Origin of the sequence: Photobacterium kishitanii (assembly GCF_003026355.1) — a bacterium.
Classification (GTDB): domain Bacteria; phylum Pseudomonadota; class Gammaproteobacteria; order Enterobacterales; family Vibrionaceae; genus Photobacterium; species Photobacterium kishitanii.
The window spans coordinates 1-57,671 of record NZ_PYON01000007.1 but is presented as its reverse complement, the minus strand read 5'-3'; the positions used below and the strand labels follow the sequence as shown (position 1 = coordinate 57,671).

Here is a 57,671-nt window from a genome sequence, read left to right as displayed (position 1 = left end):
GTGCCTAAACCCTGCCAGTCGATTAATTCTTGTTGGGCTTGCGCCATCACATCAGCGGGGATCATTGCCGGTCCGGCACAAAAGTTATAAACCTTATCCATAATGTTGTACTTGCTCCTGCTCGAGTTGCACAATAAAAAATTACTGCTTCATAAAGCTAATAGCATCACAATCTGTACTACTTTTAGCATTAAAAAACAGACATTAACGGTAAATATCAACATTGTGATAGAGATCGTTTATTTATTTTTACACCTTTATTGCGCAACTTTAAAGGCTTAATTAAAAATTACATTATTTATAAATGCGTGGATAAAAAAAACGCAGCCAATGGCTGCGTTTTATTTAGAATAAAGCACTATAATGCTTACTCTTGTTCGGTTGAATCACCTGATTCTGCGTCTGCTGCTGGTTGTTCTGTATTTTCAACAGTCTCACCATCAACTAACTCTGCATCTTCAATTAATTCTTCTTCCGCTGGCTCATCAATACGCTGTAGACCAACTACTTTTTCGTCTTCAGCGGTACGGATAAGTGTAACGCCTTGAGTATTACGACCAACACGACTTACTTCAGCAACACGAGTACGAACCAGTGTGCCTCCATTAGTGATCATCATAAACTCATCGCCGTCTTCTGCTTGAACAGCACCAACAACGCTACCGTTACGATCAGAGACTTTGATTGATACTACACCTTGAGTTGCACGGCTCTTCGCCGGGTACTCAGCAAGTCCAGTACGCTTACCATAACCATTTTCAGTTACTGTAAGAATATCGCCCTCATTGTGTGGCACAATTAGCGAAACAACTTTATCGCCTTCAGCAAGTTTAATACCACGAACACCAGCCGCAGTACGACCCATGCCGCGTACGCCACCTTTAGTATTGCCTTCATCGTCAATAACAACTGGGCTTTCGTAGAAACGTACTACTTTACCAAATGCTGAGAACAGCATGATATCGCAATCACCATCAGTTACATCAACACCGATCAATGAATCACCTTCACGTAGATTAACGGCAATAATACCGGCACTACGAGGACGACTAAAGTCAGTTAATGGTGTTTTCTTCACGGTACCATCAGCGGTTGCCATAAAGACAAACTTGTCTTCTGTGTATTCACGCACAGGAAGAATAGCAGTAATACGCTCATTTTCTTCTAGTGGTAAAATATTCACAATTGGCTTACCACGAGCAGTACGGCTAGCTAATGGTAATTGATATACTTTCAGCCAGTACATACGACCGCGGCTTGAGAAGCATAAAATCGTGTCATGGGTATTAGCAACCAACAAACGTTCAATGAAGTCTTCTTGCTTCATGCGCGTTGCTGCTTTACCTTTACCACCACGACGTTGCGCTTCATAATCGCTCAAGATTTGGTACTTAACGTAACCTTCGTGAGAAAGTGTTACAACAACATCTTCTTTAGGGATCAGATCTTCTAAATCAATATCATTGCTTGCAGCTGTGATTTCAGTACGACGTTCATCGCTAAACTGCTCTTTCACTAGCTCTAGTTCTTCACGGATCACTTCCATCAAACGCTCGGAGCTTGATAGAATGAACATTAGTTCAGCGATTTCTTCTAGAAGTTGCTTATATTCTTCAAGAATCTTGCCATGCTCAAGACCTGTTAACTTATGTAAACGAAGATCAAGAATAGCTTGCGCTTGTTGTTCCGTTAAATAGTATTGATTATCACGAATACCAAATTGCTCTTCTAGCCAATCTGGACGCGCAGCATCAGTACCTGCACGCTCAAGCATTGCAGCAACATTACCTAACTGCCAACCACGAGCAACTAGTGCAGCTTTGGCTTCTGCTGGTGTGTTTTCTCGACGAATTAATTCAATAATTTCATCAATATTTGCTAATGCAAGTGCAAGACCTTCAAGAATATGAGCGCGATCACGTGCTTTACGCAATTCGTAAATTGTACGACGTGTCACCACTTCACGGCGGTGATTAACGAAGCACTTAATCATTTCTTTTAGATTGAAGATCTTTGGTTGGCCGTTATCAAGCGCAACCATGTTGATACCAAATGTCGTTTGCAACTGAGTTTGAGCATAAAGGTTGTTCAGAACAACTTCGCCAACCGCATCGCGCTTACATTCAATAACAATACGCATGCCGTCTTTATCTGACTCATCACGTAATGCACTAATACCTTCAACTTTCTTATCTTTAACAAGCTCAGCAATTTTTTCAATTAAACGTGCTTTGTTAACTTGATATGGAATCTCATGAACCAGAATAGTTTCTCGACCATTCTTTTCAGTTTCGATTTCAGCTTTGGCACGCATGTAAACTTTACCGCGACCAGTATGATAAGCATCAACGATACCTTTACGGCCATTGATCATCGCAGCAGTTGGAAAGTCAGGGCCTGGAATATATTCCATTAGCTGATCAATAGTGATGCTCTCATCATTGATATATGCTAAACAGCCGTTAATCACTTCACCAAGGTTATGGGGCGGTATATTCGTCGCCATACCCACGGCAATACCAGAAGAACCATTCACTAATAAGTTAGGGATCTTCGTTGGTAAAACTGCTGGTATTTGCTCAGTTCCATCATAGTTAGGAACGTAATCAACCGTTTCTTTATCTAAATCAGCCAATAATTCATGGGCAATTTTAGACATACGGACTTCGGTATAACGCATCGCAGCGGCAGAGTCACCATCGATTGAACCGAAGTTACCTTGACCATCTACAAGCATGTAGCGCAGTGAGAACGGTTGCGCCATACGTACAATAGTATCGTATACAGCGCTATCACCATGTGGGTGATACTTACCGATAACATCACCTACCACACGGGCAGATTTCTTATATGCTTTATTCCAGTCATTGCCTAGCACATTCATCGCGAATAAAACGCGGCGGTGCACAGGCTTAAGGCCATCACGCACATCAGGAAGAGCACGACCAACGATAACTGACATCGCGTAGTCGAGATAAGAGCTTTTCAGCTCCTCTTCAATATTTATGGGCGTGATCTCTTTTGCAAGATCGCTCATGGAGCCAATATCCCTCAGGTAATTTCTGTCGTATTTTTATACGTGCAAGGTGCAATAATATAGCATATTTCAGCCTAAATAGGCCACCTTTCACGACTTATGTTATGAGTAATTTAGCGGAATTTAAAGAAAACAGAAACAAACATCGTCACATCTGTGGATTAACCGCATATGGCTGTTTATTTATTGTTCATTATGCCAACTACCTTAAACTACTCCCTTTAACCTACAGAGTATGTAACCATTTGTAAAAGCAAGATGTAACACTGTTTTATAAGAGAACAGCTGAAAATTAACAAAATAAAATCAAAAATGCGACATTTGACCATTTATTAATCATCTTTATTGAGCACACTGTATTAAATATTAGCGATTGCTGTTAATGAACTTATTTTCGCAATAACTGATACATTAGTGTTTAAAATACCCCTTATCGTTAATTTGAACACTCCGTACTTGTTAGCAACATAAATCCACTGAGGATAAAGTGATGGGTGCAGCAATTAATATGATTGGCATATCAATCATTGTAGGTAAATATATTTTAATGCTCATTCTTGCTATCACCACCTTGTCTGGTGGTATGTTCACACCAGAACTCATTCCAGCCACAATAAGTAATTTTAATGAGTGACACCAAATTTCGCCAAGTAGCACGATTGTACTTGGCGCCCATATACTTTTCTTATTATGAATATCCTCTTTTTGTGCCCGTGTTTCTCACAGTTATCCTTTGCAACTACCACTTTATTTCGCATAATAGCGACTATCTATTAAGGAAAATGGCACCATTAACATGACCAAATCACGCAATGTTGACCTTGCAGAAATCGAAAAGTTTGAACAAATAGCTTCACGCTGGTGGGATCTAGAAGGCGAATTCAAACCACTTCATCAAATCAATCCCTTACGTTTAAATTACATCATTGACAACGCCAATGGTTTATTTGGCAAAAAAGTACTTGATGTCGGTTGTGGCGGTGGCATTTTAGCGGAAAGCATGGCGATTGAAGGGGCTAATGTAACTGGCCTTGATATGGGTAAAGAACCTTTAATGGTTGCAAAATTGCATGCATTAGAGACAGGAACAAAACTCGATTATGTTCAATGTACAGCCGAAGAACACGCTGAACATCATCATGAAGCTTACGATGTCGTAACATGTATGGAAATGCTAGAACATGTACCCGACCCTGCATCAGTTATTGCTTCATGTGCCAAAATGGTCAAACCTGGCGGGCATGTTTTCTTCTCAACATTGAATCGTAATATTAAATCTTATTTATTTGCGATTGTTGGGGCCGAATATGTTATGAAGCTCGTACCTAAAGGGACTCATGATCATCAAAAATTCATTCGTCCATCAGAATTAATAGCAATGATCGATAAAACACCACTACAAGATCGTCATATTATTGGACTTCACTACAATCCACTCACCAACACCTATAGTCTAGGCAATAATGTCGATGTGAATTACATCGTTCATACGATTAAACCATTGTAGTTGATCAAAACGAATATTAAAGGAGATCACATTATCTCCTTTAAACTACATTCTACTAACAAATGTAATTACATTTACTATTTTACAACCAAAAAAAACCAGTAAGATCAAGGACTATTAACGCTGTCTTTAACTAAAAACTCACCATTTATCCAACTCAAATTCGAGCCCAAAAAGCAATAAAAAAAAAATTTATTTATCTGAAAAAATAACGTAAAAGGCATTGATTTTTACTATCTATTTGATGCTATTCGCTACATCAGTGAGTTGGTACTAACTTTTTTATTAAAATCCCCATGTTATCCACAGCTGGTCAAAAAATACCATCTTGCAAAACCTCGCATTCACCACTATCTTGTAAGCACTTTCGCTCAACACCCCAACATGTAGTGTTTCTGCCGAATAACGATATTTATAAATAAAGATCACATTCTTTGCTAATCTAATAGATAAATTGCAAAAAAATATCATCTGCAAGGAAAACTGGGAAAACAACAACAAATGACTCAACAACTAACAGTTACCAAGCGCAACGGTCGTAAAGAACTTATCGATCTCGACAAAATCCATCGTGTCATCGACTGGGCTGCAGAAGGCCTAGAAAATGTATCGGTTTCTCAAGTCGAACTAAAGTCACATATCCAGTTTTATGACGGTATTCGTACTGATGATATTCACGAAACTATCATCAAAGCGGCGGCTGATCTAATTTCAGAAGAAACACCAGATTACCAATACCTTGCTGCTCGATTGGCAATTTTCCATCTTCGTAAAAAAGCTTATGGTCAATTTGAGCCACCAGCCCTATTTACCCACGTCAAAAACTTGGTCGAAAAAGGTAAGTACGATAGCCATTTATTAGATGATTATACCGAAGAAGAATTCGCAGTGATGGATACGTTTATCGATCACTGGCGCGACATGAATTTTTCTTACGCTGCAGTTAAGCAGCTTGAAGGTAAATACCTTGTTCAAAACCGTGTCTCTGGTGAAATTTTTGAAAGTGCGCAATTTCTGTATTTATTAATTGCAGCTGCACTGTTCAATAAATACCCGAAAGAAACACGTCTTGATTATATCAAACGCTTTTACGACGCTTCTTCGACATTCAAAATTTCATTACCAACGCCGATCATGTCTGGTGTACGTACACCTACACGTCAATTCAGCTCATGTGTACTAATTGAATGTGATGATAGCCTCGATTCAATTAATGCAACGGCAAGTTCAATTGTACGTTATGTCTCTCAACGTGCAGGTATTGGTATTAACGCTGGTCGAATTCGTGCATTGGGATCTGAAATTCGTGGTGGCGAAGCATTCCATACCGGTTGTATCCCGTTCTACAAATACTTCCAAACGGCGGTTAAATGCTGCTCTCAAGGTGGTGTTCGTGGTGGTGCGGCAACGTTATTCTACCCTATTTGGCACCGTGAAGTTGAATCGCTGCTAGTGCTTAAAAACAACCGTGGCGTAGAAGAAAACCGTGTTCGTCATATGGATTACGGCGTACAAATTAACAAATTAATGTACACCCGTTTAATCAAAGGTCAGAACATCTCATTGTTCTCTCCTTCTGATGTTCCAGGGCTATACGATGCATTTTTTGCTGACCAAGTAGAATTTGAACGTTTATACAACTTGTATGAGCAAGATGACAGCATTAAGAAACAATCAATTAAAGCGATTGAATTATTCTCATTACTGATGCAAGAACGTGCATCTACGGGTCGAATCTACATTCAAAACGTTGATCACTGTAATACACACAGCCCATTTGATCCGGCTGTCGCGCCAATTCGTCAATCAAATTTGTGTCTTGAAATTGCCTTGCCAACCAAGCCATTGAAGAATGTTGAAGATGAAAATGGTGAAATCGCATTATGTACATTATCTGCATTCAACTTAGGTGCAATTGATACCTTAGATGACTTAGAAGAACTCGCTGAATTAACAGTTCGTGCACTCGATGCGTTATTAGATTACCAAGATTACCCGTTGCCTGCTGCACGTCGTTCTACCATGAATCGTCGTACTCTAGGTGTTGGCGTTATCAACTTTGCTTATTACCTAGCAAAACACGGTGTTCGTTATTCAGACGGTAGTGCAAATAATCTAACTCATGAAGCTTTTGAAGCGATTCAATATTACCTATTGAAAGCATCTGTTAATTTAGCTAAAGAGCAAGGTCCATGTCCGTTATTTAACGAAACAACCTACGCACAAGGTATTTTGCCAATCGATACTTACAAAAAAGATATCGATAATATTTGTAATGCTGAGTTGCATTACGATTGGGAAACATTACGCGAAGAGATTAAAACTCATGGTCTGCGTAACTCGACCCTTTCTGCTTTAATGCCATCAGAAACATCATCGCAAATTTCAAATGCGACCAATGGTATTGAACCACCTCGTGGATACGTTTCCGTAAAGGCATCAAAAGATGGTATCCTCAAGCAAGTTGTTCCTGAGTTTGCTAAATACAAAGACAACTACGAGTTACTTTGGAACATTGGCAGCAACGATGGCTACCTACAACTTGTTGGCATTATGCAGAAATTTATTGATCAGGCTATCTCGGCAAATACTAACTATGATCCGAGTAAACAGCCTGGTGGCAGAGTTCCAATGAAACTGCTACTAAAAGATCTGCTTAATGCTTATAAATTAGGTGTTAAGACACTGTACTACCATAACACTCGAGATGGCGCATCTGATAGCCAGAGCGACCTGAGTGGTGATGATTGTACAAGTTGTAAAATTTAAGCATTCAAAGGGAGCCTTAGGGCTCCTCTTTGATTTGAGGATATCATGGCCTACAGTACTTTTTGTCAAACAAGTAACGATCAACTTAAAGAACCAATGTTCTTTGGTCAGTCAGTGAATGTTGCACGTTACGATCAACAAAAATTTGAAATTTTCGAAAAACTTATCGAAAAGCAATTAAGTTTTTTTTGGCGTCCAGAAGAAGTGGATGTATCTGGTGATCGCATTGATTACAATAACCTGCCAGATCATGAAAAACATATTTTTATCAGTAACTTAAAATACCAAACCCTACTTGATTCAATTCAAGGTCGTAGCCCAAATGTAGCATTACTGCCTATCGTTTCACTACCTGAATTAGAAACATGGATCGAAACATGGTCATTTTCTGAAACAATCCACTCACGCTCTTATACGCATATTATTCGTAATATCGTTAATAACCCGTCGATTATCTTTGATGATATCGTCCGTAATGAGCATATTATCAAGCGTGCTGGTGATATTTCTAAATATTATGATGATCTAATCTCTGCAACCAATGATTATCATCGTTACGGTGAAGGCCAACACTCAGCTGATGGCATTAGTTTCACTGTCGATTTACATGAAATTAAAAAGAAACTGTACCTGTGTCTAATGTCAGTAAACGCATTAGAAGCTATACGTTTCTATGTTAGTTTTGCCTGCTCATTTGCTTTTGCTGAGCGTGAGTTAATGGAAGGTAATGCAAAAATCATCAAGCTGATTGCACGTGATGAAGCACTACATTTAACGGGTACTCAACATATGTTGAACTTGCTACGTAATGGCCATGATGATCCACAAATGGCAATTATTGCAGCTGAATGTGAAGAAGAGTGTTTCAGTATCTTTAAAGCAGCAGCGGAGCAAGAAAAAGAATGGGCTGAATACCTATTTAAAGATGGCTCAATGATTGGTTTAAACAAAGAAATTTTGTGCCAGTATGTTGAATACATTACTAACTTACGTATGGCAGCTGTCGGTTTACGCCCAGCTTATGACGGCGCAAATCAAAATCCAATTCCATGGATAAATTCTTGGTTATCATCAGATAATGTCCAAGTTGCTCCTCAGGAAGCTGAAATTAGTTCATATCTTGTCGGTCAAATCGATAATGATATTAGCGCTGATGATCTCGGTGATTTTGAGTTGTGAGTCAATTAACCATTACGGTTAATGGCATTAAGGTTTGTGGCAATCGCCATGAACCTTTATTAACCCAATTAGAAAAAGCAGGTATTGAACCAGAGTACCAGTGTCGCCATGGAATGTGCGGTGCTTGTCGATGTAAACTGATCTCAGGCTCTGTCACTCAGCAAGATACTCTAGCTTTCGTTGGTTCAAATGAAATATTAAGTTGTTGCTCTATTCCACAACAAGATATTGAAATTAGCTTTGATTACCAACCTAATCGTAACCTTAAAGTAACTAACACTAAAATAGCCCTCTAAAATATCTTTAACTCATTAAATCGAGATAAAATATAAAGGGCTATTTTTTACTTACTATAAATATAATCGTTAACTGTAATTACTTCACACACATCACATGATAAACACCATCTTCCACTTCCGTACCTTCAGTTTCATGCTCAAAACCAGGGAATTCTTTATCCCAAATTTCTAAACTGTGTAAATAACCAATTTGAGGGCTATTTGCATCGCCAAAGTTCTCACCTGACATCAACATTGGAATACCTGGTGGATAAGGAATAACTGCATTTGCAGCAATACGGCCTTGTAGTTTCGTCGATGGTACCATTTCAACATTATCATCGACTATCGCTTCAAACGCTGCTCGTGGGGTGATATCTGCTTTTGGTAACGTCGAATAAGCGGCATTCAACATTTCAGATGGAGTATGCGTTTTTAGATAGGTAAACATCTTATCACCCAAGTCTTTCAAGCCTAAATCGCCGTACACTTGCGGGTGACTCGCTGCTAAATCAGGCAGTACTGATTTTAATGGGGTATTATTATCATAGTGCGTTTTAAAACTGAGTAAGGTATTCACTAAGGTTGCCCACTTACCTTTCGTTATCCCCATTGAGAACAAGAACATCACTTGGAAATCAGTGGTACGCGTTGGCACAATACCAAAACGAGTTAAATATTGCGTCACTAACGCTGCCGGAACACCTGTATCAAGTAACTTACCATTATCCCCCATACCTGGCGCTAAAATGCTGACCTTAATGGGATCGAGCATACACCAATCTTTAGGAATATCGTCGAAACCATGCCATTTATCACCAGGCTTCATGATCCAAAAATCTTGATTAGTGGCTAATAATTCTGCTGGTGCATCTTCAAATGCATATTCGACCCCAGTATCTGGATCAACGATAGATTCCGCATTCCATGGTTTAAAGAACCAATCGCCATCAGCCACAAACTCTCGATGTAAACGTCCCATTGCTTGACGATAATCAACCGCTTCTTTGATCACTTCATTGGTTAATGACTCTCCTCGATTACCAGCCATTTGTGAAACAGCTATATCGTTAGAAACACTAATAGCATACAACGGTGATGTGGTCGCATGCATCATGTATGACTGATTAAAGCGTTCAAAGTTGATATGATCTTTACCATAACGAACATGGATCCATGACGCTTGAGACAGTGCATTCAACAATTTATGGGTTGAATGAGTAGCAAAGACCGTTGGTCCATCATCGGGGGTTTCTTCTGGTTCGCCACGCATTGCAAAGTGATCAGTATAAATAGGATTAAAACGTGCGTAGCCATACCATGCTTCGTCAAAGTGAATTCTATTACTGCTTTCACTTAAAATATCTTGAGCGCGTTTAGCGTTATAGCATAAACCATCATAAGTACAGTTTGTAACCACCGCATAGGTTGCCTGCCCGCCCGCTTGAGCTTTTGTTAACTCACTACTTTCGGCTGATTTTTTTAAACCTTCGGGCGACATTTGCTCAGGATAAATTGGACCGATGATCCCATAACGGTTACGAGTCGGTACCATATAGACAGGTAATGCTCCCGTTAACATTAACCCCTGCTCTATCGATTTATGACAATTTCGATCACAAATTGCTAAGGTGTTTTCCCTCATACAAATTTGCATGATGGTACGATTGGCTCCAGAAGTTCCTGTTACCAATGAATAGGATTTATCAGCCCCAAAAACCTTAGCGGCATAATCCTCACTTTCACCAAATGCACCGGTATGATCAAGTAATGAACCTAAAGAACCACGCTCAATCCCCATATCTGAACGAAAGAGCCCTTCACCGTAATAATTATAAAACCGCTGACCTTCAGGTGTTTTTAGAAAACCCACCCCACCTTGGTGGCCAGGGGCAGCCCATGAATACTCATGCACACTATCGTACTTCATCATTGCATTTGCTAACGGTGGCAATAATTGCTCTCGATAACGTTGCATCGCAGCAATCGCTCGGCCCGCCATAAAATCAGAGGTATCTTCTAGAATCCAAGCAAATTCACTCACTAATGACATTAAATGGCGATCAACGGTTAAGGTCATTTTCTTACGTTCCGCTAATAAGAAAACAGGAACACCTTGTTGGCGCTGATTCAACTTTTCAATGAGTGAAAAGAACATATCGTTCTCTTCTTGCTGTTGCCCCGTCATGCTCGAGGTCAACATAAAGCAATCAATAGCCATATTGACATTCAGCATTGAATAACAATCATCGTAAGTAGATGCTTTGGCAACAATAATTGATTCATCTTCAAATTGCTCAACTAATCGGTCGATAGCATTAGCAACCACACCTGTAGCTTGAGAGTTATCAAAAATTAACACTCTCATATGCTTACCATAATTCAACATATACAATCCTTTAATATCAGATTAATAATTAAATTTCATTTGAAATAATTAAATTCACGATGACTCTTTATTAATTACAGCTTCACGACTAGCAATAAACCCATAGAAGAAATAACCAAGCAAGGTAATTATAGCACCATAAAATACGGCCTCTTCTCCAGTAGAATAAGCGCCATAAATACTATATAAAACAGCGACAGAACCTATAATAATACCGTTACGATATTCCTTTTGATTCACATTGGCATTTCTCATAATAATACCGAGGGCAGTTAGAGAAAGAATATAAGGTACCATATTAATAAATACAGCAAGATTAACTAACACATTAAATTGTTTTAATAATGTTGGGGAAATGGTCATAACGGCAAGAATTAATTCAAATGCCAACATAAGCATCATGCCTTTAAACGGCGCATCATATTTATTTAACTCACCAAATATTTTAGGGAATAATCGCATATCTGCAGCAACTCTAGATACTTGCGCATTAGTAAACTGCCAACCTAATAATGATCCAAGACATGCAACAATTGCCATTGCCGTAATAATTTCACCTACAAATGGATTAAACATCTGTGCGAAAACTAATCCAAATGGGGAATCGGATTTAGATAATACTTCATTGGGAATAATCCCCTGAATAACTGTGGTTGAAGCAATATATGTAGCAGCAGAAAACACAGTAGCAAGCATACAAGCAAGTGGCACATTACGTTCTGGATTTTCAACGGTCCCTGAGTTAGCACCTGCTGATTCAATACCTAAGAATGCCCATAATGTTAATGCCATACCCGCATAGACAGCGCTACCAACAGAGATATCATTAGGGTTCCATGCTTCTGCAAATATCTTAGGATCAAACCAAAACCAGCCTATTATAGATAAACCCAGCACTGGAATAATAATCCCCCATACTGTTATTGTTGAGATCCCCCCCGTTATTTTTGCTCCTCTTACATTCGCAAACATAGTAATAATTAAAATGGAGATAACGCCAACAAAGGTATGTATTGGCGTTTCTTTTAACCATGGAATAAAATACTCTAAATATCCGACAGCTGATACCGCAATAGCAACAGCACTAATAACAAGACACACATAGTAAGTATAAGAGGCAATAAAAAAACTGGATTTACCATGCGCTTTTTCTGCGTAAGCTGACATACCGCCATCATCACTACAATACATACCACATTTAGCGAACGCATAAGCTATTGCTAATGCACCTATTGCAGTAACAACCCATGCAAGTAAAGCTATTCCTCCTGTTGCGGCTAAACTTGAGGGTAATAATATTATCCCCGATCCCATCATATTAACGGTAACTATGGTCGTTAATCCCATTAGTCCCATTTTGTTACTGTTTGAACTCATAGCGTAAACTACCTTATAGCTTATTAATTATCTTTAAAATAATATTATTTCAATGAAATTAGACACCAATGTTTTATATCGGAATAAGTATAATTTAAAATATGAGGATAGGTTTATTTGTTAATGATATATTCAAATATTTTGATGCGGTAAGAATAAAATAACCTTTTTTTTTGCATGTTTTAAATATATGAACTAAGTAATCTTGTTATTTATTTATTAATCAATAACTAATATTTACGCGAAAAAAAGCGCATAAAAGAAAAGCTTCTTCTATACGCTATAATACTTTTTGATTAGACTATTATTTTATTTTAAAAGTCGCAATAACATTACCATTATTATCTTTAATACTTAATATATTATTATTAATACTATAAGTAGAAAACTCAGGTAATGCTGCTAAAAATGCTTGTTCTAGTTCCATTCCATCCATACACATTTTGCGTGTAGATGCTGCTTGGCCTAACGTCAATGTTGTTGCTGTTTGAGACTCCAATGCACTGTGAAAATTATTACAACCAGAAAAACCGCTGGCATTTTTAGTCGCTGCATCAAATTGAATAAAAGCACTATTACCACCTGCGCCAGGTTGAACTGCTTGACCTGATAAGGTGACCAATTGCCATTGTGGTCCAGCAAGAGTCGGTTGATTTGCCTCTGGAGCTGCATTTTGAGCAGGTGCAACACGATCTAATTTAACCTCTAATGGCTGTTTTGCATCAACGGCAAATGGATCCATTGTTGAAGTTGAAGTCATGATCAATTTATTATCGACTTTCACTGTTGCGCGCACATTGTAACGATGATTAGCTTTTACTTTATTGGCATCATAATTCAACGTTACTGGATAAGGTGGCGCCCCCGCTATATCCATCGACTCGGTACTCAATGTCACTGATGGCGCATCTGCAAGTGATACATCTTCAAGTGTAACATTCAACACAGCGCCTGGCGGTAGCATACGACGATCTAAATAAATAACACTTACATCTAATGGTTTCATATCAGCTTTCTCTGCTTGAACAACAGCTGTTGGTTGCTGAGGTGCTTTAACGGTAGCTTCTTTATCATTACATGCTTGTAGCATTAAAGCGGATAACATAACGGATGTTGCCAATACTACTTTTTTTAATTTGAAAGCCATTATTTTTCCTTAAATCTATGTCTATTTATTTGAAGAAATTACTCTGCTTATTTTTTGAGTCGCGATCATGATCATAACTTCAGTATTAATCATCCAGACAATGATTTGCGACTAACTTTTTCTGAATCCTATCACTTATTATCACAATAATACAGCATTCAAAATAATAATAATGCCTGTAATACATTACCTTATTCTTATTATAAGATTCTATAATCGCTCACTTACAACACGATCGAGTGACTCATAACAGCCAAACACTTCTTTACCTTGTAAATAGCGACGTAACATATCAAATAACACAGTTGATATAATCCAACGTCGATCATAATTACGATATTGACGCTTAAACATTAACTGCTGACACCAGCAACCATCTGGGGTTGTAAGGCCTAGCATAAATCCACCATCAATTAATGACGGGCCAGTTGTTAGTGTATAAGTTGCAGATGAGTGTAAATGCAATCGCTGTGCACGTAATGCAATTAAGGTTGATAATTCTTCAACACAAGCATGCTCATCTACCCTATCAGTCATGACCTCACTCTGCGCTAATCTCGCACTTAATGACGACACATCTTGTAACCAATTAATCGCAAATCCACCCGAACTTTGTTCTGATAATGCTAGCGTGGCATCCTTTGGTAATAAGTTCGCAATTGAATCAAGTAAAGACTCCCCCTCTCCGACAATATTGTCACCAAGCAACTCTGTCATTTGGGATAATAACGCCGTTGACCGAATATCATCTTGAGGAGCAAATAACTTTATTTCAATAAAAGGTAACGATGATCGATAACCTAAACAATAGCCATCAGGCAATGTTAATACTTGGAAGAGATCACTAATGCTAGATTCAGATAATCCATAAGTATAAAGACGATGGCAAACTTTACTATCCGTTACATTAAACATAGCTTGCAGGCGCGGTAATATTTGTTCCTTCACCATTACTTTAAACTCACTCGGCACTCCGGGAGTAAAAAATAACCACGCGCGATTTAACTGCATAATAAACCCACATGCAGTACCAACAGGATTATCAATTAATTCCGCACCTTCGGGTAACATCGCTTGTTTAAGATTAGCAGCGGGCATCACTCGACCTAATTGCTGATACTTCGCTTTCATCTCAGCAATCCAAGCATCCGATTGCTCAAGACCAACATTAGCAGCCATTGCAGCAGATGCCGCCGTAAGATCGTCTGATGTTGGCCCTAAACCACCATTTACGATCACAATATCGGCACTTAAACTACACATCTCAATTTCTTTTGCTAATGCTTCATAGTCATCACCCACAGTTACTCGACGCGTCATCGCAAAACCTTGTTCGAAAAACTGTGCCGATAACCATGCTGCATTTGTATCCGTAATATCGCCATACAGTACTTCTTCACCAGTACTGATCATCACTACATTAAGCATGGTTATTATTCCTTATAAAATCCTGTTTATTAACTACAGTTTATGCCTAACCTTAAGCCATAGATAGAATATTATATCGGCTTTATTACTGATTATTGTTTATCTTAACAAGCACCGTAAACAATAGTTTACATAATAAAGATAAGTTGACAGTAACAAACTCTATCGTTAATGTAGCGACTAATAGCAATAGCAGAACATCTTTAATTTGTTATTATATCTAATGAAGAGAGAATAAACGTGCGAACTAACCATCTAAACACAGCCTATCGATAGCCACAGTGGCTCAATCTAGGTGTAAACATTTTAAAACACGTCATCTCGATTATGCCATTGTGGCCTGCTTTATATATAGGGAGCGACCACAGGTATATTTATACCCCTCCCAAGTTACATTTTTATCCTCAGGGAGTGACATAATCATGTCTTTAAATAAAACATTCGGCAGTATGCTGATCATTGCTGGCACTACTATTGGTGCGGGTATGCTAGCTCTTCCTCTTGCATCTGCAGGTTTAGGTTTCACCACCGCAACAATTATTATGATCGGTATTTGGGCATTAATGACCTATACCGCATTATTAATGCTAGAAGTTCACCAACACGCAGATCCCTCTTCGACATTAAATTCATTGGCACACCAATTATTAGGTCGTAAGGGACAAACCATTGCAACCTTGGCAATGTTCTTCTTATTTTACGCATTATGCGCCGCCTACATTGCTGGGGGTGGAAGCCAATTAAGTGAAAAGATCTCTACTTGGACAGGAACAACTATTGCTCCTCAAATAGGTGCGGTGATTTTTACTATCGCTATTGCTAGTGTTGTATCAATAGGCACACACAGTGTTGATATGGTTAATCGTATCCTCTTCACTGCAAAAGTAGTGGCTCTTGCAGTAATGCTTGGATTATTACTGCCGCATGTTCAGGGGCAACATCTGGTTGAAATGCCGATCGAGAAAGGGTTAATTTTATCTGCCTTACCTGTTATTTTTACATCCTTTGGCTTTCACGGCAGTATCCCTTCAATTGTGCGTTACATTGGGATTGATATTAAAGCACTGAAAAAAATCATGATCTTTGGCTCTGCACTACCACTGGTAGTGTACATTTTATGGCAATTAGCCAGCCAAGGTATTATGGGACAGCCACAATTAATGGCTAACAGTACCCTTGGTTCGTTTATCAGTAGCTTAAGTCAATTACTTCACAATCCAATGATAGGTCAGTCTGTATCTATTTTTGCAGACCTTGCATTAGCAACCTCATTCCTTGGTGTGAGCTTAGGACTGTTTGATTTTCTAGCTGATACACTTAATCGTGGTAATCATTTTGCTGGTCGTGGGCAAACAGCTTTAATCACCTTTTTACCACCTCTCGCTTTTGCTGTGTTCTACCCACAAGGGTTTATTATGGCATTAGGTTACGCTGCTATTTCATTGGTGATTTTGGCTATATTTTTACCCGTCGCTATGGTTAGAGCACAACGTAAAGCACAGCATGCTACAAACCATCAATCAGGCTATGTTGTAAAAGGTGGCTCATTGTCTTTAGGTATTGTAACTATCGTCGGTATTATTATTATCACCGCACAGTTATTACAAATGGTTGGAATAATACCTGCAGTCGGTTAATTATACTGATATATAAAAAGAGGCTATTACTAGCCTCTTTTTTTTGCTCTTATTACAGTTAGTTATCCACATTTGACATATAAAAACATGAACTAATATCACGTAGTGATAATAAGAGGATGTTTAACTGATATTATTTCGGTTATTCTCTCAGGAATTAACACCTCAATAAAAAGAAAGAAGTTGGAGATGGATCCATTCTCGCCTTTACATTATCTCCAAAATCCAATCTGGGTATTTGATGTTGATAATAAAAAAATCCTATGGGCAAATGATAAATCGCTACGTTTATGGGAAGCTACATCTATTGAAGAGCTCTTAAATCGTGATTTAGGTCAAGATATGTCCGCGGCAGCGGGGGCAACATTAGTAGAATACCAACAAGCTTTTAAATTAAACAAAGTAATTAAAACTTGGTGGCGTTTTAATCCAAAAAAAATCACTAAAAATATGCTGTGCTTATTTTCGGGTATTCCACTCGATGATGGCCGCACTGCAATGCTGGTTGAAGTGATTGCTGATGAATCATCTCTACGCCGCGATCTCGCTTTTTCAGATTGTTCAAATTTAGCACTTCTTTTCTCTAGTGATGGCAAATTCATTAGCGCTAATGATGCCTTTTCAAGTAGTTACGGTAATCATTTAGTCGATCTTTCAGAGTTCATTGGTGATATTAATATTGCACAGCAATGGCTCGATAACGCAAAAAAAAATAATCACTTCAAGTGCAACAGTTTATGTTGGACAGGCCAACGTCATCATTGGTTTGATATTGAAGCTAAATGGCTTTGCGATAATTCACAATTATTATTACAACTGGTTAATGTCACTAAAGATAAAGAAAAACTAAATAAAGAAAAATACAATGCTGAACATGATTTCCTTACTGGGCTAATGAATCGTCGAGGGGTATCTGCGGCATTAAAAGCCAGTCATCATCGATTGTCACAATATAGTTTACTATTTCTTGATCTTGATGGTTTTAAGCTTGTTAATGATACTTATGGCCATGCTGCTGGCGATAAATTACTACGTGCAGTGGCGATACGGTTATTAAATGTTGTTAAAGATAAAGGCTTGGTGGCACGTTTTGGTGGTGATGAGTTTATTATTCAAATAGAGAGACGTAATTACACAACTATTGGCAATTTTTCAAATCAAATAATAGAAACGTTAAATCGACCGTTCCACATTAAAGATATTGGTGAGCTCTCAATTAGTTGCAGTATAGGTACATCAAACTACCCTGACGATGCCAATAATTTTGATACGCTGGTAACACAAGCGGATATGGCAATGCACCGTGCTAAACAGCGAGGACGCAATTGTTCTTATCCTTTTTTACAAGAAATGGCCGATGCGTTATACCGTAAAATGACCTTGCGTCACCACTTATCCCAAGCACTCGAAAATCAAGATTTCGAGTTATATTATCAGCCAATTATTGACTTAAGCACTCAACAATTAAAAGGCTTTGAAGCCTTAATCCGCTGGTATGATGAATCTTTAGGCCAAGTTTCACCGGCTGAATTTATTCCGCTAGCAGAAGAAACAGGCCAAATTGTACCGCTGGGATTATGGATTTTACACAGTGCTTGCCAACAGCTCGCATATTGGACACATCTTTATAAACAAACGTTTATCATTAGTATTAATTTATCACGAGCACAATTACAACCGAATTTAGCCCAAACTATTGAGCAAATTATTAATCAATATAATGTTAATCCATCACAACTTGCATTAGAAATCACTGAATCAGCAATGCTGCAGGATTACTGCGAAACTAAGCCTTGCTTGGATGCATTAGCTGCGATGGGTATTGAGCTCTATTTAGATGATTTTGGTACTGGATATTCCTCATTATCACAGTTACATGATTTACCAATTAGTACTGTTAAACTTGATCAAAGTTTTGTACAAGGTGAACACACAAGTAGCAAAGTCATCATTGAAGCAACCAAAGCTATCTGTGAGAAGTTAAATCTAAAGATTGTCGCAGAAGGAGTTGAGACACAAGCTCAACTTGATTATATCAATCAATGCGGTTTTGATTATTGTCAGGGATATTTCTTTAGTAAACCCATGCCTGTTCATGAGATCGAACAGAAATATTTTCATATCCAATTAGCGGATATGCCAATAAAATTATCAGCTTAACTATTTCCCTATCATTAATTTGATAGGGAATATCTCACCCTTATTTTGCGATATCACCACGCTCAGCATGGATCAATAAATTACGAGGTGTTATTGGCTTATCACAAAAAGATCCGAGCACGACTTTATATCCTTGTTCTTCAAGAAAACAAGCCCGATCAAGCGCAAGCCAAATTTCAAGTGGTCGTCGAAATAATTGCCGAACAAGCTCCATTCTTTCAGTAATTGCAAATCGCTTTTCACCTTGGCGTTGCCACATATTAAAATCAATATTGGCTGGTAACTCAATCCCCTTTTTTAATGCTGCCCACTGACAAAAAGCTTCAAAACCTTGTGTTAGTAATGCTTTTTGTACATTAGGAATAGCAAGATAAGTATCAGTGTTATTTAACTCGCGCTGTAATAAATCAAACCCTAAACGAAAGCTAACTTCTACAAAGCGTAACTGTCTCACTCGATTACCAGCGGTAACAGTTTCTTGCAATGGCAACCGTAAATCATGTTTAGATAAAACCAATGTACTTGTCATAGCAGTAGCTGACATCGGCTGATAATGCGATTGACGGATTAAATGATAACAACAAGGTGAAATACTTACGGCGGCACCTTTTTTAGCGGCAACTCGCTGCAATAATGAGACATGCAAATCACCACAAGCATGTAACGCAACGGCATGTTGCTCAGTAGCAATAGCATCGTCACTATCCGCACTAAACGCATCAGCATGAACAAAATTAATATTCAATTCTAATTGCTTAGCTGCTTGCTCACCATCAATACATAATTGCTGTTGCCACTCTAGGCTAGTTACTGATTGTTGATGTGATACGGCAAGTACACGTCCAAGATACCCTTTACCTGCGCACCACTCTAACCATGGCAAGCCTAATGGTGGTAACACTTCATTAAAAGCGATAATTTGTTGCCACTTTCGACCAGGAATACCGCTATCAAACCCCTGTGGTACTGATCTTGCGGTGCGATTTAAAGGCTGAATTTCAGTTGTAAGGCGAGTTAATAATTCGGCATCTTCAATCCATGGCATCAATGCTGCTGTTAATGCATTGATATCATGAGTTAATAATTGTAATTGGCTGTCATCTATAGTCATTAACCATTGGCAAAATTGCGCATGTTGGGGCCAAACGAAGCCACGTTCAGCAAAAGGCATAAACTGCCAAAATTGACGATTTTTTACCAATAATGCATCAAGACGATGAAAAAGCTCAACGTAGTTAGACATAAACAACCATTTACCCACCAAAAATTGAGGCTAGTGTATACCAAGCTTACGCCTGACACATTAACCAAATAAAAAAACCGCTATCACTAGCGGTCTATTTAATTCCAACCACAATCTTTCACGTTATCTAACAGGTAAATCCATTGATGCAAACATCTCATTTATTTCTGCCGCATTTTTTAACCCAATCGCTTGATCCACCACATTACGGGTAAGATGAGGCGCAAATCGTTCCATAAAGTCATACATATAAGTACGTAAGAAAGTGCCCTTTTTAAAACCTATCATGGTCGTACTAGAAGCAAAGATATGACTCGCATCAATAGCAACCAAATCATGATCGGCATCGGGATCCATTGCCATACTGGCAATCACACCGACACCAATACCTAAGCGCACATATGTTTTAATAACATCAGCATCTGTAGCAGTAAAAACAATTCTTGGCGTTAAGCCTGAACGATTAAAGGCACTATCTAGTTCAGAACGCCCAGTAAATCCAAACACATAGGTTACTAATGAATATGCTGCTAAATCATGAATGGTGATAGTTTGTTTAGTCGCAAGAGGATGATCTTTACGCACCACAATTGAACGATTCCAATAGTAACAAGGCAACATAATCATATCTTGATATAAATGCAGCGCTTCGGTTGCTATTGCAAAGTCAGAGTTCCCTTTACCAACAGCATCTGCAATTTGCGCTGGTGTACCTTGATGCATATGTAACGACACTTTAGGGAATCGGTGTGTAAAACCTTGAATGACATGTGGTAGCGCATAACGTGCTTGCGTATGAGTGGTCGCAATATTCAGCGTCCCCATTTCTGGATGGGTGTGCTCGCCAGCAACAGCTTTAATGCTCTCAACACGTGATAAAATATCACGCGAAATCCGTACTATATCTTCACCAGCAGAGGTAACTTTAGTTAAATGTTTACCGCTACGCTCAAAAATCTGAATACCTAATTCATCTTCCAATAAACGTACTTGTTTACTAATACCCGGTTGAGAGGTATATAAACTCTCAGCCGTCGATGATACGTTAAGGTTATGATTTACGACCTCAACGATATAACGTAATTGTTGTAATTTCATGGTCTCGCCCAGTCAATAATCCGTTACCTTTCACACTTATCCATAAACTCAGCCACTGATTTTTATTTCAAAGCATGATCGTGCAACCATGTAATAAATATTTTATATATTGAATTAACCCTATTTCATAGTATTTATTTACTTTTAACCATAAAAATACAGTTTCACTATCGAATAGGCATAAGTCAATGTACAAACACTCGCTAGAATATAAGCGCTTAGTTATATTAAATAAGGTGTTAGAAAGGGAATAAATAATAATGTATTGATCTTAACATTGCCCGTTAAAGACTTTTTTATCCCCTATAAATAACACTATATCTACACTCTAATTCTGCATATTGAAGTAAAGTCAGAATAAAAACAAAGTATTTAATTAAAAAGCTATATCTTTCTCTATAGCGTTATTTGGTTAGCATTTTTTACTAATAAACTACCACTAAACAATGAGATAGTGTATCTTCCTTAGTTATATATCAACTATGGAAGATAGACACACTTTATGAGTATCCCTCTTGTTATTGGCTTAATCAGTCTTCTACTAATTTTAATTATTGGTTACAACATAATCATTCAATATCGCCAACGACTAGAAAGTGCTAAACAGCAAGAATTAGCAAAACAAGTTGCGATCATTGATGCGACAGAAGAACTCATCAGTAACGCTAATCACTTACCCTATAGTAAAGAATTATTAATCTGTCTTAATAAACGCATTCTTTATGCGCTTGAAAGTACTGCCGAAATCGATACTAAAGATAGATCATTAAAACAAAGAATTCATCATGTTAGCGAACAATTAGCACACTTAGAAACCCATTTTGACCAAACCAATGTTGTTCCTTTTCAAGTTCCTAACTCTGATCGTCAGGCAATTGGCATGTTGCAATTAGTAAAGCGTTTAAAAAATGTCCTTAAAGGAGAACATAGTAAAGGTCGTATCGCGACCCAAATCTATGTACTTGAAAATACGCGTCTAGATAACATGCAATTAAGAATTAATATTGAAAATGTCGTTAAAAGAGCTAACGACGCACGTTTAAAACGCCAATTTGGCACCGCTAAACAATTACTTAAAAAAGGCATTGATGTTCTATCATCACGTAATGATAGCTACGCCACCAAAGCGCAACAAAAACTACAATATATGCTCAACGAAATCGACAACAACATGAGCGTAAGTAGTGAACAAGAGCGCCAACAACTACTTGATAAAGATAACGATGAGTTAGATGTATTATTTCAACCGAAGCGGAAATGGTGATCTGATTCACTTTGGCTTAAAATGGTACAACGACAAAGGTCGCAATTGCGGCCTTTTTTACGCCTTCAATAACAATAAAAAGACATGCCTTATGGATAACACTCAACAAATGATTAATATGTTACTCCAACCTATTAATCAATTTCTTCAATGTGAAACCCCTGATAGTTGGATTGAAGAAGCTCGTAAACCAGAAAATCTAACAGCTTTATTAGTCGATCACTGTAATTGTGAATTAAAGGCAAGTCAGACTGCGATGTTTATGGTGCGTAAATACGCCGTTGATAAACCAAGTGGTGCAATATTAATGGCATGGGCAAAACCGTACGAAGATTTTGTTTATGGCGGGAAGAACCGTTCAACGACTGACTTTCATGATAAAAAAAATGGCTTACTCGCACCTTTAATACCACGCAATGATTTTGCTCATGGGCAAGAATTAATCGATAAAATGGTACGTTTAATCAAAGAAGAATTTCATCACTTTGAGCAAGTATTAGAGATTATGGATAAGCGTGAGATCCCTTATAGTAATCTTCATGCTGGGCGCTATGCTAAAGGATTAATGAAAGCCGTACGCACTCATGAACCAGCAACCTTAATTGATAAATTAATTGTTGGCGCATACATTGAGGCACGTTCCTGTGAACGTTTTGCCAAACTGGCACCTTATTTAGATCCAGAGCTTAAGAAATTCTATATTTCATTATTACGTTCAGAAGCACGCCATTATCAGGATTACCTTACCCTTGCAGAAAAAATAGCCGGTAAGAATATAGCCGATCGTATCAGGGCTATTGGCATCAAAGAAGCGGAATTAATTAACACGCCAGATGATACTTTCCGTTTTCACAGTGGTATTCCAGTGATGGCTGTTTGTTCTGCTTAAGCCGAGCCGCTAATATATTACTATCATAACCAATAAAAAAACCGCCAAATTTGGCGGTTTTTTTAATACAGATGAATAATTAATTACTCTTCTTCTGCTGATTTCGCTTTTTTAGGTTTCTTACGCTTATCGGTAATTTCCCATTTACCATCTACAAATAAACCCGTCCAACCGGTTGGTTTACCGTCGACTTCTGAACGCACGTAATTCTCTTTAGTTTTACGGGAGAAACGAACGACAGTTGGTAGACCATCAGGGTCAGCAACAGGCGCATCAGTTAAGTATAAGAACTTAGGCGATAAACGTTCTTTAAAGCGTACTAGCTCTTCCACTAAAGGTGCGCGAGTCTCACGCGATTTAGGGAATGTGCTTGCTGCCATGAACAAACCAGAAGCACCATCACGTAAAACAAAATACGCACTAGTATCTTGGGTACATGGAATCTCAGGTAAATGTACAGGATCTTCTTTTGGTGGCGCAACTTCGCCATTCTTTAGGATCTTGCGGGTGTTCTTACAAGCTTCATTGGTACACCCCATATACTTACCAAAACGACCGTTCTTTAGTTCCATATCAGAACCACACTTGTCGCATTCAATCAGCGGGCCTTCATAGCCTTTAAGCTTGAACTCACCTTTTTCAACGATGTAACCATCACAACTTGGATTATTACCACAAACGTGTAGTTTACGATCTTGATCAATCAGGTAAGCATCCATTGCTGTACTACAAATAGGACAACGTTTCTTAGCACGTAATGCTGCTGTTTCAACGTCTTCCTCAAGTACATTAACAATGCCATCTTCACTGCCTAAATTGATGGTTGTTTTACAACGCTCTTTAGGTGGCAGTGCATAACCAGAACAACCAAGGAATACCCCTGTTGATGCAGTACGAATACCCATCGGACGAGAACAGGTTGGACATTGAATGTCTGTCAGAACGATATTGTTAGGTTGCATACCGCCTTCTGATTCATCTAACTCAGCTTTTTGAAGCTCAGCTGTAAAATCAGAGAAGAATTCATCAAGTACTTTTTTCCAGTTTTTCTCACCTTCAGCGATTTTATCAAGATTACCTTCCATGCGGGCGGTAAAGTCAAAATCCATCAAATCAGGGAAACTGTTATCAAGACGGTCAGAAACAATCTCACCCATCTTTTCAGCGTAGAAACGACGCTGATCAACACGTACATAACCACGATCTTGAATAGTTGAAATAATCGACGCATACGTTGATGGACGACCGATACCACGTTTTTCAAGTTCTTTAACCAATGCTGCTTCTGTAAAGCGAGCTGGTGGCTTAGTAAAGTGTTGCTTAGGCTCAAGTTGCTCTAACTTTAGTACATCACCAACGTTCACTTCAGGCAGTGTCGTATCTTCATTTTTGCCTGATGGGCGCTGTACTAATGTCCAACCAGCAAAACGCAATGTACGGCCTTTCGCTTTTAGCAAGAAATCACCTGCTTTAACGTTAATCGTACTTGAGTCATATTTTGCAGGCATCATCTGACAAGACACAAATTGACGCCAAATTAAGTCATATAACTTAATTGCATCTTGATCCATGCCTTCTAAATTTTCAGCTTTTACATCAACACTTGAAGGACGAATAGCTTCGTGCGCTTCTTGAGCGTTTTTCTTACTACCATAAATATTGGCATTTTCAGGTAAATATTCATTACCGTACTCATTACCAATAAACTCGCGAGCTGCTTCAACCGCTTCTTTTGAAAGGTTAGTTGAGTCGGTACGCATGTAAGTAATATAACCAGCTTCATACAAACGCTGCGCAAGGCCCATGGTACGTTTAACACCATAACCTAGACGTGTACTTGCCGCTTGCTGTAATGTCGAGGTGATATAAGGCGCAGACGGCTTACTACTGGTTGGGCGATCTTCACGCTCAATCACTTCATAGGCTGCTTTTTCAAGTAGCGCATGAGCTGCCATCGTATCGACTTTATTCTCTGGGCGGAATGATTTACCCGCCTGTTGCGCGACCATTAACCGTAAGGCATCTTTGCCTACCGTTAAAGTATCAGCATGAATATCCCAGAACTCTTCAGGATCAAACGCGTTAATTTCATGCTCTCGCTCAACAATCAGTTTAACTGCCACCGACTGTACACGACCTGCTGATAGACCACGTGCAACTTTTTTCCACAATAGTGGTGATACCATGAAACCAACAACACGATCGAGGAATCGACGTGCTTGTTGCGCATTCACACCATCAATATTTAATTCACCAGGCTGCTCAAACGCTTGTTGAATAGCATTTTTGGTAATTTCGTTAAATACAACTCGCTTGTAGCGTGACTCATCGCCGCCGATGATCTCACGAAGGTGCCACGCAATGGCTTCTCCTTCGCGGTCCAAATCCGTTGCGAGATAAACAAAATCAGCATCTTCTGCTAATTTTTGAAGTTCACTAACGACTTTTTCTTTACCTGGAAGTATTTCATAGTGCGCATTCCAATCATCATAGGGATCAACACCCATCTTGCTGATTAACGCTTTACGATCTTTCTTCTGCTTAATCGCTGCTTTTTCTTCAACACTCAACCCTTTGGTCGATGTTGCTGCCGCTTTTTTGCCGCCACTGCGTGCGCCCGTTGGTAAATCACGTACGTGACCAACGCTTGATTTTACAATGAAATCCTTACCCAAGTACTTATTAATTGTTTTCGCCTTGGCTGGGGACTCCACGATAACGAGAGATTTACCCATAATGACCCTATTACGTCCTCGTGCTCGCTAAATACTAAAAATATAAATAACTGCTTAGCTAATCATTAGCGCCACAACATTCGACCAATCTCATTAAGTCACTAATCGAAAAATCTAAGAGCAGTGAATTAATATGATGAGTTCCAATTTGATAATGATACATATTTGCAATTAATTATTGCACTTCATTTACGTAAAATACTCTTTACATATTGGGCTAGAAAACAAGAAGGTCAACTGGTTTTTAATTTATTTCGTCTATTTGGTTGTACCTTCTGCAATTGTTATTAATTTGTAAATCTGTTTCTAGCTTAGTTTAATCCATTTACAACGTACTGATTATCAAGGTGATAAAATCATAATTTACCTTATAGGACAATCACTTTGATGATCAATGGCCACTGTAATAACATAAAACCGCGTTACCATTATCATCTGTATAGAATAATTTGATCAGCCTTAGTAAATTTTTTTGCATTTAATCACAATATCCGCTTTTTTTGATATGGTTAATGGCCATACCTGAATAGATATTAACCAATTAACAAAGCTGTTATTTGTTTTCTGACACCAAGTTACTTAGACTGTTGCTATTTCACTATCGATGAGGATCAATCATGGCTAATAAAGCTGAAATTTCAATCAATGAGCTATTAATGATCGCTAACCAAATCATTCAAGATCATAAAGATTATGTTGAAGGTATGCGCGCAACATCTGTAACAGAAAAAGACGGTGTACTGATCTTCAAAGGCGAATACTTCCTCGATGATGAAGGCCTACCAACCGCTAAAACTACTGCTGTATTTAATATGTTTAAGTTTCTCGCTCATAAATTATCACCAGAATTTACCTTAAACACCCTACTTGTTTAAATCAAAAAAAACCCGCAATTACTGCGGGTTTTCTTGATTCTCAATCAACTTACAATCTTACATGAAGGGACGCTGACCACGAGCAACCCACTTCATTAATAAGCTATCAGCAGCCTCACTTGATGCACCAGATAGTTTCTCAATCAACTTCTTACGACGCACATATTTAACTTGTAGCACCTCACGTGCTTTACAGGCTTCAGTGATCAAGTCATCACTGGTACTAATCTGATCCACTAAACCTAATTCAAGTGCTTGTTGACCAAACCAATGCTCACCCGTTGCGACTTTATTAAGATCAAGCTCTGGACGGTGAACGGCAATAAATCGCTTAAATAAACCATGAGTCTCTTCAATTTCTTCCTTGAATTTCTCACGCGCTTTATCGGAGTTTTCACCAAACATTGTTAAGGTACGTTTAAACTCACCAGCAGTGATTTGTTCAAACTCAATATCGTTTTTCTTCAATACCTTACTAAAGTTTGGTAGTTGTGCGATAACGCCTATTGAGCCCACAATAGCAAATGGGGCTGATACTATTTTATCAGCCACACATGCCATCATATAACCGCCACTTGCTGCAACTTTATCAACAGCAATTGTTAGTGTAATACCGGCAGCTTTTAAACGATCAAGCTGTGATGACGCTAAGCCATAAGCATGCACCATACCGCCGCCAGTTTCTAAGCGTAGCAGCACTTCATCACCTTCAATCGCAATCGCTAAAATTGCACTAATTTCTTGGCGTAATGATGAAACTTCACGCGCATCAATACTGCCATGGAAATCAATTACGAATAAACGCGGTTCACGAGTTGTAGTTAAATTGCCATTTTTTACCGCTTGCTTGATTTCATTTTGACGTGCTTTATCGTGCTCTTTATCTGATTTTTTCTCCGCTTTATCACGTGCTTTTAATAAGGCTTTATCAAATAAATGTGATTCCAACTGCTCAACGGTGTCTTTATATTGTTCAGTTAAATCGATCACTTCTAGTTCACCTTTTTGCGAACCATGACGACCATTTAAGGCTTTTGCTAACACCAACACACCTACAATCGCAATCACAACTGTCGCTATTTTGGCGAAAAATAAACCATATTCAAACAAAAATTCCAATATTAAATCCTCTATTAGGCAAGAAAAAGCGCCATAAGTTATTGTAACTGTGTAATCATTATCGCCGCTATCACTTCAATTTATCACTATAATAAATCAAGCTCACCGTCACGATTTTCAAATAAATGTACGTTCTCTCAGAGTATAAATTCTGATATGTTTTAGTAGTAATCGATATTACAGTTAAGCTCAAGACTTGATGCGTACTTCGACGAAAAAACACTCAAATAACAACAAAAAGACATTATTTAAAAGGAAGCTAGCGTGGATTATCTAATTGCTGCAGACAATTTAAAAGATCGAGTGATCTTAGTTACAGGTGCTGGTGATGGTATCGGTCGAGAAGCTGCAATCCAATATGCTGCTCATGGTGCTACTGTTATTTTACTAGGTAGAACAGTTGCTAAGCTAGAAGCTGTTTATGATCAAATAGAAAAAAATGGCGGTAAGCAAGCTGCCATTGTGCCTCTAGATTTAATGGGTGCGACCAAACAACATTATCTTGATATGGCACATACTATTGAGCAACAATTTGGACGTTTAGATGGCGTATTACATAACGCTGGTCTATTAGGAGTATTAAGCCCTATCGAACATATCGAAGAAACTATTTTTGATGATGTAATGCAAGTTAACGTTAAAGCGCAACTGTTATTGACTCAAGCTATTTTACCTTTGATCAAGCAATCTCCCGATGGCCGTATTATCTTTACCTCATCAACAGTTGGTCACAGCGGTCGTGCTTTTTGGGGCACATATGCTATTTCTAAATTTGCCACCGAAGGCATGATGCAAGTTTTGGCTGATGAACTTAGTGATACCACTGTTAATGTGAATGCTATTAACCCTGGCGGTACTCGCACAGGTATGCGTGCACAAGCTTTCCCTGCTGAAGACGCGCGTTTACTCAAAACACCACAAGATATTATGCCGCTTTATTTATATTTAATGGGGCCTGAAAGCCGTCATGTTTCAGGACAATGTATCGACGCTCAACCACAACGTAAACCGAGCATCAGTTGTGAAGAAGAATAAGTAATTTATACTATGATCTGCAAATGATAGTGATAAAAAAAGCCGACATCACTGTCGGCTTTTTAATATTCATAGTGCGCTTATATCGTTAGCAATATTTAAATATTACTTACGTGTACGTGGCTTAGCAGGCTTATTTGCTAACGGGTTACGGCGATTTGCCGCATTACCTGAAGGCTTACGCTTACCTGATGCACTTTGTGGCTTATCTGATGCTTTATACGGCTTCTTCTCATCATCTCGTGGCTTGCCCGCTATGTGGACAGGTTTGCCTTGAGCGCGATCTGAACGAGGCTTTGCGTTATCACGACCTGTTGGTGCAGGTTTTGTACGACCGCGACCACCACGTTGCTCTTGTTGTTGAGAATCAACTTCAGCATTACGGCTTGAACTTGACGGTGCACGACGATCATTGTTACGACCACGACGACCAGCAGGACCCGTTGTTTCAACACGCTCTTCGTGACGACGAACAGCACGACGAATTTGACGAATACCTTTTTTACGCTTCTGTCCTTCAACTGTTAGTACAGTTTCAGTTTCAGGCGGCAATTCTACCGTTGCACGTAATTCGTTCACTTCTTTTAATTCAAGCTCGCTCCAACCACCACGAGGCATATCTTTAGTTAAGTAAACATCACCGTAACGAACACGTTTCAGACGACTAACTGTTACACCCTGTGAATCCCATAGACGACGAACTTCACGGTTACGACCTTCAGTGATTACGACGTAAAAAGTATGATTCATACCTTCACCGCCAGAATAAACAACATCTTCAAAACGTGCGATGCCGTCTTCTAGCTCTACGCCTTTAACGACATTTTTTACCATTTGCTCGTTCACTTCACCGAATACACGTACCATGTACTCACGTTCAACAGTACGGCTTGGGTGCATTAAACGGTTAGCTAATTCACCATCAGTAGTGAACAGTAATAAGCCTGACGTGTTTGCATCTAGTCGACCAACAGAAACCCAACGGCCTGTTGTTAAACGTGGTAGACGATCAAAAACAGTACGACGACCTTCTGGATCGTGGCGAGTACATAACTCACCTTCCGGCTTGTTGTAAGCCAAAATTCGGCAGATTTCTTCATCTGACGAAATTAGTGCAATATTGTGACCATCGATGCGCACACTCACGCTTAGATCTTCAAGACGATCACCAAGTTTAGCTACAACACCATCAACGCTCACACGGCCGTTTTGGATCATTAATTCGATTTCACGACGTGAACCTTGGCCAGCACGCGCTAACACTTTTTGTAATTTTTCACTCATTATAAACAAACCTTTGTCGCCTTCACAGGCGTCGAAATTCTCATCAAAATTGCCATATACTCATAGCTTCTTACGGCAAACATTGCACGACAAAGAAAGTGATTATGGATGATTGATGCGAATAGCAATAATTTAGACTCTAACCTGATAATAAACAATTTATCATGCTAGATATGTAGCCGATTATTATCGCAAATATATAGCTTATTTACCATAAAAATAGCGATAAAAAAAACGTATCACAAACAATGAGATACGTTTATAAAAATGCATATTATCGCAATACAATTACAGGTAAATTAAACTGTTTTATTCAAACGGTGTAATATCACCAGCACCGACACGTACAATATTGATATCACCATCACTAAAATCGATAACAGTGGTTGGTTGCTCACCAAGATATCCACCATGCATAATTAAATCGACGGCGTGCTCTAATTGATCACGAATTTCATCCGGATCGGCTTCCGTCGTATCTTTACCCGGTAAAATTAAACTGGTCGACATCATTGGCTCGCCTAACGCTTCTAACAACGCCAAGGCGATATTGTTATCAGGAACACGAATACCGATCGTTTTACGCTTAGCATTCATCAATCGGCGTGGTACTTCTTTAGTACCTTTAAAGATAAATGTATACGCGCCAGGGGTATTATTTCTTAATAAACGAAAGGCAATATTATCAACACGGGTATAAAGCGACAACTCAGATAAATCACGGCATAACAGCGTAAAGTTATGCTTATCATTTAAACGTCGAATTTTGCAAATACGCTCAAGTGCCTGTTTGTTTTCCATTTGACAACCCAAGGCATAACCTGAATCTGTTGGATAAACAACAACACCACCATTTTTAATAATCTCAACAGCTTGACTTATTAAGCGTGCTTGAGGTGTTTCTGGGTGTACATAAAAAAATTGACTCATTTATCCTCCTTCGAGGTAGATAACTCAGCAGTTATTTCTACCTCTACTCGCTTTTTCTCTACCGTCCAATCTTGCCACAGCGGTGACACATCTTTTGGTAACCACAAGTTACGGCCTAATTCAGTCCACGGTGATGGATAATGAAAATCAGACCCTTGTGAGGCGAGTAAATTATATTGGATGGCGTAATCCCCAAAGGTACGTCGTTCTTGCGGTGCTTGTTGAGGTTGAGCAACTTCAATACCATCACCTCCCGCTTCAATAAAGTGTTGAATTAAACGCTTTATCCATTTTGCCGTCATTTGATAACGACCGGGATGTGCAATAACTGCTTGACCACCAGCAGCATGAATCACGGTGACGGCATCAGCAATGGAACACCAACTAGGTGGTACATAACCGGGATTGCCACGGGTTAAGAATTTCTTAAACACCGCTTGCATAGTTTTGGCATAACCTTGTTCAACCAACCAACGAGCAAAATGCGCACGTGTAATCGATGCGTCACCCGCCAATGCCATTGCGCCTTCAAAAGCACCTGGCATTTTGTTTTTCTCTAATCGTGCGCCAATCTCTTTTGCACGTTCAAGTCGATGTGCAGCTTGAGCGTTAATAAATGAAATTAACTCAGGATGATTGGGATCTATATTAAGCCCAACGATATGAATATCAAAGTTTTGCCACACTGTTGATATCTCAATACCATTAATTAATGTGATCGGTAATTGTTCTTGCTCGATAACTGCATGTGCTTGTGCAAGCCCATCAATTGTATCGTGATCAGTAATTGCCAACACATCAACCCGCATTTCAACGGCACGTCGAACAAGATCTTGCGGCGATAAGCGGCCGTCTGACGCTGTAGTATGACAATGTAAATCAAACAACATAACTTTACTTCTTGACTTTGTTTTTATGAACTAGTTTACTAGTACGTAATTACTAGGCAATGATGGTCAGTTGCAATAACCTAACCTTTAGCTAGTTTAAACCAATTCACTGCTATACACCTCGATAAACCTTGGATATAGCAGCAGACAAATAGGATAACGTCATGTTACAGCAAATTAGTACACAACAATCGACTTTATTCATGACCTGTTGGTGGCATTGTTACGTATGGGAAGTGTGAAATTCAGTAACAATCTGCAGTTTCACATTAGCCCGTTATTATATCGGGCTTTTTTTGGGCTATAACGCAGCTAAAAACAACATCCCAATATATTGATTATTATAAATTTGACCAAAACAATGTGCAAAAAACATATTGTTAATAATTGTAGGTAAAAGTAAAAAACTAGTCTTGCTCAAATGCTTAGTTTACGCCACTATCGAACAATGAAAGCAGGATTGCTATTTTGTACAAACGGCAGGGAGAACGCTGTGAATACTAACTCGATTGGATCTCATCCTTATAACGCGACAGCACTAGCCCAACATCAGATTGAATTACTAAATTTAGATGTAGCATATATTGCTGACCCAACTGACGTTTATTATACGCTTTGTGGCGATAGTCCTTGCCATCTACTATTAGAATCGGCCGAGGTCGATTCTAAGCAAGATCTGAAAAGCTTGCTCTTAATTGATGCAGCAATACGCATTGTCTGTCGTGGAAAAACTGTTGTATTAGAACCCCAGTCAGACAATGGTCGCCAGTTATTACGCGCACTAAAAACACATCTCAAGCCTGATATTGAAGCGACTTATTGTGCTGATAACTTACAGTTACAATTTCCAAATCACGATCAACTTTTAGATGAAGATAGTCGCCTACGTCAAACATCATCTTTTGATGCATTACGTCTGATTCAACAAGCCTTTGATACTGATAACCACCCTCGGGATGCGTTATTTATTGGTGGTTTATTTGCCTATGATTTAGTGGCTGACTTTGAACCTCTCGCAGCCGTTGATAGCGATAATAACTGCCCTGATTACATTTTCTATATCGCCGAAACGTTATTGATCATCGATCACCAACGTCAACAAGCCCACTTACAAGCGACCATTTTTGATAATAGTACACCACAGGTTTACGACCAGCTTCAGCAACGTTTAGAGACACTAAAAACCCGTTGCCAAAATCCGCAAACGTTACCAACACCAGAACCTGTTGCTGCATGTGAACCTCACACCAGTATTAGTGATGACGCTTTTAGCCAAACAGTGGCAGATCTCAAACACTTTGTTATTCGTGGTGATGTTTTTCAAGTAGTTCCTTCGCGTCAATTTACTTTGCCATGCCCATCACCGCTTAACGCTTATAAGGCATTAAAAATAGGTAATCCAAGTCCATACATGTTTTATCTACATGATACTGATTTTACCTTATTTGGTGCATCACCAGAAAGTGCCTTAAAGTATTGCTCTGAGTCCAATCAAGTTGAAATTTACCCAATCGCAGGTACTCGTCAACGGGGTAAAAACAGTGATGGCTCAATCAATTTAGATCTCGATACTCGCATCGAATTAGAACTGCGTTGTGATACTAAAGAGAACGCCGAACACATGATGCTCGTTGATTTGGCTCGTAATGATATCGCGCGTATTTGCCAAGCAGGTAGTCGCCACGTTGCCGATCTATTACATGTTGACCGCTATAGCCATGTAATGCACCTCGTATCACGAGTGGTTGGTCAATTACGTCATGATCTAGATGCCCTTCATGCTTACCAAGCCTGTATGAACATGGGCACTTTAACTGGCGCCCCTAAAATTAGAGCCATGCAGCTTATTCGTGATGTTGAACAGCGTCGACGCGGTAGTTATGGCGGCGCAGTTGGCTATATCACTGGTCATGGCGATATGGATACCTGCATTGTGATCCGTTCAGCGTATGTTGAAAACGGAATTGCCAGTGTGCAGGCTGGAGCGGGGGTCGTCTACGACTCAATACCGCAAGCTGAGACCGACGAAACCAGAAGCAAAGCACAAGCCGTTATCAATGCTATTCGTAGTACCCATCAAGGTTAAGGAGCACAGTATGACCATTAAAAATAGTCACCATAATCCCCATATTGTTCTACTCGATAACTTTGATTCTTTTACCTATAACCTTGTTGATCAATTTCGTAGCCTCGGTTTCCCGGTAACCGTTTATCGTAATAACCTATCAGCGCAGCACATCGAACACGCATTACTTGAACATGAGAATCCAGTGTTAGTGTTATCACCAGGTCCCGGTGCTCCGGCTGATGCTGGGTGCATGCCAGCCCTTATTCAATCGGTTAAGGGTAAAATTCCGATACTGGGGATTTGTCTTGGTCATCAAGCGATTGTCGAAGCTTATGGTGGTCAAGTCGCTGGCGCTGGCGATATTGTTCATGGTAAAGCTGCAATGATGACCCATAATCAACATCCTGTTTTTGGTCAGCTCGCAAGCCCATTAGCCGTGGCCCGTTATCACTCATTAGTTGCTACTGAAGTACCAACAGAACTTAAAACGATTGCTACTGCAAATGGACTGGTGATGGCCGTTATCAATGAACACGATAAAGTCTGTGGCTTTCAATTTCACCCTGAATCAATCCTCACAACCCAAGGCGCAGAGCTACTCACTCACACACTGGCTTGGGTGATGGCGTCACCTACAGAATGCCAAAATAACCATTAAGGAAGATGATTATGAACGCTATTATTTCTGATATTGCTGAGAAGCTTTATGCTCAACAACCTCTAAGCCAAGCAGAAAGCCATACCCTGTTTGATGCCATTATTAATGGCGAGGTTGAACCTATTATATTATCAGCAGTATTAACTGCATTAAAAATCAAAGGTGAAACACCGGATGAAATTGCAGGAGCCGCAAAAGCGCTAGTGGAGAATGCCAATCCTTTCCCTCGTCCTGATTATGATTTTGCTGATATTGTCGGCACCGGTGGCGATGGGGCTAATACCATTAACATTTCAACCACTGCCGCATTTGTAGCAGCAGCTTGTGGCGTTAAAGTCGCTAAACATGGTAATCGTGGCGTTTCAAGTAAATCAGGTTCATCTGATTTACTCGATAAGTTTGGTATCAACTTAGCAATGCCAGCTCAAACAGCGCGCCAAGCATTAGATGAGCTCGGAGTCTGTTTTTTATTTGCTCCTCAATATCACGGTGGTGTACGCCATGCAATGCCGGTACGACAAACATTAAAAACTCGCACTATTTTCAATGTATTAGGACCATTAATTAACCCTGCCAAACCTAATATTGAATTAATGGGGGTTTACGATAATGCTTTAGTGCGTCCTATTGCTGAAACCTTAGCAACCATGGGATTAAAACGCGCAGCTGTTGTGCATGGCAGTGGCCTTGATGAAGTCGCGATTCATGGTGAAACCCATGTTGCTGAAATCATTGATGGTGTTATTACCGAATATACTCTCACTCCTGCTGATTTCGGGCTTAACAGTTACCCTTTAGAAGCTATTCGCGGTGGGGAACCAAAAGAAAATCAAGCCATTATCAAAAATATTCTAACGGGTAAAGGGACACCGGCTCAAGAAGGTGCGATCGCAGTAAATGTCGCACTATTACTGCGCCTTTTTGGTCAACAAGATCTTAAAGCAAATACTCAACAAGCCATTGCCGCTATGCGTTCAGGCAGCGCTTATCAATTAGTACAACAACTGGCCGCACGAGGTTAATTATGGAAACAGTACTTACTAAAATTATTGCGGATAAAAAGATATGGGTTGATGCGCGTAAAGAAGCCCAACCACTTGCCAGTTTTCGCCATCAGCTAACCCCAAGTGATCGTGATTTTTATCAAGCGCTAAACAACACTGACGATAATAATGTTCGCCGCCCTGCTTTTATTCTTGAATGTAAAAAAGCCTCGCCATCTAAAGGCTTAATCCGTGAAGATTTTGATTTAGATTATATTGCAACTGTCTATAACCAATACGCCAGTGCTATCTCAGTACTCACTGATGAAAAATACTTTCAAGGTAATGTCGAATTTTTACCCAAAGTACGTAGTCAGGTTAAACAGCCGATCTTGTGTAAAGACTTTATGATTGATAGCTACCAAGTCTATTTAGCACGCCATTATCAAGCTGATGCTATTTTACTGATGCTATCGGTACTGGATGACGATCAATACCAAACCCTTGCAGCCGTTGCTGAATCGCTACAATTAGGTATTTTAACTGAAGTCAGTAATGAAACTGAACTGACACGCGCCATCAATCTTAAAGCGAAAGTTGTCGGCATTAATAACCGTAACTTACGCGACCTCACTATTGACTTAAATCGTACTAAGCAACTTGCACCTGATCTCCCTGAAGGTACGATTGTTATCTCTGAATCAGGAATTTATACCCATCAGCAAGTACGTGAACTATCACATTATGCTAACGGCTTTTTAATTGGTAGTTCATTAATGGCTGCTGATAACCTTGATCTCGCGGTACGCAAAGTATTATTTGGTGAGCATAAAGTCTGCGGCTTAACGTCAACCGAAGATGCAAATGAAGTCTACCAGCAAGGGGCAACTTATGGCGGTTTAATTTTCGTACCATCATCACCGCGTTATATCAGCATCGTTCAAGCGGCAGCTATCGTTACTTCTGCACCGCTAGGTTTTGTCGGCGTATTCCAAAATAGTCCACTCACTGAAGTTATAACGATCGCCACAAAATTAGCACTCACAGCAGTACAATTACACGGTAATGAGTCACCACAATATATTAATCAGTTACGTAAAAAGCTGCCCATTGATTGTCAAATATGGAAAGCGCATGCCATTACCGATAGCGTCCCTGATATCAGCCTCTGGCCAGCTGATAAACACCTTTTTGACAGTAAAGTTGAAGGGAAAAGTGGCGGTACTGGCGTCAGCTTTGATTGGTCACTGATTACCACTACTGACAAATCAAACTGTTTACTCGCTGGTGGACTGACCCCTGATAATGCACACCATGCTGCATCACTGGGTTTTAGTGGCTTAGATTTAAATTCAGGTGTTGAAACAGCCCCCGGTAAAAAAGATCCCCAGAAATTAGCAGCAGCCTTTGCGGCAATCAAACACATTAAGGAAGATAAATAATTATGAGTAAATTGAATGCCTACTTTGGTGAGTTTGGTGGCCAATATGTCCCCCAAATTTTAGTGCCAGCGCTAGATCAACTCGAAGATGCTTTTATTGACGCCCAACAAGATCCACAGTTTCAGCAACAATTTATGAGCCTATTAAAAGAATATGCTGGCCGACCAACAGCATTAACGTTGTGTCAAAATTTAACTCAAGGCACAAACACTAAACTTTACCTTAAACGTGAAGATCTTCTTCATGGTGGAGCACATAAAACCAACCAAGTATTAGGCCAGGCATTACTTGCCCAGCGAATGGGGAAAAAAGAAATTATCGCTGAAACAGGTGCTGGTCAACACGGCGTTGCAACAGCACTCGCTTGTGCACTACTGGGATTAAAATGTCGTATTTATATGGGAGCAAAAGACATTGAACGCCAAAGCCCCAATGTCTTTAGGATGAAATTAATGGGAGCGAAAGTAATCGCCGTCCATTCAGGATCAGCAACCTTAAAAGATGCTTGTAATGAAGCAATGCGTGATTGGTCAGCCAGTTATGATACAGCCCATTACCTATTAGGCACCGCGGCTGGACCACATCCATTTCCAACCATAGTACGCGAGTTTCAAAAAATCATTGGGGAAGAAACGAAAACCCAAATTATTGCTAAAGAAAGCCGTTTACCTGATGCCGTTATTGCATGTGTCGGCGGTGGCTCAAATGCCATTGGTATGTTTGCTGATTTTATCGAAGAAAGTAATGTCCGTTTAATTGGGGTTGAACCAGCAGGCAAAGGATTAGACACAGACATGCATGGCGCACCGCTTAAACATGGCAAACTTGGTATTTTCTTTGGTATGAAAGCCCCGCTAATGCAAGATGAACATGGCCAAGTTGAAGAGTCATATTCTATTTCTGCAGGGTTAGATTTTCCATCTGTTGGACCACAACACGCACATCTAAATGCGATTGGTCGTGCAGAATATGGTGCAGTTACTGATGACGAAGCATTAGAGGCGTTTCAATTACTAGCTCGTAAAGAAGGTATTATTCCAGCCCTAGAGTCAGCTCATGCACTCGCTTACGCATTAAAAATGATTGCCGACGAACCACAAAAAGAACAATTGCTGGTGGTCAACCTGTCAGGTCGTGGTGATAAAGATATCTTCACTGTCCATGATATTTTAACGGCGAAAGGAGTTTTATAATGGATCGCTATCACAACCTATTTACTCAACTTAGCGCCCGTAATGAAGGGGCTTTTGTACCGTTTGTAACTCTTGGCGATCCAACGCCACAGCACTCAATGGATATTATTGATACCTTAGTGGCCGCAGGTGCAGATGCATTAGAATTAGGTATTCCCTTTTCTGATCCTCTTGCTGATGGACCAACGATTCAAGGTGCAAACATTCGCGCGCTTGCTGCTAAAACCACTCCAACAATCTGTTTTGAAATGCTAACCAAGATTCGAGCTAAGTATCCTGAATTACCTATCGGTTTACTGATGTATGCTAACTTAGTGTTTGCCTCTGGTATCGATAATTTTTATCGTCGCTGTGCTGACGCGGGAGTTGATTCAGTGTTAATTGCCGATGTGCCCGTTAATGCTTCACATGAATTTAGAATGGCAGCAGAAGTACATGGTATTCACCCTATTTTTATCGCTCCACCTAACGCTGACACAGAAACTTTAAAAACAGTATCAGAACTTGGTGGTGGTTATACTTACCTGCTTTCACGAGCAGGAGTAACAGGTGCAGAAACGAAAGCTGAAATGCCAATTGAACCTCTTTTAGCCTGCTTAAAATCACATAACGCACCGCCAGCATTATTAGGTTTTGGGATTTCAACCCCAGCCCAAGTTCAAGCTGCAATTAAAGCTGGCGCAGCAGGGGCAATTTCAGGATCAGCCGTCGTCAATATTATCGAACACAACTTACAGGATCAAAGTGAGATGCTTAATGCATTAAGTCACTTTGTCACCCAGATGAAATTAGCAACACGCTTCTAATTTATTATCACAATAGTCACCAACCTTTTTTGGTGACTATTGTTGCCTATGCTCACAAGTCTCGACTGATCGGCCCCATCGTTAACAATGAAACACTCTGTTAACAATAAATCACACCTGATTCACCCAACATACTTACCCCAGCTAATAAATATCAATAAACCCCTCATGTTTTATTATTTAAATTTCAACATCTGCTCAAAACATTCCAATGATAATAATTTGTATCTTCATAAAATACATAATAATCATCAGTAAAATAATCATTTATATATTGCCAACATATCCCCTTCAGTGTAAAAGACACACCAAATATACAAAATAACAATAACAGCAACATTTGAAACAAATAAAAACAAACCAACAACATCGCTAAAGTGTCATCTCGATATCACAGGGGTATATATCGTGTTAAAAAATAAAAAATTGTTAAATAATATCGGCATACAAGTCGTTATAGCAATGATCATCGGTACGATTGTCGGCATCATAATGGGACATGATGCAGTAATGTTTGCGCCGCTTGGTAGTCTTTTCATCCATCTTATTAAAATGCTAGTTATACCTTTAGTTGCTGTCGCTATTATTTCAGGTGCTGCAAGCTTAGGTAGTAGCCATGCCGCCGGTAAAATAGGTGTCACAACATTAGCTTTTTTCGGAATAACGTCGGCACTTGCGGTCGCATTAGCGCTTGTGATGGGGGTAGTATTCCAACCAGGAACTGGGGTTGATTTATCTGGTGTTGAAGGAATGTTTGCCAACACTTATGCCGATAAAGGAGCATTACCTTCGTTCTGGGCAACCATTTTAGGTATGATCCCAACTAATATCTTTCACTCCTTAAATGAAGCTAATATCCTTCAAATTTTGGTTTTTTGCTTATTTTTTGGCATTGCACTTTCTAAGCTAGAACTAGAACGTCGCCAACCATTAATTAACGGCATAAATGCTATTGTAGATGCAATGGTATGGATGATTAACGTTGTAATGAAGTTTGCACCTATCGGTGTGTTTGGTTTAATGGCTGATGCGATCGGTACTTTTGGATTCAGCGCGCTAACTGTCGTACTAAAACTATTTACTGTTTATGTTGCCGCTATTTTGATCTATGGCTTTATTGGTTACCCAATAATGATCAAGCTGTTCTCAAAAACTTCACCGCTTAAATTTCTTTCAGCAATGAAAAAGCCCCAAGCAGTAGCATTATCTACAGCATCATCAATGGCAACATTACCCGTTACGATGGAAACATGTGAAGAAGATCTCGGCGTTAAAAACTCAACCGCTTCATTTGTATTACCGCTAGGTGCCACTATTAATATGAGTGGTAATGCTATTTACTATGGTTTAGTTGCTGTTTTCTTTGCTCAAATTTTCAATATTGAACTGGGTATGAGTGCTTATATTGCTATCATTGTCACCTCAACCATCGGTGCTATTGGCCAAGCAGGTGTACCAGGACCATCATTCTTAGTGGTTGCTGTACTTCTTTCTGCTGGTATTCCGATTGAAGGTTTACCATTATTATTTGCGCTTGATCGTATCTTTGACATGATTCGTACCGCACTCAATATTACTGGTGATGCGGCATGTGCCGTAATTATTGATAGTTTATATGAAGATCAACAACAACCAGTTGCAGTAACATCATAATAGTCACTACTCATTTTACAATATAATCAATAGCTACTTAGGCAACTAAGTAGCTTTTTTTCATTCAAGGCTTGGAACGGGTATACTCTGGTTAATTCTTTTTAATGAGCCGTACCAATGAAGCAACTGATAGAGTTTATTCCATTACTGATCTTTTTTGTGTTATTTAAAACCAATGGTATTTTTGTCGCCACAGGTGCGTTGATTGTGACGACGGCAATCCAACTGATCGTTACGTGGATTATCTATAAAAAACTAGAAAAAATGCAGATAATTACCTTTGTTATGGTCGCCATTTTTGGTGGTTTGACTCTTATTTTACATGATGAAAACTTCATTAAATGGAAAGTTACTATTATCTATGGCCTATTTGCACTCGCACTGCTAGTTAGCCAACTAATGCGCAAACCATTGATTAAATCGATGCTTGGTAAAGAAATGACCCTACCAGATAACGTTTGGTTACGTATCAATATGGCATGGACAGTATTTTTTGTTGTTTGTGCTATTGTAAACATTTATATTGCATTCAATTTCCCGCTTGATATTTGGGTGGATTTCAAGGTATTTGGTTTACTAGCGTTAACGCTACTATTTACCTTAGCCACGGGTGGCTATATTTATCGCCACTTACCTAAAAGCCCTGATGATAAATAAAGTTGTATAACCGATGACTACTGAAAACAATATCCCTCGTGGACAGCTTTTACTGCGTACATTAGCAATGCCTGCCGATACCAATGCAAATGGTGATATTTTTGGTGGTTGGATCATGTCACAATTGGATCTTGCAGGAGCTATTTTAGCTAAAGAAATTTCTCGTGGCCGCGTGGTTACTGTTTCTGTTGATAAGATAGAATTTAAAGCGCCAGTTGGCGTAGGTGATGTTGTTTGTTGCTACGGTGAATGTAAGCGTATCGGTAATACATCAATGAGTGTGGGTCTTGAAGTATGGGTGAAAACCGTTGCTGTCGATGGCGTAGGTGAACGTTACCGCGTTTGTGAAGCGACATTTAATTATGTTGCGATTAATAGCGAAGGCCGTCCTCGTAAAATTGAAGTCCCGCAGTAACCTCCCCCCTAATACACTCAATTAACATAAGCACTAACTAAGGTTGGTGCTTTTTATTATTTACCTAAATCTACTTGTCCACTCTCAATATTTAGTTAGTATGATGGCATACTAAAAACAGTACGAAAAATGATTCGTTACTTTCACCCAACAAAATAGGGAATGCCGACTATGTGGTATGTGATTTTTTCTCAAGATGTTGAAAATAGCCTAGAACGCCGTATGAGCGTGCGTGAGCAACATTTAGCTCGCCTAAAAGAACTTCAGCAACAAGATCGCTTATTGGTAGCTGGGCCAATGCCAGCTATTGATAGTGAAAACCCTGGTGAAGCTGGTTTTACTGGTTCCACTGTTATTGCTGAGTTTGACTCATTAGCACAAGCACAACAATGGGCCAATGAAGATCCTTACATTGATGCAGGTGTTTACGCAAATGTGATCGTCAAGCCCTTTAAAAAAGTCTTACCTTAAATATATTCAGGATCAACTTGTGAACCTAACTAAAACAAAAAAATGGCTTGTCGCAGCAGCTGGCTTATTCATCCTTGGGGGCTGTGCTTCACATGACCAACAGATGGTTGCGGAGTCACTCGCTCAGTCACGAGCGGCAGCAATTGATAGCAAAGCACCCTATCCTAAAATTGATGCTTACCAAATTACTCAAGCTTATGCGAGTAAGAATATTGTAAAAATCAATATCATCTATGGTGGCAATGGCCGTATAAAACCAACAACAGCAATTGAAACAGCCAGTGCTAATTACTGCCATAATGCAGAGCTAATACCATTGTTTAAGCATGGCGTTAATTATTTAATTACCATCCGTGATATCAGTGGACGCCAATTAGTATCACAAACTATTTCAGAAAAATATTGTGACTCTCTGAAATAATCACATTATACAATATAAAAAGCCCTACCTATTTATTATTATTGATTAGGGCTTTTTATATCATCTCAATAAACTAATCAACAGGCACGCTTTCAACACTAATCGCATCATTAATCTGCACTTCAAATGCTCTCAATCTTTTATAAATAGACATTAATTCAACAATAGTACTCCATGAATGTACTAAAAATTGAAACGAATCTTCTACTTTACCAAAGGCTCTTAATATCTGCTGTAATACTCCAAGTGTTAGTACACCTGAAACAATTGCCGGCCCCAGTGCAATATAAGGTACAATCACGGTATATTGGATATAAGACCACTTCGCGATATCAAAATATAAGTAGTGCCGATAAAGATTAAAGTAATTTTTTCGTACATTAAGAAATAGGTCTTTAACCGTTTCAGGCTCTGCACGCTGTGGATTATCTTCACCGAAGACCAATTCTTTACGGTAAGCCGCTTCTACTTTTTGATTTTTAAATTCTAACCCCGGTAAACGAATACCTACAATCGCCAATAACACCGTCCCGAATAACGCCGAAATAATCGCTAAGTAAACCAACGAGCGATCAACACTGCCAATCCAAGGTAGCTCGGTTATATTTTCACTTAGAGTCCATAAAATAGGTAAAAATGCGAATAAGGTCATCAAAGATCGCATAAAACTAACACCTAGACTTTCGACAATACGTGCAAAGCGCATAGTATCTTCTTGAACTCGTTGTGATGCCCCCTCAATATGATTAATTTTATCCCAATGTTTCATGTAATAGTTATTCATCGCAGTACGCCAACGAAAGACATAATGACGAACAAAGAAATCCAGAATAACGGCAATAATAATATACACCGATACAATATTGAAAAACTCAATACAGCCAGCAAGAAACTCATCAAACGTCACTGCATTAGGTTTGGCTAATGCCTTTTGAATAAGATCATAAAAACTACCAAACCATTCATTCACTTCTACATCTATCTGCACTTTGTACCAAGTGACATATAAAATAACGGCACTACCGACAATCGACCATAAAAACCAGCGTCGATCTAAAAAGAACGATTTAAACATTGGCACACATCCTTAATGTATTATATTAAGTGCAACCCTTGCACTAATAACTGAATCAATTAACTTTCTTTTTAATCTACTAATTTGAGTATTTGTCACTGCCCTCAAAAACGCAACAAACTAACAGCAATAAATCTCATATAACTTATTATAATAAAAAGATTACTACTAAAATGAGGCAAAAAAAATCCCTTATATACTCTTAGCCTGAGTGGCTAGAATCAATAAGGGATAATTATTTTATAGTGTATTTAAAACAGTAAACTTAACTACGTCGCTCAAAGATTAAGGCTTTAAGCCCACCTTCAGGCTCAATTTCATTAAACTCAGGTGGGTTATCTAATCGTTGGGTAAACACCATATCAGGCGCTTCGGTTGCCATACCATCAATAAGAAACTGACTGGTTAACGCCGGATCATTCACACAGGCTAATACAACACCTTCAGTAGTTAATAACTCAGGTAAGCGACGTAAAATCTTTTGGTAATCTTTAGTAAGCGCAAAACTGCCTTTTTGGAATGATGGCGGATCAATGATAATTAAATCATAAGGTCCCATTTTGCGTACTTTACCCCATGATTTAAATAACTCATGGCCTAAAAAGCTGACTTTCTTTAAATCATGGTTATTTAAATGGTGATTATCCCGTCCACGGCTTAATGCTGCTTTAGCCATATCAAGGTTAACCACATATTCTGCGCCACCAGCAATAGCTGCCACAGAAAAACCACAAGTATAAGCAAATAAGTTAAGTACTCGCTTACCTGCCGCATGCTCGCGCACCCAATCACGGCCATAACGCATATCCAAAAATAAACCGTTATTTTGATTTCGACCTAAATCTAGCTTGTAAGTTAGACCACTTTCGATCACATCTTGATAGTCAGAGCTTTGTCCCCATAGCACATCCATCGGTGAGCCTTGACGAGCACGATGCTGTAACAATAAAGAGTGGGCGCCGCTTGCTTCCCAAGCATCTGTTTGCGTTAACCTTGTTAACACATCAATTAACACCGACATAAAATCAGCATCAGGTTCTTTAAATAAGGAAACCAGTACTTGACCTTGAAGCCAATCAACGGTGATTTGTTCAAGCCCTTGCCAACAGCGACCACGACCATGAAATAATCGGCGCACTTCTGACGGTGGCATTGCTAAAGCCGTTAATAAATGGGCTTCTAATGTAGGTAGAGCACTAATTTCCATAACATCATTCAAATATAGTCAATTAAGGCGGCTATTCTATACGTTGCGCTTCAGAATACCAACCACAGCCCAAATAGAATAATTAACTACTAATGTTTAGCGCGTAATACATATTCACTCGAATAAGATATCAGGCTCGTTGAATGTAAGGTAAGTGTTGCTGATGATAGAAAATGACGAGGAGTAGTTTCAGGTAATAATAAATGTTGTTGAGCACGATTGCGTCGATGATGTGATTGACGTTTTTGTTGAGAAACTCGCATTTTAAGCGTACGTGAATGAGTACTGCGCATTGTAAACCTCTAACTAATACATTCTCTACACGTATTATAATTTATCAATACTAAAAAGAAATCCACATCCGCCTTTTACCAATCAATTGCTGATAATATCCACAGTTAAGCCTTAACTGCAGATATTTAATGCAGATCTTTATTTTTTATGCGCTAAAATGGGCCATGCTTGACTCCAAGGATGCTGCCATTCTGTTAATGCTTGTCGTGCTTCCACTGTTGACCATAATTGTCCAACGCTCGGTGGGCATAAAAATTGTTGTAATTCACCTTGATATGGAAAACGCAAACCATAAGCGTGTAAATAACCACGATCAGCAGCTTCATTACCATAAATATCATCACCAGTAATACCAGAGCCGACACTGCGTAACGCAACTCGAATTTGATGAGTTTTACCAGTATGAGGTTTACATAAGAATATCCGTCGTCCTTCTCCAGCAGCAGCAGAAAAGAACTGAGTGATTGCAGGATTTACTGTTGTTGTTTCTAGTTTCCAGCTACTACGACGCGAACGAGTCATATCACCAATCACTACACCTTGTTTTTTCTTTGGTTTTTTAGTGCCTATGGCGATGTAAAACTTTTCAACTCGACGCTCTGCAAAATTAGCACATAATGCTGCAGCGGCTGTTTTATTACGTCCAAGCAGTAACAATCCTGATGTCATTTTATCAAGTCGGTGAATTAAATATAACTTCTCATCACCTGTTTGTGCGGCAACAGCAGCCAGTAGTGGCTGTTCATTATCGTCTTTATGAACACTGATCCCTGGATGTTTATTAATGACTAAAAAATCCGAATGCTGGTAAACAAGATCAAACATAATCGCAAATAACGCCTTTACAAAACAAAGATGGCGCGAGTATAACCAGTCACTAAAAAAAGAACAGCCTTGAAGATTATATTATTTATTATCACTAAAAGTAATCATTCTCAAATATCGTCAACCCGATACTATCGGTTTAATTATTACTCTCTGTTTACCCTGCAAAGTGGTAACCCCCCCTCAAAAATAGCCTTGATTATTCGACATAAGCACTAAACAACAGTGAATATTAGGTTTTTTTTCGATTTCAATGCAATATATGTACAAATTGTATTTATATATTGATGAAGTCATTCGATGGAACAGTTTTATCAAATCTTAACGTGGATTGGCATTTTCGCCTATTGGCTGTTAATTGCAGCTGTCACTATGCGTGTGGTCTTCAAACGCCGAGCCGTTGGCGTTTCTCTCGCATGGATGATGATTATTTATATCGTCCCTATTGGTGGTGTTATTGCCTACCTGTTATTCGGCGAACTTAATCTCGGTAAAAAACGGGCGGAACGTGCTCGCGAAATGTTTTTTCCTTTTGCTAGCTGGTTTCAATGCCTCACTGAATGCCCAGGCCACCAGCCACAAAATATGAGTGATGTGGCAAAACCGATTAGCGATCTATGTGAGAATAGACTTGGATTACCTGGATTAGTCGGTAATCACCTCTCATTAAAATCATCAACTGATGAAATTTTACGAGCACTTATTACAGATATTAATAATGCCCAACATGCCATTCATCTAGAATTCTATATCTGGAATCCAGGTGGTCTTGCTGATGAAGTCGGTGTCGCCCTGATCCAAGCCGCTAAGCGCGGCATTAAAATTAGAATATTGCTCGATTCCGCAGGCAGCATGCGCTTCTTTCGTTCTCATTGGCCAAAGCTTATTCGTGGTGCGGGGATTGAGTTAGTAGAAGCTCTCGCGGTATCACCATTTAGAATGTTCTTACGCCGTTTAGATTTACGTCAACACCGCAAAATCGTGGTTATTGATGACAATATTGCTTATACCGGTTCAATGAACTTGGTTGATCCTGCCTTCTTTAAAGTTGATGCAGGTGTCGGCCAATGGGTTGATGTCATGGTTCGAATCAGCGGCCCAACTGTTTCAGTACTTAATTGTATTCAGGCATGGGATTGGGAAGTAGAAACTGGACAGCGTTTTTTACCGCCATTACCTGCTTGCAAAATACCAGCAGAAGATAAGCCCTATTATGATACGGTGCAAGTGATCCCCTCAGGCCCAGGTATGCCCGATGATATTATTCATCAAGTATTGTTATTAAGTATTTACCAAGCAAAGAAAAGTATTGTCATTACCACCCCTTACTTTGTGCCGAGTGAACACTTATTACATGCGATGAAAGGCGCGGCAGAACGTAATATTGAGGTTCATATTGTACTACCAAAGAAAAATGATTCGACGATGGTTGAATGGGCCAGTCGTTCTTTCTTCAGCGATTTATTAAAATCAGGGGTACATATTCACCGCTTTCATGGTGGCTTATTACATACGAAATCCGTCGTCATTGATGATACTCATTGCTTAATCGGTACGGTTAACCTTGATATGCGCAGTTTGTGGCTCAATTTTGAAGTAACAATGGCAGTTGATAACCTTGAGTTCACTCATAAACTGAGCCAACTGCAACAAAATTACATTGCAAACTCAGAACCTGTCGATAAAGATCAATGGGAAAAACGTTCAGTACGTAATAAGTTTGGTGAGCGTTTCTTCTACATGTTTAGTCCACTGTTATAACCATCAAAAAACAGCATTAACCCCTTATAAAAAAACGCCTCAATCATGAGGCGTTTTTTATTTGCACAGGTAGAATTTAACCTCTAACTATTACATTGCATCCATGAAGATTTGTGAAATTTCTTCATGCGTTGCTTGCTTAGGGTTAGTAAAACCGCAAGCATCTTTTAGTGCATTATCAGACAATAGTGCGACATCTTCAGCTTTTACATTAAGCTCTTTTAAACCCGTAGGAATACCCACATCTTTAGATAGCGTCATGATTGCGTCAATGGCAGCAGCGGCACCTTGTTGTGGTGTCATTGCATCAACATTAACGCCCATAGCCGCAGCAACGTCGCGTAAACGCTCAGGACACACTTGCGCGTTATAACGCTGAACATGCGGTAATAACACGGCGTTACATACCCCATGTGGTAGATTATAAAAGCCACCTAATTGGTGCGCCATTGCGTGAACATAACCTAATGATGCGTTGTTAAATGCCATACCTGCCATAAATTGCGCATAGGCCATTTGCTCACGCGCATGAAGATTTTGACCTTCTTTAACTGCGGTACGTAAGTTCGCTTCAATCAATTCAATTGCTTTAATTGCAACAGCATCAGTGATTGGGGTTGCAGCAATTGAAACATAAGCTTCAATCGCATGAGTTAGTGCATCCATACCTGTTGCTGCAGTTAATGACGCTGGTTTCGCTAACATCAATTGAGGATCATTAACGGACATTAACGGCGTGGTGTTTTTATCCACTATTGCCATTTTGATATGACGCGTTTCATCGGTAATAATACAGAATCGAGTCATTTCAGACGCAGTACCAGCAGTCGTGTTAATAGCCACTACAGGTAACTGTGCTTTCGCTGAACGATCAACACCTTCGTAGTCACCAATTTGACCACCATTAGCTGCAAGTAATGCAATACCTTTTGCACAATCATGAGGTGAGCCACCACCTAATGAAATAACAAAGTCACAGCCGTTATCTTTTAACAGAGATAAACCTTGATCAACATTCGTAATAGTTGGGTTTGGTTGAGTACCATCATAAACAACAGACTCAATATCACGCTCAGTCAATAACACCGCAACTTGCGTTACCACACCTATTTCATTTAATACTTTATCAGTAACTATTAATGCTTTTTTAAAGCCATGAGCCTTAACTGCATCCGCTGCTGCTGTTAAACAACCAGCCCCCATAAAGTTAACCGTTGGAATATAAAATGCACTACTCATAATAACTTACCTTAATTTTTAAATATTCATTATCAAATATGTCTTATCCTATAAAACAGCTTTAACTAATGACACTCTCCTAAAATACGCTTTCAGTATTTTTACGCCTTTGGTGATAAGATCTATTTGATCTAAAACAAATATTGAAAAAACACTGTAACTTATCTGCAATACTATGAACCTTATCGCAAAAACACTTTTTTATTATTTCCAAGCAGAAACAATATCATTCATTGAGGAAACATAATTACCTCTAAAAACAGCATGAAGCAGTATCACATTTCAATTTAATCGGTACAAAAGTCCAGTAAATGGTCGCTTTATCATCTTACGACAACCGTTATTCCCCCCTACTATGCGGCTAACGCAGCTTATTATTACTCTTAGCGCTTGAGAAGATTCACTCTTGGCCGACGTGAACATTCCTGCACTACATATTTGTTAGGTGGAACATTATGACGTTTAAATTGACTCCAATTGCTATCTCACTGGTATTATCATTAGGTTTATTGGGTTGTAACAACGACAACAATAATCAAGCCCAACCTGAAATTACTCTACCAGCAACACCGATTATAAATATGGCTGTCTTGAAATATATTGATCCTATGATTGGTACCGCAGCCTCTGGGCATACTTTTCCAGGTGCCGTTGTTCCTCGCGGGATGGTGCAATTAAGTCCAGATACTTTTAAAGGCACCAATGCGGATTCTGAAGCAGGTCAAAACAGTTGGCATTCTGCTTCAGGTTACTGGGATGCGAGTGATTATGTTGCAGGGGATATATTTACAACAGATTTGAACATTTATGGTTTTTCCCATACTCATCTTTCTGGCACTGGAGCAACAGATTTAGGTGATATTTTAGTACTACCTTATTCAGATACAGCCAATAGTGAAAATAATACCTTTAATAAAGCAACTGAAGTCGCATCCCCTGGTTACTACTCGGTGGTACTTAACAATGGCAATATAAAAGCCGAATTAACCACAACCACCCGTGTTGGCGTTCATCGCTACACCTATGAGCAAGGTGCTGATCGTAAAATCAAACTCGACCTTGCCCATACACTGGCTGCCAATAATGGTGAATCATTACAAAATCGAGTTGAATTAATCGATGAATACACCATTCGTGGTCGCCGTGTTTCTACAGGTTGGTTCCAAGGCCAAGACATCTTCTTCTATGCGCAATTTAGTCAGCCGATTGCTCATGCGATGATTGCCCGTGACGGTGGCGAAGCAATGGACATGAAGATGGGCGCAGTTTACGGCTCAATCAATAGTCCAAATAAAGAACAAATCACTTATCTTGATTTTGGCAAAGGCGATCAGCCGATTGAAATGCGAGTAGCACTATCACCTGTAGATTGGGAAGGGGCGCAAAAGAACTTAGAAACAGAAACCCCAACCTATAATTTTACTAATGTTAAAACGAATGCAGAACTCGCATGGGCGAAAGAACTAGCGACAGTTCAAGTAAAAGGCGGTTCTGAGGCTGAGAAAACCAACTTCTATACCGCGATGTATCACGCCATGATCGCACCGGTTGAATATCAGGACGTCGACGGCCGTTACCGCGATCTACTCGGCGGTGTTCGCCAAGCAAACGGCTATAAAAACTATTCGGTTTATTCGACATGGGATACATTCCGTGCGGTTCACCCGCTGCTAACTATCACAAACCCGCAGCATGCCACTGACCTAGCCAATGATTTGATCCGTAAATCACAAGAAACAGGATTACTACCTAAATGGGAAGGTTATGGTGAAGAAACTGGTACCATGATTGGCTACCCCGCCACCGCAATTATTGGTGATGCGGTCGTTAAAGGTTTAGATGTTGATGCTCAAGATGCGTTAGAGGCAGCAAAGAAATCGGCTTACTACCGTCCATATAATTTTCCACAAATACCCGATCACACGCTGCAAGCGGTGATGGCTGGTCAACTTAGTTATTACGAACGTGATAAGTGTGTTGGTTTACCAAACTGGAACTCAGTCTCTTACGCATTAGAATTTTCATACTATGACTGGACTATCGGCCAAATGGCAAAAGTGGCCGGTGATGACGCCGCTTATAATGAGTTTAATGATCGCGCCTATTGGTCTTTAAATCATTGGGATAACGAAGCAGGTTTCTTTGTCCCAGTAAAACTTGATAACTGTGAAAAGAAATTTGCTTCTGATGCCTTTAATCCATATAGCTCAGATGCTTATTGGTATACCGAAGGTAATGCATGGCAGTGGCAATGGACCTTTATGCAAGATCTCGACAAGCTAACCGAAATGATGGGTGGCACTGAAGGATTCAATACAAAGCTAAATGACTTATTCACCGCTGATGCCAATGGCGGTGAAAACCACCAAGATATGACAGGCTTTATTGGTCAATACATTCATGGTAACGAGCCATCACACCACGTTATTTACTTGTATAACCGTACTAATGAATCATGGAAAACCCAAGAATACCTCGATAGAGTTTATAAAGAGTTCTATAAGCCAACCCCTGATGGCATCATTGGTAATGAAGATGTGGGTCAGATGTCAGCTTGGTACATTATGTCGGCAATGGGCTTCTATCAAGTCACTCCAACCGATCCAACTTACACTATTGGACGCCCTATTTTTGATGAAGTAAAAATCAAACTACCAGCAGGTGATTTCACGATTACAGCTGAGAATAACAGTAGTGATAATAAGTACGTGAAGTCAGCACAGATCAACGGTAAACCATTAGATATATTTAATAGCTTTGAGCACAGTGAAATCAAAGCAGGTGGAACATTGCACTTTGTAATGACCGCTGATAAATCACAAGCAATGGCAGCACGATTAAAGTAAGTGAGTGGCTTTAAATACCAGCTTTAAACATCGTTATTAGCAATAATGAAAAATCCCTCGCTAGTCATAACGAGGGATTTTTTAATTTAGATGCTTATTGCTGGCGATGATTAATGTAATAATTAGCCCTATGACCAAAAATCATCAACAATGGCTTTGTTTTTACGTTTCTTTTTACCTGTACCTTCAGGTTTTGCCATTGGCTTTTCTACTGCTAATAATGCTTCAGCTTCATCGACTTCAAAACCTGCAACTTGTTCACGTTCAAGTCGAACCTTGTTCTTCTTCTCGATGATCTTAAAATGATGGCTGTCTTCATAATCAATCAAAGATAATGCTAAACCAACTTCACCTGCACGACCACTACGGCCAATACGGTGCATATAATCTGCTGGACTACGTGGTAAATCAAAGTTAATGACTACCGGCAGCTTTTCAATATCAAGACCACGAGCCGCAATATCTGTTGCAATCAATACCTCAATATCACCCAATTTAAATGCTTCCAGCACACGAGTACGTGCACCTTGACCTTTATCACCATGAAAGACTTCGGCACTAATACCACGCTTAGAAAGCTTATCAGCAAGATGTTCACAACTGTTTTTTGCATTTACAAATATAAGTGCTTGGCGCCATTGATTTTCTTTAATTAAATGCGCTAATACTGATGTTTTTTCACCTTTATTAACTGTAAACACGCGTTGTACTAAGGTGCTTGAGTCAACACTTTGTAATTGCAGTTCAACCGGATCGTTAAGTAACTCTTGGGTTAGAGCCTGTACTTGTTCAGGAAACGTTGCGGAGAATAATAGCGTTTGCTTCTTTTTAGGCAACAATGCTAATAATGCTGATAATTCTTCGGTAAAACCAAGGCTTAACATACGGTCAGCCTCATCAAGTACTAACGTTTTTACTTTATCAAGCTTAATAGCATTACTTGAAATCAAATCCAATAATCGACCGGGTGTTGCAACCAAAATATCAGTACCGCCACGCAGTGCCAACATTTGAGTATTTGCAGATACACCACCAAACACCGCTACAGTTTTAATTGCACCGTTAAAATGTACTGCATAAGATTTAATGCTATCAGCAACTTGCTTAGCTAATTCACGAGTAGGCACTAAAACAAGTCCAGCAACATAGTTACCCTTAACGTTTTTACTCTCTAATGATTTAGCTTGATGCAATTGTTGTAATAGCGGCAAGGCAAATGTTGCCGTTTTACCTGAACCTGTATTTGCACCCGCAATTAAATCACGACCGGCTAATACACTTGGAATAGCTTGCGCCTGAATCGGCGTTGGCTGTTGGTATTCCAACTCCGTTAATCGTGCTAGCAAAGGTGAAATAAGGCCAAGTTCAGTAAAGCTGGCTGGTGTTGTCGTTGTGGTCATGAATATAAAGGCTCAAAGCTAAAATAATTAGTTTTATTTTAGCGTATTTAGCCTTCACTCAATAGTGATATCGAATAACCATTACTATGTTCCTAACAAAATCCCCTCTCAGCAATCATCTATTTTTGTGATTACTAACGGTATTTCTAAGTACCATACTGGCTAACACTGCGCTAATCGATAAGTATAACCGCTTAAATCGCAGCCCTATGGAAGCAAACGATGAAGCCAAAACAATTTGAGCGTTGGTCGAAAATCAGAGCGAAAGGTCAGCTTAGCTATGTTATCACTCAAAGTTTAATCCTATCATGCGGTATGTTAATAGGACTCCTCATCGATTTTTATGTCGCCAACTATGATATTAAATTAAGTCTGTTTTTCTATAACAAAATGCCCATCATTATTTTTACTGTTGTATTTACGCCCTTTTTAGTATTACTTTTTTGGTATATACAAGAAGTAAAATTTAAAAATAATCACAACTGAGCTCATCAAAATAAAAATATGCAAATTGATGCCACATCACCATCAATAAATCTATTATCAGTATTACTCACTAACCGTTCTTAAAAATATTAATCTAAAAAATAGCATCTATGCTAGGCTTAAGTAGCGATTCATGTTGCATTACTAAATATACACGCAGTTTATATTGTATAGGTGCCTATGATGCATATTTTAAAATACATAAAGTATCGTGTAATAATCATTTCATTATTCAGTGGATTAAGTCTATTTTTAAGTCATGGCTTATATGCTGTTCCGCTTAATGGTAACGACTTTAACCAAGCTAAATTATTAGTCACGGATAATTCACACCGTTCTGCACATCCCACTTCACGGATAATCAAAATATCAAAACACCGTTCAAATATGTTGGCTAATAATGACAAATGGGTTGATATTTATCGTTATCACTATCCAACAGATACAACAGAAGTTTTAATTTATAACTTGAAAAGTAATGAATTAATTCAATCAAAACGCCACCAAAATCTTCAGCTTTCAGCAACACGTGATGAAATAAAATATGCAACACGCTTACTTGAAAATGATCCAGTTTTCATGAAACAGCTGTCGACAGAATATTATCAACGTTATCATTCTCAATTACCGAGTACAGCCATTCCATTATCCAGTCTACGGGTTAAAGCGGTTATTTTAACCTCGGATAACGTTCACAATCTGCCTCAGTTTAAAAACACCAAGAACTGTGGTTTAAATCGCTGCATTTACTTTTTCTTATCCTCTCTTGAAGCGCCTTATGCCAATGTCACACTAGATACTAAAGCCATCGTTAATTTATCACTAAAGGCGGTAACGGCATTCAATCAATCTCAACGTGAGCATAACCATACTGTGCATCATTAATACATGATGATGTTATGTTTTATTAATACAAACAACTAATTGGGTGGAAGGGCGATGACTTATTGTAAAAAAGCTTATTCGCTACTGATTGTTTTATTATTAACAGTCAGTATTCCGACACAAGCGGCCATGATCTCTGAAAAATATCAATGTCCAAAACAGCAACAAGTGGTCTACAAGTTTGATTCAGGCAATAGCTGGAATTTTTGCTGGATGTGGAGTGAACAACAAGGTCTAAGTTTACATGATCTTAGTTTTTATTCTGCCAAAGAAAATTTAGATATTTATATCGCATCATCCTTACAGCTAAATCAAGTTGAAATGGTTTTAAATGACAATACAACAAATACTGCCCATATTACTCAACATGATAAATCACTATCAACAATAACCGGTAGTTGTAGTAACGGCCAATTATTAACGACGAACGATAACACCCCTCTTATTTGTCTTAGTGAGTCGACACAGGACTTTGCCATGCAATATGAAGAACAATCTCGTCGTCAATATGCCATTGATATTTTCCATATTGTGACTTTAAATAATCATCAGTTTCTCTCTCGTATTCAATTAAATGATGATGGTAGTTTTAGTCCATCAGTGAGTTTTATTACTAATAATGTCACAGACTCAATACCCTATACGGTAAACTATTTTTGGCGAGTTGACTTTGATATTGGCGCAACAGCCAATAATGATACTGTTGAAGAGTTTCGTTCAAAAATACGTCAGGGGCGTAAAGGTCGACAAATTCATACCTTTACCTTTAACAAACCGAATGAATTCAACAAACAATATGATCGTATAAAAATGAAAAGCTGGCGTATACTCGATAAGCAAATACGTAATGATTACAGCATGCGTTCGTCTTATCATATATTTCCACTTAACCATAATGTGTTTGAGCGCGATCCTAAGCGTCCATGGACGAAAGCTGATGTATTCTTCACTAATTACAATGACTGCGAAACAAAGGCCATTGCTAACCACTCCCTAAACTGTGCGAGCAATATTGCAAAGATGACCAATGGCGAAAAGCTTGAAGATGTTGTAGCTTGGATAAGATTGACCGCCCACCATACTCCACCCTATAACAACAATGCTGATTTAGCACCGATATGGCAATACTTCACTGTCTATCCTCGAGATATCTATAGTCAGAATCCTAATATTCCAGATATAGATATGCCACAACCAGTCAATTAAATATGAAATCAATCGCTATTAATATAGAGAGGATATTATGTTTACATCAATGCGATTTTGGATAATCAGTTTTGTTATTGCGTTACCTTGTTTGTTTTTACAACCAGCATATGCCTGCACTGCGGCAGATGATAACTATATCCATGAAAACTTCACTAATGGTGCCCAATGGTCAATGTGCTGGGAATTTAACGATGATGAAGGTATTTATTTAACCGATATTACTTATACTCCACCTGATAGTAATACCCCCTTTCGAGTGATCAATGAGGTTAATATTGCTCAGATATTTGTACCCTATGATAATGGACAAGATAGGTTTCATGATGTGACAACTTATAGCTTTGGTGACGGTATTATTGCTATTAAACCGCAAAATTGTGCTAATGGTAAACTAACCACGGTAAGTACTATGTATGAAGACATACGAGGGCTCTGTCAACGGAAAGTCTTAGATACCACGATCAACTCAGTTATAGGAACACCAAGCACCAGTGAGCACCTATTACTGTTTTCATCTCATCAAGTTGGAGCATACAACTATATTCCAGAATGGAAATTCTATAACAATGGCATGATCGAATTTGCTATTGGTGCTACAGGTGCATTAGAAACAATTGTGAATATTCATAATAATCCCGATCGAGAAAAGAAATACCGTAAACTAGGTTGGAAAATAGATAACAAAACAGTGGGTGTTTCACATGTTCATAATTATTTTTGGCGGATTGATTTTGCATTAGGTGATAATGAAAACGACGATATTGTTAAAATCGTCCAATATAAGAAGCAAGGCAATAAAATAATCGCCAAATGGCGTGATGTTGTTGTTGAATCACGTTTTAATAACAAAGCAGAAAATAATCGTGGCTGGCTAATTCAAGAAAATGTCAATTCCAATAAAAGCTACCATGTACAACCAGGAGACTCTGGCCACCGTTTTGTCGGAATCAAAAAGAAAGAAGCCTTTACTCGTAATGATTTATACATCACGAAAGATGTCGCTTGTGAACGTTATGCTTCACAAAACTATGCTTGTAACAATAAAAAACAGTTGTCTGATTTTGTCCAAAGTAATGCATCAATCGAAAATAAAGATATTGTGGTTTGGTATAGCTTAAGCCTACACCACATCCCTCGCGGTGAGGAGTCACCTGAAATGGATATGCATAGAAATAGCTTCAAGCTAATTCCTAAAAACCTCTATTAATGATGGTAATGATTTTATTCAGATGTAAAAAAGCCGCTAATTTTCATTAGCGGCTTTTTTGAATGTCGCGGAACAGCTTTGAGGATTAGTGGATTTGAACCCTAACTACAATTTACTCATCGCACTATTAAATACCAATAAAAACAGCAATAACGCGCTAATAATCGATTCCCTATCAGCGCTCGTACTTCACGATAGGA

Annotated in this window: 47 protein-coding genes (1 of these 47 running past the window's edge); 28 read left to right on the top strand and 19 right to left on the bottom strand. The window is 39.1% G+C overall.

The features are described from left to right. A protein-coding gene (serC, locus tag C0W29_RS09860; RefSeq protein ID WP_045044355.1) for a 3-phosphoserine/phosphohydroxythreonine transaminase crosses the window boundary here: on the bottom strand, positions 1–101 show its 5' end (the start). Its footprint begins 982 nt before the window's first position; 101 of the gene's 1,083 nt are visible here — the first part of the coding sequence; its start codon is at positions 99–101; the stop codon falls past the left edge of the window. Between the two features lie 266 nt (positions 102–367). Next, positions 368–3,037, bottom strand: coding sequence for a DNA topoisomerase (ATP-hydrolyzing) subunit A (gene gyrA / locus C0W29_RS09855; protein WP_045044354.1), 2,670 nt, complete (start codon positions 3,035–3,037; stop codon positions 368–370). A gap of 490 nt (positions 3,038–3,527) precedes the next feature. Here gyrA and C0W29_RS21745 point away from each other — a divergent pair, with 490 nt between their 5' ends. The 5 genes from C0W29_RS21745 (at position 3,528) to yfaE (ending at position 8,788) form a co-directional block, all read left to right on the top strand. Beyond that, positions 3,528–3,671 (top strand): hypothetical protein, encoded by a 144-nt coding sequence (locus tag C0W29_RS21745; RefSeq protein ID WP_162836313.1) that lies wholly within the window; start codon positions 3,528–3,530, stop codon positions 3,669–3,671. Positions 3,672–3,833: 162 nt separating this feature from the next. Further along, a complete protein-coding gene (gene ubiG, locus C0W29_RS09850) occupies positions 3,834–4,544 on the top strand; it encodes a bifunctional 2-polyprenyl-6-hydroxyphenol methylase/3-demethylubiquinol 3-O-methyltransferase UbiG (RefSeq protein WP_045041600.1) in 711 nt (236 codons plus the stop codon). A 501-nt stretch (positions 4,545–5,045) separates the two neighbouring features. Beyond that, a complete protein-coding gene (nrdA, locus tag C0W29_RS09845) occupies positions 5,046–7,313 on the top strand; it encodes a class 1a ribonucleoside-diphosphate reductase subunit alpha (RefSeq protein ID WP_036795322.1) in 2,268 nt (755 codons plus the stop codon). A gap of 45 nt (positions 7,314–7,358) precedes the next feature. After that, positions 7,359–8,492, top strand: a complete 1,134-nt coding sequence (nrdB, locus tag C0W29_RS09840) for a class Ia ribonucleoside-diphosphate reductase subunit beta (protein ID WP_045041601.1) — start codon at positions 7,359–7,361, stop codon at positions 8,490–8,492. Then, positions 8,489–8,788 (top strand): class I ribonucleotide reductase maintenance protein YfaE, encoded by a 300-nt coding sequence (gene yfaE / locus C0W29_RS09835; protein WP_045041602.1) that lies wholly within the window; start codon positions 8,489–8,491, stop codon positions 8,786–8,788. The genes nrdB and yfaE overlap by 4 nt, the downstream gene beginning before the upstream one ends. Before the next feature lie 79 nt (positions 8,789–8,867). Here yfaE and adiA read toward each other — a convergent pair whose 3' ends face one another. The 4 genes from adiA to C0W29_RS09815 form a co-directional block, all read right to left on the bottom strand. Further along, positions 8,868–11,159 (bottom strand): arginine decarboxylase, encoded by a 2,292-nt coding sequence (adiA, locus tag C0W29_RS09830; protein WP_036795328.1) that lies wholly within the window; start codon positions 11,157–11,159, stop codon positions 8,868–8,870. Positions 11,160–11,213: 54 nt separating this feature from the next. Continuing rightward, a complete protein-coding gene (potE, locus tag C0W29_RS09825; RefSeq protein WP_036795330.1) occupies positions 11,214–12,536 on the bottom strand; it encodes a putrescine-ornithine antiporter in 1,323 nt (440 codons plus the stop codon). 304 nt (positions 12,537–12,840) lie between these two features. Continuing rightward, on the bottom strand, positions 12,841–13,683 hold the full coding sequence (locus C0W29_RS09820) for an META domain-containing protein (RefSeq protein ID WP_045041603.1): 843 nt from the start codon (positions 13,681–13,683) through the stop codon (positions 12,841–12,843). A 210-nt stretch (positions 13,684–13,893) separates the two neighbouring features. Then, positions 13,894–15,111, bottom strand: coding sequence for a CinA family nicotinamide mononucleotide deamidase-related protein (locus C0W29_RS09815; RefSeq protein WP_045041604.1), 1,218 nt, complete (start codon positions 15,109–15,111; stop codon positions 13,894–13,896). A gap of 422 nt (positions 15,112–15,533) precedes the next feature. On the opposite strand from C0W29_RS09815, the gene tyrP reads away from it, so the two are divergent. Both tyrP and C0W29_RS09805 read left to right on the top strand, forming a co-directional pair. Next, entirely contained in the window at positions 15,534–16,748 is a 1,215-nt protein-coding gene (gene tyrP / locus C0W29_RS09810; RefSeq protein WP_045044353.1) for a tyrosine transporter TyrP, read from the top strand. Positions 16,749–16,937: 189 nt separating this feature from the next. Then, positions 16,938–18,908, top strand: a complete 1,971-nt coding sequence (locus tag C0W29_RS09805; RefSeq protein ID WP_045044352.1) for a putative bifunctional diguanylate cyclase/phosphodiesterase — start codon at positions 16,938–16,940, stop codon at positions 18,906–18,908. Between the two features lie 40 nt (positions 18,909–18,948). On the opposite strand, the gene C0W29_RS09800 is transcribed toward C0W29_RS09805, so the two are convergent. Together C0W29_RS09800 and cysB are read right to left on the bottom strand one after the other, a co-directional pair. Next, positions 18,949–20,151 carry a methyltransferase gene (locus C0W29_RS09800; protein ID WP_107174237.1) on the bottom strand — a complete coding sequence of 401 codons (1,203 nt, stop codon included), beginning with the start codon at positions 20,149–20,151 and terminating at the stop codon, positions 18,949–18,951. Positions 20,152–20,274: 123 nt separating this feature from the next. After that, positions 20,275–21,249 (bottom strand): HTH-type transcriptional regulator CysB, encoded by a 975-nt coding sequence (gene cysB / locus C0W29_RS09795; protein WP_036795338.1) that lies wholly within the window; start codon positions 21,247–21,249, stop codon positions 20,275–20,277. Positions 21,250–21,751: 502 nt separating this feature from the next. On the opposite strand from cysB, the gene C0W29_RS09790 reads away from it, so the two are divergent. After that, positions 21,752–22,513: a hypothetical protein gene (locus tag C0W29_RS09790; RefSeq protein WP_045041609.1), complete on the top strand. Its 762-nt coding sequence runs from the start codon at positions 21,752–21,754 to the stop codon at positions 22,511–22,513. Between the two features lie 91 nt (positions 22,514–22,604). Continuing rightward, positions 22,605–23,402: a tRNA isopentenyl-2-thiomethyl-A-37 hydroxylase MiaE gene (gene miaE, locus C0W29_RS09785; protein WP_045041610.1), complete on the top strand. Its 798-nt coding sequence runs from the start codon at positions 22,605–22,607 to the stop codon at positions 23,400–23,402. A gap of 83 nt (positions 23,403–23,485) precedes the next feature. Here miaE and topA read toward each other — a convergent pair whose 3' ends face one another. After that, positions 23,486–26,137, bottom strand: coding sequence for a type I DNA topoisomerase (gene topA / locus C0W29_RS09780; RefSeq protein ID WP_045041611.1), 2,652 nt, complete (start codon positions 26,135–26,137; stop codon positions 23,486–23,488). Between the two features lie 617 nt (positions 26,138–26,754). On the opposite strand from topA, the gene C0W29_RS09775 reads away from it, so the two are divergent. Then, entirely contained in the window at positions 26,755–27,012 is a 258-nt protein-coding gene (locus C0W29_RS09775) for a YciN family protein (RefSeq protein ID WP_036795344.1), read from the top strand. 57 nt (positions 27,013–27,069) lie between these two features. On the opposite strand, the gene sohB is transcribed toward C0W29_RS09775, so the two are convergent. After that, a complete protein-coding gene (gene sohB / locus C0W29_RS09770; RefSeq protein ID WP_036795345.1) occupies positions 27,070–28,131 on the bottom strand; it encodes a protease SohB in 1,062 nt (353 codons plus the stop codon). 264 nt (positions 28,132–28,395) lie between these two features. Here sohB and C0W29_RS09765 point away from each other — a divergent pair, with 264 nt between their 5' ends. Then, entirely contained in the window at positions 28,396–29,166 is a 771-nt protein-coding gene (locus C0W29_RS09765; protein WP_045044351.1) for a YciK family oxidoreductase, read from the top strand. A 105-nt stretch (positions 29,167–29,271) separates the two neighbouring features. Here C0W29_RS09765 and rluB read toward each other — a convergent pair whose 3' ends face one another. The 3 genes from rluB to rnm form a co-directional block, all read right to left on the bottom strand. Then, positions 29,272–30,450 carry a 23S rRNA pseudouridine(2605) synthase RluB gene (rluB, locus tag C0W29_RS09760; protein WP_045041613.1) on the bottom strand — a complete coding sequence of 393 codons (1,179 nt, stop codon included), beginning with the start codon at positions 30,448–30,450 and terminating at the stop codon, positions 29,272–29,274. Positions 30,451–30,759: 309 nt separating this feature from the next. Then, positions 30,760–31,380 (bottom strand): L-threonylcarbamoyladenylate synthase, encoded by a 621-nt coding sequence (locus C0W29_RS09755; protein ID WP_045041614.1) that lies wholly within the window; start codon positions 31,378–31,380, stop codon positions 30,760–30,762. Continuing rightward, the gene (rnm, locus tag C0W29_RS09750; RefSeq protein WP_036795351.1) at positions 31,377–32,270 is read right to left on the bottom strand and encodes an RNase RNM; all 894 of its coding nucleotides are present in this window, start codon (positions 32,268–32,270) and stop codon (positions 31,377–31,379) included. Before rnm ends, C0W29_RS09755 begins: the two co-directional genes overlap by 4 nt. Before the next feature lie 493 nt (positions 32,271–32,763). On the opposite strand from rnm, the gene C0W29_RS09745 reads away from it, so the two are divergent. From C0W29_RS09745 to gspS2, 11 genes are all read left to right on the top strand, one after another. Continuing rightward, positions 32,764–34,356 carry an anthranilate synthase component 1 gene (locus tag C0W29_RS09745; protein WP_045044350.1) on the top strand — a complete coding sequence of 531 codons (1,593 nt, stop codon included), beginning with the start codon at positions 32,764–32,766 and terminating at the stop codon, positions 34,354–34,356. Between the two features lie 10 nt (positions 34,357–34,366). Continuing rightward, on the top strand, positions 34,367–34,996 hold the full coding sequence (locus tag C0W29_RS09740) for an aminodeoxychorismate/anthranilate synthase component II (protein ID WP_045041615.1): 630 nt from the start codon (positions 34,367–34,369) through the stop codon (positions 34,994–34,996). Positions 34,997–35,007: 11 nt separating this feature from the next. Beyond that, a complete protein-coding gene (trpD, locus tag C0W29_RS09735) occupies positions 35,008–36,018 on the top strand; it encodes an anthranilate phosphoribosyltransferase (protein ID WP_036795353.1) in 1,011 nt (336 codons plus the stop codon). Between the two features lie 2 nt (positions 36,019–36,020). Then, the gene (gene trpCF, locus C0W29_RS09730; RefSeq protein WP_045044349.1) at positions 36,021–37,421 is read left to right on the top strand and encodes a bifunctional indole-3-glycerol-phosphate synthase TrpC/phosphoribosylanthranilate isomerase TrpF; all 1,401 of its coding nucleotides are present in this window, start codon (positions 36,021–36,023) and stop codon (positions 37,419–37,421) included. Positions 37,422–37,423: 2 nt separating this feature from the next. Beyond that, positions 37,424–38,614 carry a tryptophan synthase subunit beta gene (gene trpB, locus C0W29_RS09725; RefSeq protein WP_045044348.1) on the top strand — a complete coding sequence of 397 codons (1,191 nt, stop codon included), beginning with the start codon at positions 37,424–37,426 and terminating at the stop codon, positions 38,612–38,614. Then, positions 38,614–39,420 (top strand): tryptophan synthase subunit alpha, encoded by an 807-nt coding sequence (trpA, locus tag C0W29_RS09720; protein ID WP_036795357.1) that lies wholly within the window; start codon positions 38,614–38,616, stop codon positions 39,418–39,420. The genes trpB and trpA overlap by 1 nt, the downstream gene beginning before the upstream one ends. Positions 39,421–39,828: 408 nt before the next feature. Continuing rightward, positions 39,829–41,073 (top strand): dicarboxylate/amino acid:cation symporter, encoded by a 1,245-nt coding sequence (locus C0W29_RS09715; protein WP_080895312.1) that lies wholly within the window; start codon positions 39,829–39,831, stop codon positions 41,071–41,073. Positions 41,074–41,190: 117 nt separating this feature from the next. Next, a complete protein-coding gene (locus C0W29_RS09710; RefSeq protein ID WP_036795361.1) occupies positions 41,191–41,730 on the top strand; it encodes a septation protein A in 540 nt (179 codons plus the stop codon). Positions 41,731–41,743: 13 nt separating this feature from the next. Continuing rightward, positions 41,744–42,145 (top strand): acyl-CoA thioester hydrolase YciA, encoded by a 402-nt coding sequence (gene yciA, locus C0W29_RS09705; RefSeq protein WP_036795362.1) that lies wholly within the window; start codon positions 41,744–41,746, stop codon positions 42,143–42,145. Positions 42,146–42,316: 171 nt separating this feature from the next. Beyond that, complete coding sequence (locus C0W29_RS09700; RefSeq protein WP_036795365.1) at positions 42,317–42,616, top strand: YciI family protein; 300 nt, start codon at positions 42,317–42,319, stop codon at positions 42,614–42,616. Between the two features lie 19 nt (positions 42,617–42,635). Next, complete coding sequence (gene gspS2, locus C0W29_RS09695; RefSeq protein ID WP_036795366.1) at positions 42,636–43,037, top strand: type II secretion system pilot lipoprotein GspS-beta; 402 nt, start codon at positions 42,636–42,638, stop codon at positions 43,035–43,037. Positions 43,038–43,110: 73 nt separating this feature from the next. Here gspS2 and sbmA read toward each other — a convergent pair whose 3' ends face one another. The 4 genes from sbmA to C0W29_RS09675 all read right to left on the bottom strand — a co-directional run bounded on the left by sbmA (position 43,111) and on the right by C0W29_RS09675 (position 46,438). Beyond that, positions 43,111–44,112 carry a peptide antibiotic transporter SbmA gene (sbmA, locus tag C0W29_RS09690; RefSeq protein ID WP_052671541.1) on the bottom strand — a complete coding sequence of 334 codons (1,002 nt, stop codon included), beginning with the start codon at positions 44,110–44,112 and terminating at the stop codon, positions 43,111–43,113. 265 nt (positions 44,113–44,377) lie between these two features. Continuing rightward, on the bottom strand, positions 44,378–45,319 hold the full coding sequence (locus C0W29_RS09685; protein WP_045044347.1) for a class I SAM-dependent methyltransferase: 942 nt from the start codon (positions 45,317–45,319) through the stop codon (positions 44,378–44,380). Between the two features lie 89 nt (positions 45,320–45,408). Then, a complete protein-coding gene (locus C0W29_RS09680; RefSeq protein WP_036795368.1) occupies positions 45,409–45,612 on the bottom strand; it encodes a hypothetical protein in 204 nt (67 codons plus the stop codon). Positions 45,613–45,751: 139 nt separating this feature from the next. After that, on the bottom strand, positions 45,752–46,438 hold the full coding sequence (locus C0W29_RS09675) for a TIGR01621 family pseudouridine synthase (RefSeq protein ID WP_036795370.1): 687 nt from the start codon (positions 46,436–46,438) through the stop codon (positions 45,752–45,754). Positions 46,439–46,738: 300 nt separating this feature from the next. On the opposite strand from C0W29_RS09675, the gene cls reads away from it, so the two are divergent. Continuing rightward, positions 46,739–48,199, top strand: coding sequence for a cardiolipin synthase (gene cls, locus C0W29_RS09670; RefSeq protein ID WP_036795371.1), 1,461 nt, complete (start codon positions 46,739–46,741; stop codon positions 48,197–48,199). Between the two features lie 90 nt (positions 48,200–48,289). On the opposite strand, the gene yiaY is transcribed toward cls, so the two are convergent. Beyond that, complete coding sequence (gene yiaY, locus C0W29_RS09665; RefSeq protein ID WP_045041623.1) at positions 48,290–49,438, bottom strand: L-threonine dehydrogenase; 1,149 nt, start codon at positions 49,436–49,438, stop codon at positions 48,290–48,292. Positions 49,439–49,893: 455 nt separating this feature from the next. Here yiaY and C0W29_RS09660 point away from each other — a divergent pair, with 455 nt between their 5' ends. Further along, entirely contained in the window at positions 49,894–52,284 is a 2,391-nt protein-coding gene (locus tag C0W29_RS09660; RefSeq protein WP_045044346.1) for a GH92 family glycosyl hydrolase, read from the top strand. 128 nt (positions 52,285–52,412) lie between these two features. Here C0W29_RS09660 and C0W29_RS09655 read toward each other — a convergent pair whose 3' ends face one another. Continuing rightward, a complete protein-coding gene (locus tag C0W29_RS09655; RefSeq protein ID WP_045044345.1) occupies positions 52,413–53,684 on the bottom strand; it encodes a DEAD/DEAH box helicase in 1,272 nt (423 codons plus the stop codon). A 222-nt stretch (positions 53,685–53,906) separates the two neighbouring features. Here C0W29_RS09655 and C0W29_RS09650 point away from each other — a divergent pair, with 222 nt between their 5' ends. From C0W29_RS09650 to C0W29_RS09635, 4 genes are all read left to right on the top strand, one after another. Next, complete coding sequence (locus C0W29_RS09650; protein ID WP_045044344.1) at positions 53,907–54,170, top strand: hypothetical protein; 264 nt, start codon at positions 53,907–53,909, stop codon at positions 54,168–54,170. A 183-nt stretch (positions 54,171–54,353) separates the two neighbouring features. Next, the gene (locus C0W29_RS09645; RefSeq protein WP_045044343.1) at positions 54,354–55,055 is read left to right on the top strand and encodes a hypothetical protein; all 702 of its coding nucleotides are present in this window, start codon (positions 54,354–54,356) and stop codon (positions 55,053–55,055) included. 54 nt (positions 55,056–55,109) lie between these two features. Beyond that, positions 55,110–56,261: a copper amine oxidase gene (locus tag C0W29_RS09640; protein WP_045044342.1), complete on the top strand. Its 1,152-nt coding sequence runs from the start codon at positions 55,110–55,112 to the stop codon at positions 56,259–56,261. A 37-nt stretch (positions 56,262–56,298) separates the two neighbouring features. After that, positions 56,299–57,471, top strand: coding sequence for a copper amine oxidase (locus tag C0W29_RS09635; protein ID WP_045041629.1), 1,173 nt, complete (start codon positions 56,299–56,301; stop codon positions 57,469–57,471). The last annotated feature ends 200 nt before the right edge of the window (positions 57,472–57,671 follow it).

Coding starts and splice junctions, on each gene's coding strand:
- adiA (WP_036795328.1), bottom strand. CDS start 11,159: ATGTTGAATTATGGTAAGCATATGAGAGTGTTAATTTTTGATAACTCT.
- nrdB (WP_045041601.1), top strand. CDS start 7,359: ATGGCCTACAGTACTTTTTGTCAAACAAGTAACGATCAACTTAAAGAA.
- C0W29_RS09800 (WP_107174237.1), bottom strand. CDS start 20,151: ATGTCTAACTACGTTGAGCTTTTTCATCGTCTTGATGCATTATTGGTA.
- rnm (WP_036795351.1), bottom strand. CDS start 32,270: ATGTTGTTTGATTTACATTGTCATACTACAGCGTCAGACGGCCGCTTA.
- trpA (WP_036795357.1), top strand. CDS start 38,614: ATGGATCGCTATCACAACCTATTTACTCAACTTAGCGCCCGTAATGAA.
- topA (WP_045041611.1), bottom strand. CDS start 26,137: ATGGGTAAATCTCTCGTTATCGTGGAGTCCCCAGCCAAGGCGAAAACA.
- cls (WP_036795371.1), top strand. CDS start 46,739: ATGGAACAGTTTTATCAAATCTTAACGTGGATTGGCATTTTCGCCTAT.
- yiaY (WP_045041623.1), bottom strand. CDS start 49,438: ATGAGTAGTGCATTTTATATTCCAACGGTTAACTTTATGGGGGCTGGT.
- C0W29_RS09660 (WP_045044346.1), top strand. CDS start 49,894: ATGACGTTTAAATTGACTCCAATTGCTATCTCACTGGTATTATCATTA.
- ubiG (WP_045041600.1), top strand. CDS start 3,834: ATGACCAAATCACGCAATGTTGACCTTGCAGAAATCGAAAAGTTTGAA.
- C0W29_RS09650 (WP_045044344.1), top strand. CDS start 53,907: ATGAAGCCAAAACAATTTGAGCGTTGGTCGAAAATCAGAGCGAAAGGT.
- C0W29_RS09640 (WP_045044342.1), top strand. CDS start 55,110: ATGACTTATTGTAAAAAAGCTTATTCGCTACTGATTGTTTTATTATTA.
- C0W29_RS09685 (WP_045044347.1), bottom strand. CDS start 45,319: ATGGAAATTAGTGCTCTACCTACATTAGAAGCCCATTTATTAACGGCT.
- potE (WP_036795330.1), bottom strand. CDS start 12,536: ATGAGTTCAAACAGTAACAAAATGGGACTAATGGGATTAACGACCATA.
- trpD (WP_036795353.1), top strand. CDS start 35,008: ATGAACGCTATTATTTCTGATATTGCTGAGAAGCTTTATGCTCAACAA.
- C0W29_RS09805 (WP_045044352.1), top strand. CDS start 16,938: ATGGATCCATTCTCGCCTTTACATTATCTCCAAAATCCAATCTGGGTA.
- C0W29_RS09710 (WP_036795361.1), top strand. CDS start 41,191: ATGAAGCAACTGATAGAGTTTATTCCATTACTGATCTTTTTTGTGTTA.
- C0W29_RS09815 (WP_045041604.1), bottom strand. CDS start 15,111: ATGCTTAATGTAGTGATGATCAGTACTGGTGAAGAAGTACTGTATGGC.
- C0W29_RS09655 (WP_045044345.1), bottom strand. CDS start 53,684: ATGACCACAACGACAACACCAGCCAGCTTTACTGAACTTGGCCTTATT.
- C0W29_RS09645 (WP_045044343.1), top strand. CDS start 54,354: ATGCATATTTTAAAATACATAAAGTATCGTGTAATAATCATTTCATTA.
- C0W29_RS09675 (WP_036795370.1), bottom strand. CDS start 46,438: ATGTTTGATCTTGTTTACCAGCATTCGGATTTTTTAGTCATTAATAAA.
- C0W29_RS09740 (WP_045041615.1), top strand. CDS start 34,367: ATGACCATTAAAAATAGTCACCATAATCCCCATATTGTTCTACTCGAT.
- rluB (WP_045041613.1), bottom strand. CDS start 30,450: ATGAGTGAAAAATTACAAAAAGTGTTAGCGCGTGCTGGCCAAGGTTCA.
- trpCF (WP_045044349.1), top strand. CDS start 36,021: ATGGAAACAGTACTTACTAAAATTATTGCGGATAAAAAGATATGGGTT.
- cysB (WP_036795338.1), bottom strand. CDS start 21,249: ATGAAATTACAACAATTACGTTATATCGTTGAGGTCGTAAATCATAAC.
- nrdA (WP_036795322.1), top strand. CDS start 5,046: ATGACTCAACAACTAACAGTTACCAAGCGCAACGGTCGTAAAGAACTT.
- yciA (WP_036795362.1), top strand. CDS start 41,744: ATGACTACTGAAAACAATATCCCTCGTGGACAGCTTTTACTGCGTACA.
- C0W29_RS09820 (WP_045041603.1), bottom strand. CDS start 13,683: ATGGCTTTCAAATTAAAAAAAGTAGTATTGGCAACATCCGTTATGTTA.
- C0W29_RS09790 (WP_045041609.1), top strand. CDS start 21,752: ATGAGTATCCCTCTTGTTATTGGCTTAATCAGTCTTCTACTAATTTTA.
- trpB (WP_045044348.1), top strand. CDS start 37,424: ATGAGTAAATTGAATGCCTACTTTGGTGAGTTTGGTGGCCAATATGTC.
- C0W29_RS09700 (WP_036795365.1), top strand. CDS start 42,317: ATGTGGTATGTGATTTTTTCTCAAGATGTTGAAAATAGCCTAGAACGC.
- C0W29_RS09775 (WP_036795344.1), top strand. CDS start 26,755: ATGGCTAATAAAGCTGAAATTTCAATCAATGAGCTATTAATGATCGCT.
- tyrP (WP_045044353.1), top strand. CDS start 15,534: ATGTCTTTAAATAAAACATTCGGCAGTATGCTGATCATTGCTGGCACT.
- gyrA (WP_045044354.1), bottom strand. CDS start 3,037: ATGAGCGATCTTGCAAAAGAGATCACGCCCATAAATATTGAAGAGGAG.
- sbmA (WP_052671541.1), bottom strand. CDS start 44,112: ATGTTTAAATCGTTCTTTTTAGATCGACGCTGGTTTTTATGGTCGATT.
- C0W29_RS21745 (WP_162836313.1), top strand. CDS start 3,528: ATGGGTGCAGCAATTAATATGATTGGCATATCAATCATTGTAGGTAAA.
- C0W29_RS09680 (WP_036795368.1), bottom strand. CDS start 45,612: ATGCGCAGTACTCATTCACGTACGCTTAAAATGCGAGTTTCTCAACAA.
- miaE (WP_045041610.1), top strand. CDS start 22,605: ATGGATAACACTCAACAAATGATTAATATGTTACTCCAACCTATTAAT.
- C0W29_RS09635 (WP_045041629.1), top strand. CDS start 56,299: ATGTTTACATCAATGCGATTTTGGATAATCAGTTTTGTTATTGCGTTA.
- C0W29_RS09755 (WP_045041614.1), bottom strand. CDS start 31,380: ATGAGTCAATTTTTTTATGTACACCCAGAAACACCTCAAGCACGCTTA.